Annotated in this window: 22 protein-coding genes (1 of these 22 running past the window's edge); 14 read left to right on the forward strand and 8 right to left on the reverse strand. The window is 71.0% G+C overall.

The features are described 5' to 3' along the window. The first annotated feature begins 1 nt into the window (after nucleotide 1). From ABZX79_RS29395 to ABZX79_RS29430, 8 genes are all read left to right on the forward strand, one after another. Complete coding sequence (locus ABZX79_RS29395; RefSeq protein WP_355264191.1) at nucleotides 2-12,091, forward strand: amino acid adenylation domain-containing protein; 12,090 nt, start codon at nucleotides 2-4, stop codon at nucleotides 12,089-12,091. Between the two features lie 50 nt (nucleotides 12,092-12,141). Next, complete coding sequence (locus tag ABZX79_RS29400) at nucleotides 12,142-13,095, forward strand: ornithine carbamoyltransferase (RefSeq protein ID WP_355264194.1); 954 nt, start codon at nucleotides 12,142-12,144, stop codon at nucleotides 13,093-13,095. After that, nucleotides 13,092-14,405, forward strand: a complete 1,314-nt coding sequence (locus ABZX79_RS29405; protein ID WP_355264197.1) for an MFS transporter — start codon at nucleotides 13,092-13,094, stop codon at nucleotides 14,403-14,405. The genes ABZX79_RS29400 and ABZX79_RS29405 overlap by 4 nt, the downstream gene beginning before the upstream one ends. A 90-nt stretch (nucleotides 14,406-14,495) precedes the next feature. Further along, complete coding sequence (locus tag ABZX79_RS29410) at nucleotides 14,496-15,278, forward strand: alpha/beta fold hydrolase (protein WP_355264200.1); 783 nt, start codon at nucleotides 14,496-14,498, stop codon at nucleotides 15,276-15,278. Between the two features lies 1 nt (nucleotide 15,279). Further along, nucleotides 15,280-16,491 carry a cytochrome P450 gene (locus ABZX79_RS29415; protein WP_355264203.1) on the forward strand — a complete coding sequence of 404 codons (1,212 nt, stop codon included), beginning with the start codon at nucleotides 15,280-15,282 and terminating at the stop codon, nucleotides 16,489-16,491. A gap of 115 nt (nucleotides 16,492-16,606) precedes the next feature. Then, entirely contained in the window at nucleotides 16,607-21,607 is a 5,001-nt protein-coding gene (locus ABZX79_RS29420) for an amino acid adenylation domain-containing protein (RefSeq protein WP_355264206.1), read from the forward strand. A gap of 37 nt (nucleotides 21,608-21,644) precedes the next feature. Further along, nucleotides 21,645-21,962: an acyl carrier protein gene (locus tag ABZX79_RS29425; RefSeq protein WP_355264209.1), complete on the forward strand. Its 318-nt coding sequence runs from the start codon at nucleotides 21,645-21,647 to the stop codon at nucleotides 21,960-21,962. Further along, the gene (locus ABZX79_RS29430; protein ID WP_355264212.1) at nucleotides 21,959-23,302 is read left to right on the forward strand and encodes an NAD(P)/FAD-dependent oxidoreductase; all 1,344 of its coding nucleotides are present in this window, start codon (nucleotides 21,959-21,961) and stop codon (nucleotides 23,300-23,302) included. The genes ABZX79_RS29425 and ABZX79_RS29430 overlap by 4 nt, the downstream gene beginning before the upstream one ends. A 76-nt stretch (nucleotides 23,303-23,378) precedes the next feature. On the opposite strand, the gene ABZX79_RS29435 is transcribed toward ABZX79_RS29430, so the two are convergent. From ABZX79_RS29435 to ABZX79_RS29445, 3 genes are read right to left on the reverse strand one after another with little or no spacing between them, the layout of a single operon-like run. Continuing rightward, nucleotides 23,379-28,724, reverse strand: coding sequence for a type I polyketide synthase (locus ABZX79_RS29435; protein ID WP_355264215.1), 5,346 nt, complete (start codon nucleotides 28,722-28,724; stop codon nucleotides 23,379-23,381). Nucleotides 28,725-28,748: 24 nt separating this feature from the next. Next, a complete protein-coding gene (locus ABZX79_RS29440; RefSeq protein WP_355264218.1) occupies nucleotides 28,749-29,810 on the reverse strand; it encodes a ketoacyl-ACP synthase III family protein in 1,062 nt (353 codons plus the stop codon). A 59-nt stretch (nucleotides 29,811-29,869) separates the two neighbouring features. Then, nucleotides 29,870-35,794 carry an amino acid adenylation domain-containing protein gene (locus ABZX79_RS29445; protein WP_355264221.1) on the reverse strand — a complete coding sequence of 1,975 codons (5,925 nt, stop codon included), beginning with the start codon at nucleotides 35,792-35,794 and terminating at the stop codon, nucleotides 29,870-29,872. A gap of 163 nt (nucleotides 35,795-35,957) precedes the next feature. Here ABZX79_RS29445 and ABZX79_RS29450 point away from each other — a divergent pair, with 163 nt between their 5' ends. The 3 genes from ABZX79_RS29450 to sbnB are packed head-to-tail and all read left to right on the forward strand — an operon-like array spanning nucleotide 35,958 to nucleotide 38,594. Next, a complete protein-coding gene (locus ABZX79_RS29450; protein WP_355264224.1) occupies nucleotides 35,958-36,899 on the forward strand; it encodes a TauD/TfdA family dioxygenase in 942 nt (313 codons plus the stop codon). Nucleotides 36,900-36,936: 37 nt separating this feature from the next. After that, nucleotides 36,937-37,563, forward strand: coding sequence for a flavin reductase family protein (locus ABZX79_RS29455; protein WP_355264227.1), 627 nt, complete (start codon nucleotides 36,937-36,939; stop codon nucleotides 37,561-37,563). Further along, on the forward strand, nucleotides 37,560-38,594 hold the full coding sequence (gene sbnB / locus ABZX79_RS29460; RefSeq protein WP_355264229.1) for a 2,3-diaminopropionate biosynthesis protein SbnB: 1,035 nt from the start codon (nucleotides 37,560-37,562) through the stop codon (nucleotides 38,592-38,594). The genes ABZX79_RS29455 and sbnB overlap by 4 nt, the downstream gene beginning before the upstream one ends. Here sbnB and ABZX79_RS29465 read toward each other — a convergent pair. Further along, nucleotides 38,585-39,505: an AfsR/SARP family transcriptional regulator gene (locus tag ABZX79_RS29465; protein ID WP_355264232.1), complete on the reverse strand. Its 921-nt coding sequence runs from the start codon at nucleotides 39,503-39,505 to the stop codon at nucleotides 38,585-38,587. The two genes, sbnB and ABZX79_RS29465, sit on opposite strands and share 10 nt — an antisense overlap. Nucleotides 39,506-39,991: 486 nt before the next feature. Between ABZX79_RS29465 and sbnA the strand changes: the two genes are divergently transcribed. Beyond that, nucleotides 39,992-40,951 carry a 2,3-diaminopropionate biosynthesis protein SbnA gene (gene sbnA / locus ABZX79_RS29470; protein ID WP_355264235.1) on the forward strand — a complete coding sequence of 320 codons (960 nt, stop codon included), beginning with the start codon at nucleotides 39,992-39,994 and terminating at the stop codon, nucleotides 40,949-40,951. A 595-nt stretch (nucleotides 40,952-41,546) separates the two neighbouring features. Next, entirely contained in the window at nucleotides 41,547-44,255 is a 2,709-nt protein-coding gene (locus ABZX79_RS29475) for a SpoIIE family protein phosphatase (RefSeq protein ID WP_355264238.1), read from the forward strand. 19 nt (nucleotides 44,256-44,274) lie between these two features. On the opposite strand, the gene ABZX79_RS29480 is transcribed toward ABZX79_RS29475, so the two are convergent. From ABZX79_RS29480 to ABZX79_RS29490, 3 genes are all read right to left on the reverse strand, one after another. Beyond that, nucleotides 44,275-53,763 carry an amino acid adenylation domain-containing protein gene (locus ABZX79_RS29480; RefSeq protein ID WP_355264241.1) on the reverse strand — a complete coding sequence of 3,163 codons (9,489 nt, stop codon included), beginning with the start codon at nucleotides 53,761-53,763 and terminating at the stop codon, nucleotides 44,275-44,277. Nucleotides 53,764-53,802: 39 nt separating this feature from the next. Beyond that, nucleotides 53,803-54,681: a sterol desaturase family protein gene (locus ABZX79_RS29485; protein ID WP_355264244.1), complete on the reverse strand. Its 879-nt coding sequence runs from the start codon at nucleotides 54,679-54,681 to the stop codon at nucleotides 53,803-53,805. Between the two features lie 382 nt (nucleotides 54,682-55,063). Continuing rightward, nucleotides 55,064-55,345, reverse strand: a complete 282-nt coding sequence (locus ABZX79_RS29490) for a WhiB family transcriptional regulator (protein ID WP_355264247.1) — start codon at nucleotides 55,343-55,345, stop codon at nucleotides 55,064-55,066. Between the two features lie 137 nt (nucleotides 55,346-55,482). Here ABZX79_RS29490 and ABZX79_RS29495 point away from each other — a divergent pair, with 137 nt between their 5' ends. Next, nucleotides 55,483-56,667, forward strand: a complete 1,185-nt coding sequence (locus tag ABZX79_RS29495; protein WP_355264250.1) for a zinc-dependent alcohol dehydrogenase — start codon at nucleotides 55,483-55,485, stop codon at nucleotides 56,665-56,667. Here the strand turns inward: ABZX79_RS29495 and ABZX79_RS29500 are convergent. After that, nucleotides 56,645-57,671, reverse strand: partial view of an alpha-amylase family glycosyl hydrolase gene (locus ABZX79_RS29500; RefSeq protein ID WP_355264253.1) — the 3' portion only. 614 nt of this gene lie beyond the right edge of the window; 1,027 of the gene's 1,641 nt are visible here — the last part of the coding sequence; the start codon falls outside the window, past its right edge; the stop codon is at nucleotides 56,645-56,647. The genes ABZX79_RS29495 and ABZX79_RS29500 overlap by 23 nt on opposite strands.

Here is a 57,671-nt window from a genome sequence, read left to right on the forward strand (position 1 = left end):
GGTGTTGGCCGGTCCGGACAGTGCCATCTATGTGATCTACACGTCGGGGTCGACGGGGCGTCCCAAGGGCGTCACTCTCACCCACACCAACGTCGTCCGGCTCATGGAAACGGGGCGCGAGTCCTACGGCCTCACCGAGCACGACACCTGGACTCTTTTCCACTCCTATGCCTTCGACTTCTCGGTCTGGGAGATGTGGGGTGCGCTGCTGCACGGCGGCAGGCTCGTGGTCGTGCCGCAGGACGTGGCGCGTTCCCCGGAGGACTTCCTCGATCTGCTGGTCGAGCAGCGCGTCACCGTTCTCAGCCAGACCCCGACGGCCTTCCGGGCACTGGTGGCCGCGGCGGGCGACGGAGATCCGCGCATCGACCGCCTCGCCCTGCGCTACGTCGTCTTCGGCGGCGAGGCCCTTGAGGTGTCCGAACTGCGGCCGTGGACCGACCGGCTGGGCCTGGACGCCCCGGCCCTGGTCAACATGTACGGCATCACCGAGACCACGGTGCATGTGACCCACCGGCGGGTCACGGCCGACGATCTCGCCACGCGCGGGGTCAGCCCCGTCGGCGAACCCATCGACGGCTGGCGCGTTCACATCCTCGACCGCGATGGTCACCTCGTACCCCACGGTGTGACCGGTGAGGTCCACGTGGGCGGCGCCGGTGTGGCCCGCGGCTACCTCGGCCGCCCCGCCCTCACCGCCGAGCGGTTCGTGCCCGACCCCTTCGGCCCCGCCGGCGCCCGCCTGTACCGCAGCGGCGACCTCGCCAGGCGCCGATCCGACGGCAGCCTCGAGTACCTGGGCCGCATCGACGACCAGGTCAAGATCCGTGGCTATCGCATCGAGCTCGGCGAGATCGAGGCCGTACTCTCCGGTCACTCCGGGCTGCGCGGTGCGGTTGTCGTCGTACGCGAAGACGTCCCCGGCGACAAGCAGCTGGTGGCGTACTTCCTTCCGTCCGGCCCCGCCGCGCCGCCCACAGGAGCCGAACTGGCCGCGCACTGCTCCGCCGGACTCCCCGGCTATATGGTGCCGTCGGCCTTTGTCGAGCTGGAGTCCATCCCGCTGACGGCGAACGGCAAGCTGGACCGTGCCGCGCTGCCGGCGCCGGGCGAGGACGCCTTCGCCCGGGCCGAGTTCGTCGCGCCGCGGACTCCGGTGGAGGAGCGGGTGGCCGCCGTGTGGGGGCGGGTGCTCGGAGTGGAGCGGGTCGGAGTCCTCGATGGCTTCTTCGATCTGGGCGGTGATTCGATCCGTGCGGTGGCGCTGATCGGTGCCTTGCGCGCCGAGGGCCTCGACGTGTCGGTGCGCGACGTGTTCGAGCGCCGTACGGTGGCGGGGCTCGCGGAGTCGCTGACGGGCCGGTCGGCGTTGACGGCCGGGCACGAGGTGTTCGTCGAGCCGTTCACGCTGATTTCCGTGGAGGACCGGGAGCGGCTGCCGGAGGGGCTGGACGACGCGTACCCCCTGTCGCAGATCCAGACCGGCATGCTCGTGGAGACCCTGGCCGACACGGAGCACAACCGCTACCACGCCTCCACCTCGTACTTCATCCAGGACGACGTGCCGTGGTCGGAGTCCGCTCTGCGCCGCGCCGCACAGCAGGTTGTCGCGCGGCAGGACGTGCTGCGCACCTCCGTCGACCTCGCCTCGTACTCCGTACCCATGCAGCTGGTGCACACGCGGGCCGACATCCCCCTGGCCGTGCACGATCTGCGGGGCCTTGACCAGGGCAGCAGGCGCCAGGCGCTGATGGCCTACGTCGCCACGGAGCGCGCCCGTGCCTTCGACATCGCGACGGCGCCGCTGGTGCGCATATCGGTCCATGTCGAGGACGAGGGCTGGCGGCTCTCCTTCACCTCGTCGCACGCCGTGATCGAGGGCTGGAGCCTGCATTCGTTCATGACCGAACTGCTGACCGACTACCGGCGTCTGCGCGACGGTCTGGAGCCCCAGCCGTACGACGCCCCCCAGGTGCGCTTCGCCGACTCCATCGCCGCCGAGCTGCGGGCCCTCGAATCCGAGGAGACCCGCGCCTACTGGCGCGGTGTGGTCGAGGACCACGCCCCCCTGGCCGTCCCCTCCGCGTGGGCCGCGCCGGACGCCGCCGGCGAGGACTTCACTGTCCCCGTTCCGCTGCGCCACCTCGAAGCGCGGCTGCGCGCCCTCGCCGCACGCTCGCACGCCTCACCGAAGAGCGTGCTCCTCGCCGCGTACGCGAAGGTGATGAGCCAGCTCACCGACGAGCCGCAATTCCACACGGGCCTGGTGTGCCATGTGCGCCCCGAGGTACTCGGCTCCGACCGGGTCTATGGGACATACGTCAATACGCTGCCCTTCCCCATCGACCGCAGCGCCCGCACCTGGCGGGAACTGGTGCGGCAGGTCTTCGAGCGCGAAGCCGGACTCTGGCCGCACCGGCACTTCCCGATGCCGGAGATCCAGCGCGAGGCGCGTACCGGCGGGCGGTTGATCGACACCCTGTTCAGTTACCTGGACTTCCCCGAGATCGAGGACCGGGCGGTCGACGCGCGCACCGGCCTCGGCGAGGGCGCGACCGAATTCGCACTGGCCGTCACCGCCACCATCACCATGGGGCTCAACCTCAAGACCAATACCCGCACCATGAGCCGCGCCGACGCCGAACGAGTGGCCGGGATGTTCGGTGCGGTGCTCGAAGCGATGGCGGCGGACGCCGACGGTGACGCGAGGGCGGTGTATCTGCCCGAGGGGGAGCGGGAACTGCTCCTCGAAGCGGGCTCCGTTCAGCCCTTCGCGACCGACCCGCACTCTGTCCACGAAGTGTTCGAGGCACAGGTGGCCGAGGCGCCCGACGCCGTCGCCGTGATCGCCGACGGCCAGGAGCTGACGTACGCCGAAGTGAACCGGCGGGCCAACCGGATCGCGCACCATCTGCGATCGACGGGTGTGGGCCCCGAGTCCCTGGTGGGCGTGTGCCTGGAGCGCGGGGCCGACCTCGTGCCGGCACTGCTCGGTGTCGTCAAGTCCGGCGCCGGGTACGTGCCGTTGGACCCGTCGAATCCGGCGGAGCGGCTGCGCCATGTCATCGCCGACGCCGGGATCCGTACCGTGATCACGGACAGCGGCCGGGCGCCGCTCGTCGAGGGCGCGGTCCAGGGTGGACTGCTCGTCCTCGACCGTGACCGGGAGGCGCTGGCCGCGCAGGCCGACACCAACCCGCACACGCTCGGCGGCCCGGACAACACTCTCTACGTGATCTACACGTCGGGCACCACAGGACGGCCCAAGGGCGTCTGCCTGACCCACGCCAACGCGCTGCGCCTCTTCCCGGCGATGCGACAGCGGATTCAATTCGACGCGAGTGACGTGTGGGCCCTGTTCCACTCCTACGCCTTCGACGTCTCCGTCTTCGAGATGTGGGGTGCGCTGCTGCACGGGGGCAAGCTGGTGGTCGTGCCGCAGGACGTGGCCCGTTCCCCGGAGGACTTCCTCGATTTGCTGGTCGCTCACCGGGTGACCATGCTCGCCGAGACGCCTTCCGCGTTCCGTCCGCTCGTGGACCTCGCCGCACAGGGCGACCCCCGCATCGGCCAGTTGTCGCTGCGCATGGTCATGAACGGCGGCGAACCGCTGGAGATGGCCGACCTGCGGCCCTGGACAGACCGGCTCGGCCTGGAGCGTCCGATACTCGTCAACGCTCACGGCATCACCGAGACGACCGTGATCGACACCTTCCACACCGTCGCGGCAGGTGACGGCGAGGCGGGCACCCTGATCCCCATCGGCCACCCGCTCGACGACGTCAGCGTCCATCTGCTCGACCGGCACGGCCACCTCGTGCCGGTGGGCGTGGCCGGTGAGATGCACATCGGCGGTCCCGCGGTGGCGCGCGGTTATCTCAACCGGCCCGCGCTCACGGCGGAGCGGTTCGTACCCGACCCGTACGGCCCGCCCGGTGCCCGCTTGTACCGCACCGGCGACCTCGCCCGGCGCCGCCCGGACGGCATGCTGGAGTTCCTCGGCCGCGCCGACGACCAGGTCAAGCTCCGCGGCTACCGCGTCGAACTCGGCGAGATCGAAGCGGTCCTCGCCGAACACCCGCAGATCCGGGACGCCGTCGTCGTCGTGCGCGAAGACCGCCCGGGCGAGAAGCAGCTGGTGGCGTACTGGGTCGCGGCGCAGCCCGCCGCCGGACCGCCCGGCAGCGCCGAACTGGCCGAGCACTGCGGCGCCGGGCTGCCCGAGTACATGGTGCCGTCGGCGTTCGTCGCCCTGGACGCGATGCCGTTGACCGTCAACGGCAAGCTGGATCGGCGCGCTCTGCCCGCGCCCACGCAGGAGGCCGTGGCCCAGAGCGACTACGCTCCACCGCGTACCGCCGTGGAGGAGCGGGTCGCCGCGATCTGGGCCGAGGTCCTGGGAGTGGAGCGGGTCGGCATCCACGACGGCTTCTTCGCCATCGGCGGTGACTCCATCCGTGGCGTCGGCCTGGTGGGCGCGCTGCGCGCCGCGGGCTTCGAGGTGTCCGTACGCGACCTGTTCCAGCACCGCACCGTGGCCGGCCTGTGCGAGTCGCTCGCCGACGCCTCTGGATCCGCCGGTGGGGAAGCGGCGACGCCGGCAGTGGCGCCGAGGAGCGAGCCCGCGTCCGTGGCGCCGTTCGCGCTCGTCTCCGAGGAGGACAGGCGCGGGCTGCCCGCCGGGCTCGACGACGCCTACCCGCTGCTGCGCAACCAGATCGGCATGCTTGTGGAGATGCTGGCCGGGGACGGCGAGAACAAATACCACAACGTGGCCTCCGTCCTCGTCCCCGAGGACCGGCCGTTCTCCGCCGATGCCCTGCGCGAGGCCGTGCGTACCGTGTCGGCGCGCCACGATGTGCTGCGCACCTCCGTCGACCTGACCACCTACTCCGTACCGATGCAACTGGTCTGGACGGACGCCGAGATCCCGGTCGACTGGCGTGACATCGGCGGCCTCGACGAGGAGGAACAGCGGCGGGAAGTGACCGGCTTCGTCGCCGCCGAGCAGAACGACGCGTTCGACCTCACGTCCCACGCGCCGCTGATACGCGTCTTCGCGCACATCCGCGGCGAGGACGAGTGGTTCCTCACCCTCACCCAGAGCCACGCCATCCTGGAGGGCTGGAGTCACCAGCTGCTGGTCAAGGAGCTGGTGAGCTGTTACCGGCGGATACGGGACGGTCTGCGGCCCGAGCCGTACGACGCTCCCGCCGTGCGCTTCGCCGACTCCGTCGCCGCCGAGCTGAAGGCCCTCGGCTCCCCGCAGGACCGGGCGTACTGGAAGAGCGTCGTGGACGGGCACGCCAAGCTGACCCTGCCCTCCGCCTGGTCGGACGCCACCGGCACAGCCCCTGAGGCGTACGGAGTCAAGGTGCCGCTGGAGGAGCACCGGGAAGCGCTGCGCGCCCTGGCCGCGTCGGAGGGCGTCTCGATCAAGAGCGTGCTCCTCGCGGCGCACATGAAGGTGATGGGCCAGCTGACCGACGAACCCGCCTACCACACAGGGCTCGTGAGCCATGCCCGTCCGGAGGTGCGGGGCGCCGACCGCGTCTACGGCCTCTACGTCAACACCCTGCCGTTCCCCGCCGACCGCACCGCCCGCACCTGGCGCGAGCTGGTCCGGCAGGTCGCCGACCGGGAGATGGAGGCCTGGGAGCACCGGCACTTCCCCATGCCGGAGATCCAGCGCGAGTCGGGCGTGGGCGGACGGCTGATCGACGTGATGTTCAACTACGTCGACTTCGGTCAGGGGCAGGGGCAGGGGCAGGGTAAGGGTAAGGGCCCGCGCGACGGCGCCGCCCGCTCCGAGCCGCTGCGGACCGTGGTCAGCAGCGCCGTCACCGAGTTCGGCCTGTCCGTGAACGCGCACGGCGACGACTACGTCAACCTGCGCACCAGCACGGCGGTGATGAGCCGCGGTGACGCCGAGCGTGTTGCCGGAATGTTCCGCGCGGTGCTGGAGGCAATGGCCGCGGACGCCGAAGGTGACGCCCGGCGGGTGTATCTGCCGCTGGGCGAGCGCGAGCTGCTTCTGGGCGCCGGGTCTGCCGAGTCCTTCGAGGCCGTGTCGCGGTGTGTGCACGAAGCGTTCGAGGCACAGGTGGCCGAGGCGCCCGACGCCGTCGCCGTGATCGCCGACGGCCAGGAGCTGACGTACGCCGAAGTGAACCGGCGGGCGAACCGCCTCGCTCACCACCTGCGTTCCCTGGGCGCGGGCGCCGAATCACTCGTCGGCGTGTGCCTGGAGCGCGGCATCGAGCTGATCCCCACTCTCGTGGGTGTCCTCAAGGCCGGCGCCGGCTATGTGCCGTTGGACCTCATCAACCCCGCCGACCGGCTGGAGTACATCCTGTCCGACTCCGGCGCCTCGGTCGTCGTCACCACCGGCGCCCAGGCGGCGCTGCTGTCCGGGATCCACCAGGGCGACCTCGTTGTCCTCGACCGCGACCAGGAGCTCCTGGCCGCACACCCGGACACCGACCCGGAGCCCGTCAACGTCCCCGACAACGTCATCTACGTGATGTACACGTCCGGCTCCACGGGGCGGCCCAAGGGCGTGTGCCTGTCCCACGCGAACGTGATGCGGCTGATGGACACCGTGCAGGAGCACCACGCACTGGACGAGTCAGACACCCTGACGCTGTTCCACTCCTATGCCTTCGACATCTCGGTCTTCGAGATGTGGGGTGCGCTGCTGTACGGAGGCCGCCTGGTCGTCGCACCGCACGAGGTGACGAGGTCCCCCGAGGACTTCCTGGACCTGCTCGTCGAGCACGAGGTCACGGTCGTCTGCCAGACTCCGACCGCCTTCCGGCCGCTGGTCGCGGCGGCCGAGGCCGACGACGAACGGCTGCGCCGGCTCTCGCTGCGCGCGGTGATCCTCGGCGGTGAGAAGGTCGACGTACCGGCCCTCAAGCCGTGGGTCGCCCGCCTCGGTCTCGGCCGCATCGCCCTGACCAACATGTACGGTCCGACCGAGACGGCCGTCTACTCCACCTACCACCGGCTGACCAAGCGCGACTTCAGGCCCGGCGCGCCGGCCTCTATCGGTCGCCCGCTCAGCGACACACGCGCGCACCTCGTGGACGGCCTCGGGAACCTGGTGGCCGCGGGCGTGCCGGGCGAGCTCCAGATCGCCGGCCCCGCCCTCGCACGCGGCTATCTCAACCGGCCGGCGCTGACAGCGGAACGCTTCGTCCCCAACCCCTACGGACCGCCCGGGTCACGCCTCTACCGCTCCGGGGACACGGCCCGGCGTACGAGCGACGGCAGCCTGGAGTTCCTCGGCCGCATCGACGACCAGGTCAAGCTCCACGGCTTCCGGATCGAACTGGGCGAGGTACAAGACCTGTTGGGCCGGCACCCGCGGGTCGACAACGCGGTGGTCGTGCTCCGTGAGGACGCTCCGGGCTCACCGCAGCTCGTCGCCTATACGGTCCCGGGCGGCGAAGCGGCGCCTGAGCCGGCCGAACTGCGCGAGTTCCTGTCCCGCTCCCTGCCCGCGTACATGGTGCCGTCGGCGTACGTGGCGCTGGACAGCCTGCCGCTGAACGCCAGCAGCAAGCTGGACCGGCGGGCACTTCCCGCGCCGGACCAGGACTCGCTCGCCAGCGCCGCGTACGTGGCGCCCCGCACGCCCCTGGAGCGGCGCGTCGCCGCCGTGTGGGCCGACGTCCTGGACGTCGAACAGGTGGGGGCCCACGACAGCTTCTTCGACCTCGGCGGCGACTCGATCCGGGCGGTCGCGCTGATCGGCGGGCTGCGCTCGGCCGGCCTCGACGCCGCCATGCGCGATGTGTTCGAGCAGCGGACCCTGGCCGAGCTGTGCGCCCGGCTCGGCGAACGGGAAGGGCTGACTGCCCAGGACGTGGCGGTGGCCCCGTTCGCGCTGCTCAGCGACGAGGACCGGGCGAAGCTGCCCGACGGTCTCGTCGACGCCTACCCGTTGACGCAGAACCAGACCGGCATGTTCGTGGAGATGCTCGTCGGCGACGGGCCGCGCAAGTACCACCTCGTCAACTCCGTCAGGTTCCGCGACGGCCACTCCTTCGACGCCGGGGCGCTCCAGCGGGCGGTGGACCTCCTGGTCGGCCGGCACGAGGTGCTGCGTACCTCCGTCGACGTCGAGACGTACTCCGTACCTCTGCAACTGGTCCACGCCGAGGCCGAGCTGCCCGTACGGGTGGTGGATCTCCGGGGCCTGGACCCGGCGCGGCAGGAACAGACCGTGAAGGAGTACGTGGACTCCGAGAGCAAGGACGTACTCGCCCACGACCGGGCACCGCTCCTGCGGATCTGCGTGCACCAATGCGCCGAGGACAGCTGGCAGTTCACGATCACGGAGTCCCATGTGATCCTGGACGGCTGGAGCCTCGACGTGCTGCTGAACCAGTTGCTGGATGCGTACCACCGCTTCCGGGACGGCAGGGAACCGGCGCCGTACGACGTGCCCGGTACGCGCTTCGCCGACGTCGTGGCCGCCGAGGCACGGGCGCTGGCCTCCCAGGAGAGCGGGGCGTTCTGGCGCGGGATCGTCGAGGAGCACGAGAAGTTCGTGCTCCCCGCCGGCTGGGGCGACGCCCCGGACACGCCGGCGCAGTCCTACACCCTCAGGGTCCCGTTCGACGACCTCAAGGAGGACCTGCAGGGCCTCGCGACCACCGCGAGGGTGTCGGTCAAGAGCGTCCTGCTGGCGGCCTTCCTCAAGGTGATGGGCATGCTCACCGAGGACAGGGCCTTCTTCACGGGCCTCACCAGCCATGTGCGGCCCGAAGCACGCGGCGCCGACCAGGTGTGCGGCATGCATCTCAACACCCTGCCGTTCCCGGCCGACGACACCGCCCGCACCTGGCGGGAACTCGTCCGGCAGGTCTTCGACCGGGAAGCCCAGACTTGGGCACACCGCCACTTCCCGATGCCGGCCGTGCAACGCGAGTGGGGGGAGTCGGACCGGCTCCTCGATGTGTACTTCAGCCACCAGGACTTCGACGAGGCGGACGCCGAGCTGGCCGACGCCGGCGCCGCGGCCGGATTCGCGACCAACGAGTTCCCCTTCTCCGTCGCCTCCGCGTCGACCTGGCTCAACCTCCGTACCCACACCCATGCGGTCAGCCGCGCCAACGCCGAGCGGATGGCGGCCATGTTCCGGGCCGTCCTGGAGGCGATGGCCGCCGATCCGGACGGTGACGCCCGAACCGCCCTGCTGCCGCCCGCCGAGCGTGACGTGCTCCTTGGCGAGTGGGCGTCCCACCCTGCCGGGCCGGTCGTGCGCAGTGTGGTCCAGGAGTTCCAGGAGCAGGCGGCGCGGACCCCCGCGGCGGTGGCCGTGGCCGCCGATGGCACACACCTCTCGTACGCGGAACTGGACGCCAGGGCCAACCGTTTCTCCCGTTACCTGCGCGCGGCGGGAGTCGGCGCGGAATCGGTGGTCGGCGTGCTGCTCGAACCCGGCACGGACCTGATCGTGACGCTGCTCGGGGTGTGGAAGGCGGGCGGCGCCTATCTGCCGCTCGACCCGGCCCATCCCGCGGACCGTATCGGCTACATGCTGGACGACGCCGGTGCCTCTGTGGCCGTGACGTTCTCGGAGTACGAAGGACGGTTCGCGGACGTCTTCGACGGGAGGCTGATCCTTGCCGACCGGGAGGCGAAGGCCGTCGCCCGGCGTTCCGCAGCGCCCCTGAAGCCGACCGTGGATCTCGACGCCCTGGCCTACGTGATCTACACATCCGGATCGACGGGCCGCCCCAAGGGCGTTCTCGTGCCGCAACGGGGACTCGCGAACCATCTGCGGTGGGCGGTCGATGAGCTCGCGGCCTCCGGCACGGGTGGAGCGCCGGTGTTCTCCTCCGTGGCGTTCGACCTGGTGGTCCCGAACCTGTGGGCACCGCTGCTCGCCGGACAGACGGTGCATGTGCTGCCCAGGGACCTCGACCGGCTCGGGGAAAGCCTCGTCGCGTCCGGACCGTACAGCTTCATCAAGCTCACCCCGGCCCACCTGGAGGTGCTCGTCCACCAGCTGACCGCCGAACAGGCGGACGGCCTGGCGCAGGTGCTGGTCGTGGCGGGCGAGGCGTTCACCCGGCGCACCCTGGAGGCCTGGCGCCGGCTGGCTCCCACGACAGCCGTCGTCAACGAGTACGGGCCCACCGAGGCGTCCGTGGGGACCTGCACCTTCCCGGTCGAAGAGCCGCCCGCCACGGACGTGCTGCCGATCGGACGGCCGCTGCCGAACATGACCATGTACGTGCTCGACGCCAGTCTGGAGCCCGTGCCGACCGGCGTTGCCGGTGAGCTGTACGTCGGCGGGGCGGGCGTGGCGCGCGGCTACGCCGGACGGCCCGGCCTCACGGCGGAGCGGTTCGTGCCCGACCCCCATGGTGCGCCGGGTGCCCGCCTGTACCGCACCGGGGATCTGGCCCGCGTACTGCCGGACGGGAACGTGGCCTTCATCGGCCGCATCGACCGTCAGACGAAGGTGCGCGGCTACCGCATCGAGCCCGGCGAGATCGAGGCCGCCCTGACCGGACTCCCACAGATCGCGGAGGCCCGGGTGGTGGCCCGCGAGGACAGCCCCGGCGACGTACGCCTCGTCGCGTATCTGGTGCGCTCACCCGAGGGGGAAGCCGCCCCGGAAGCCCAGGAGTTGCGTACGGCGCTCGGCCGGACTCTGCCCGACTACCTGGTGCCGTCGGCGTTCGTGACCCTGGAGCGGCTGCCCCTCAACGCCAACGGCAAGGTGGACGAACGGGCCCTGCCCGTACCCGACGCGGAACTCTCCCCGGCGGCTCACACGCCGCCGCGGACCGCGACGGAGGTGGCACTCGCCGGCATCTGGTCCACGCTCCTGGGCGTGGACAGGATCGGGACCGAGGACAGCTTCTTCGCGCTCGGCGGTCACTCGATCCTGGTGATCCAGCAGGTCGCCGAGGCCCGCAAGGCGGGGCTTCCCGTCACGCTGTTCATGGTCTACCAGTACCTCACCCTGGGCGAGCTGGCCGCCGCGGTGGACGCGGAGGCACCGTCCACGTCCGCACCCCCGGTCCCCGCTGAGCCACTGGCTCCCACGCTGCCCTCGCCGTTGCCCGCCATGGAGGAGACCGGCGTACCCGGCGCGAGCGTGGCCCGCATCGAAGGCGGTGAACTGGTCGCCGCGGAGGGCTTCGGCTCGCTCGACCGGGGCGGCCGGCCGGTGACGCCCGACACTGTGTTCCAAGTGGGTTCCATGAGCAAACACATCACGGCCATCGGCGTGCTCGGGCTCGTGGACCAGGGGGTGCTCGACCTCGACGAGGACGTCAACCGGTACCTCAAGGGATGGCAGGTGCCCAACAGCGACAACGGCGCCCTCACCACCCTGCGCCAACTGCTGGCCATGCGCTCCGGCCTGGCCCCCGCACCCGGCAAGGGCTACCGGCCCGGGTCCGTGCCCACGATGTCCGACCTGCTGCACGGCCGGTCCCCGGCGGTCAACCCGCCGGTCGCCAGGGAGGGCGCACCCGGCGAGACCTTCGCCAAGGCGAACGTCCACTTCTGGGTCATCCAGCAGGCGGTCGCCGACGCCACCGGCGAGGCGTTCCCGGACGTCATGCGGGAGGTACTCCTGAAGCCGCTCGGTATGGACGGCAGCAGCTTCGACCAGTCCTTCCCGCACAGCTCGGGGCGGCCCGTGGCGCTCGGCCACGACACGGCAGGGGCTCCCGTCGAGGGCGGCTGGCTGGTCCGGCCCGACATGGCGGCGGCCGGGCTGTGGACCACCGCGGCCGACATCGCCAAGGCGGTCCTGGAGGTACGGCGTTCCGCTCTCGGCCGGCCCATGGCCCTGCTCTCGCGGGAACGGGCCGGGGAGCTGCTGTCGCCGTACCCCGACAGCTTCTACGGCCTGGGGACTGTGGCAGACACGACGGGGCCCGACCTCCAGTTCGGGCACGGCGGTGAACCCGTGGGCTACCACGCGCTCGTCACCTGCGCCCTGCGCTCGGGCACCGGATGGGTCGTGCTGACCAACGGCTCGGCGGGGGATCGGGTCGTACGGACCTTCGTGTCCGCCGTAACACCGAACCAGGAACCTGGCCATCAGGCTCCGTGACAACCGAAGCGAGGCACGAACCCGTGACGACCGAATCGAGGACACGAGCCTTGGCCACCACAGCCAGCCAGCAGCACCGCAGCCTGCTGTCGACCGACGACCTGACGGACGCCGAACTGCGCGCCGTCATCGACCGGGGCACCGAGTACTCCGCAGGCCGGGCGGGCCGCACACCGGCCCTGGCCGGTGACATCGTCGGCGTGTACTTCCGGATGACCTCCACCCGTACCAGGACCGCGTTCTCCGCCGGCGCGCTGCGCCTCGGCGCGCAGATCATCGCGTACGGCCCCGACGACCTCCAGATCAACACCGGGGAGTCCGTCGAGGACACCGGCAGGGTCTTCGCGCGGATGGTGGACGTGATCGTCGCCAGAACCGGACGTCCCCAACGCGAACTGGCCGCCTGGGCCGGCACAGGCGGGCTCTCGGTGGTGAACGCCATGACCGCGGAGGAACACCCCACCCAGGCGCTCACCGACCTCACCACGCTCAAGGGCCGCTTCGGACAGGTCGAAGGCCTGCGTGTGGTGTACGTCGGCGAGGGCAACAACACGGCGGCCGCTCTCGCCCTGACTCTGCCGCGCTTCCCCGGTGTCGAGTTCGAACTGCGCACACCGCCCGGCTTCGGGCTCACCGAAGAGATACGGGCGCGTGCCGAGGAGCACGCCCGTACCAGCGGAGCGTCCTTCGTCGAGCGGCACGACATGGACGCCCTGCCACGCGACACCGACGTCTTCTACACCACGCGCTGGCAGACCACCGGCACGAGCAAGCCCGACCCGCACTGGCGGGACGTCTTCGCCCCGTTCCAGGTGACGTCCGGACTGTGGGAGCACAGCCCGAAAGCCGTGTTCATGCACGACCTGCCCGCCCACCGCGGCGACGAGGTCACCGCCGATGTGCTGGACGGGCCGATGAGCATCGCCCTGGACCAGGCGGAGAACAAGATGCACAGCGCCATGGCGGTGCTCGAATGGTGCCGTGGCGGGGAGTCCTCCGCATGAGCGCGGTGCCGGACTCCCCACCGCAGCCCGAGGCGCCCCCCGCGCCGCCGCTGCGCAAGAACCGCGACTTCCTCAAGCTGTGGGCCGGCGCGGGCGTCTCCATCCTCGGGGGGCGGGTGAGCGCCGTCGCGTATCCACTGCTGATGATCTGGCAGAACGGATCGACGGTCGGCGCCGGCCTGGTGGGCTTCGCGGCGCTCCTGCCCATGTTGCTGGTGCAGCTTCCCGCGGGCGTCATGGTCGACCGCTGGGACCGGCGCCGCACCATGATCGTGTGCGATCTGGTGGGACTGGTGACGATGGGGAGCGTCGGTGTGACGCTGCTCTTCGGCCACATCCTGCTGCCCCATCTGATGGTGGCGGCGTTCGTCGAGGCCAGTGCGGCGATCCTCTACCGGCTCGCTGAACGGGCCGCGGTCCGCAACGTGGTCCACGCGGATCACCTGTCGGCCGCGCTCTCGCAGAACGAGGCCAGGGGCAGGGCGGCCGGCCTCGTCGGACAGCCCCTGGGCAGCTCACTGTTCGCACTCTTCCGGGCTTTCCCCTTCCTCTTCGCGACGCTGAGTCACCTCCTCGCCCTGGTGTCGCTCCTGCTGATCAAGAAGGACCTCCAGACGGAACGCACGGCGCCGCGCCGACGGCTGCACACCGAGATCGGGGAGGGCTTCGCCTGGCTGAAGCGGCAGCGTTTCCTGCGGGCCGCCGTGATCCTGGTCGCGGGCACCAACGTCCTCTTCCAGATCCTGTCCCTCTCCCTGGTCGTCATCGTCAAGGACTCCGGCGGCTCACCGGCCGTCATCGGCATCATCGGGACGGTGTCCGGGGTGGGCGGGGTGTGCGGCGCGCTGTCCGGCACGTGGTTCGGCAAGCGGTTCCCGGTGTCCAGGATCGTGATCGGGGCCTTCGCCACCTGGACGGTGCTGATGCCGCTGGTGGCTCTGACGTCCAACCCCTTCGCCCTGGGCGCGGTGTTCGCGGGAATGACCTTCGCCGGGGCGCTGATGAACGTGGTGGCGGGCGTGTACCAGGTCCAGATCACGCCGGACGAACTCCAGGGCCGGGTCAGCAGCGTCGCGATGCTGCTCTCCTCCGGCACGAACTCCCTCGGGCCGCTGATCGGCGGCTTCCTTCTGGTGGCGTTCGGCACCACCTCCACGGTCCTCGGCGTGGGCGTCGCGATGCTTGTGACGACGGTGGCCGCACTGCTGAGCCCGGCCATTCGTAACGCTCCCGGAACCCCGGTGGTGGCGCCCGCGGACCGGGCGCCGAAGAAGGCCGCCGCGGATAGCCGGGATAGCGAAGAAATATAGAGGCGGCGCGGAAGGTGAAGCCATGGAGACCTCCCATGCCCGCCACGCCCCCGGACCGGCAGTCCCCACGGCCCTGATGAGGACCGGCCGATGACCTATCAACGCGGAAGCTGGTTCAGGGTGTATGTCCCGCGGCCCGGCGCACGCATGCGGCTCTTCTGCTTCCCGTACGGCGGGGGTGCGGCCAGCGCCTTCCACGGCTGGGCACAGGAGCTGCCGGAGTCGGTCGAGCTGGTGGCCGTCCAGTACCCGGGACGACAGGACCGGTTCGGTGATCCGGCCCCGGCGGGGATCCCGGAGCTTGCCGAGGAGATCGCCGCCGTCATCGGCCCCCGCTTCGACGTGCCCACCGGGTTCTTCGGGCACAGCATGGGCGGCGTCGTGGCGTACGAGGTCGCCCGCCGGCTCCAGCCCCGCTTCCCCTCACCACTCGCCCGGCTCTTCGTCTCGGCGTGCCGCGCCCCGGCCGCCCGCCATCGCGCGGGCCTGACGTTCGAGGAGGACGAGATGCGGCGCTACATCCAGGCGCTCGGCGGAGCCGGTGCGAAGTCCCTCGTCGACGACGACGTCTGGGAGCTCGCCTACCCGGTGGTTCGCAACGACCTCGGCTGGACGGAGAAATACCAGTACGTTCCCGGCGCCCCGCTGTCCTGCCCCATCGTCGCCATCGCCGGCGACCAGGACCCCGCCGTGACACCCGACGACGTACGGCTGTGGAAGGACTACACCATCGCGGGGACCGACACCCACGTCCTGCCGGGCGGGCACTTCTACTACGAGGACTGTCTCCCCCGACTTGCCGGACTGCTGAGCGAGGAGCTCACCGGGTCCGCCGCGCCGACACCCTCCGAGCCGACAGGAAACTGGTCGTAGCATGCCCGATCCGCAGACCCCGAGCCTGCTCAACCTCTTCAGCCCCGAATGGTCGTCGGACCCCTACACCTTCTACCGCGAACTCCGGGAGACGTCCCCGGTCTACTTCGACGAGTGGATGCGCACCTGGGTGATCCTCGGATACGACGAGATCAGCCGGCTGTCCAAGGACGAACGGCTGTCGGGCGCCCGTATCGACAGTTTCCACGAGCAGCTGCCCGCCGAGGTACGGGCGGACATCAAGCCACTCAAGAACGCGCTGTCGGACATGATGCTGTTCAACGAGCCGCCCCGGCACACCCGGCTGCGCCAGCTGATCAAGCCCGGCCTCACTCCGCGCTTCATCCGCGAAATGCGCCCGACCATTGAGAAGCTCGCCGACGAACTTCTCGACCGGGTCGTGGAGCAGGGCCGCATGGATGTGATTCACGACTTCTCCGAGCCACTGACGCGCGGGGTCGTCGCCCGCCTCGCAGGCGTACCCGACAAGGCCGCGCACCTGCTGGAGAACTGGCCCGGGCTGCTGCACGAGTTCTTCACCCAGTCACGCAACGAGATAGCGCGCATCACGCAGCTCAGGGAGGCGTTCGACGAGGGCGGGCGGGAGCGCAGGGACGGCACGGGAACTGACCTGTTCACGCAGGTCATCGCCGAACAGCTGCAACACGGTGACTTCAGCGACGACGAGATCTTCGCCAACTTCCTGCTCCTCATCGACGCGGGTCAGGCCACCACCACACACCTCATCGGCAACGCGGTTCTCGCCCTCGTCAACAACCCAGGCCAATGGGAGCTCCTGCGCGATCGCCCGGATCTCGGCGTCAAGGCGGCTCACGAACTGCTGCGCTACGACAGCTCCGTGCAGTTCACCACGCGCGTCGCGCTCACCGACATCGAGGTCCTCGGCACGCGGATCCCGAAGGACGACTCGGTCACTCTGCTCCTGGGGTCCGGCAATCGGGACCCCTCGCACTACGAGGACCCCGATCGCCTCGACGTCACCCGGCGGGCCGCTGACCACCTGTCCTTCGGACACGGAATCCACTACTGCCTCGGTGCCTCGCTCGCCGTCGCGGAGATCGACGTGGCACTGCGCAGACTCCTGGAGCGCACCCGCGACATGCGGCTCGTCGAAACGCAACCCGTCTGGCTCGACAGCATCAACTTCCGGTTCCTCAAACGGCTTCCGGTGACGTTCGAGCCCGTGCACTGACCGTCCCGCTCCCGTGTGAGCGAGCAAGTCCTGGCAGAGGGGAAGAATCTAGATGCAGGGCGCCGAACAGCCGTCCGGCCCGCCGCTGACGCACCAACTCGTCAGCAGACAGGCCATGTTGACCCCGGAGGCTGTGGCTGTCGTCGAAGGCGGCCACCACCTCACCTATCGCGATCTGGAGGAGCGCGCCAACCAGCTGGCGCACCTGCTGCGCGAGACGGGGGCGGGACCCGACGCCCCTGTCGGCGTCTGCCTGCGGCGTGGCGCACGCCTGGTCATCGCGCTGCTGGCCGTCTGGAAGGCGGGCGCCGGCTACGTCCCGCTCGACCCCGGACACCCCGCGCCGCGTACCGCCGGCATTCTGGCGGACACCGGCGCCGTGGTGGCGCTGACCGAGGACGGGCCGGCGGACCGTATCGGCGTGGACGGCGTCCGACGGGTGGTGCTCGACGCCGGGCTCAACGCTCTGCGAGGGCTCCCCGCCCGTGCCCCCGACGTCGATGTCACTGCCGGGCACTGCGCGTACGTTCTCTACACCTCGGGTTCCACGGGCCGCCCCAAGGGTGTCGTGATCAGCCACGCCGGCATCGGGAACCGCATCGCATGGGTGGTCGACGCCCACGGACTCGGTGCGAGTGACCGCGTCCTGCAGAAGACGCCGGTCACGTTCGACGCCGCCTGCTGGGAGATCTTCGCCCCCCTGGTGAGCGGCGGCACCGTAGTCCTCGCGCCGGTCGGCGCGGAGCGCGATACCGCGGCCATGCTGCGGGCGCTGACCGAGCACCGGGTCACGGTCCTCCAGGTCGTCCCCTCCGTGCTGCGGCTGCTGGTGGAGGAGCCGGGGTGGGACGACTGCACCACTCTGCGGCTGCTGTTCTGCGCCGGGGAGGCGCTTCAGGCGGAACTGGTACAGCAATTCCGCGACCGCGTCCGCAAGTGCGCGCAGGACGTGGTCGTCTGCAACACGTACGGCCCCACCGAGTGCTCCATCGACGTGACGGCGTACGACGTCAACCCGTTGCAGCGCACCGGACCCGTACCCATCGGCGCGCCCATCGACGGCATGCGCGTACTGCTCCTCGGTCCCGACGGCAGGCAGGTCCCGCCGGGGGAGCGGGGGGAGCTGTGCGCGGCCGGCGTGGGCGTCGCCGACGGTTACCTCGGCAGGCCCCGGCTGACAGCGGAACGCTTCGTACCCGACCCCGAAGGGCCACCGGGATCGCGCCTGTACCGGACCGGTGACATCGCGCGTCTGCGGGCCGACGGGAACCTCGAGTACCTGGGCCGCATCGACCACCAGGTCAAGATCAACGGAGTACGGATCGAGCCCGGCGAGGTGGAGGCGGCCCTGGTGGCGCACCCGGCCGTCCGCGAGGCGGTCGTCACCCCGTTCACCACGCCTGCGGGGACCCTGCGCCTGGCCGCGCACGTACGGCTCGGCGCCTCCGGGCCGGACGAACGGTCGCACCAGGACCGGCATCAAAACCTGCGCGACTTCCTGCGCGGACGCCTCCCCGAGACGCACCTGCCCGCCGCCTTCGTCGAGCTGGACCGCTTCCCCACCACGTCGAGCGGCAAGCTGGACCGGCTCGCCCTGCCCGTACCGGAACTCACGGGCAGTCAGGACGACGCGCCGGGCACCGACGCCGAGCGCGTCGTGGCCGAAGTGTGGCGCGAGCTCCTCAAGACAGACGGCTTCGGCGTGCACGACGACTTCTTCCAGCTCGGCGGCTCGTCGCTGCAGCTCATCCGGCTCGCGAACCGGCTGCGCGGCGAGTCGGGCCAGGACATCGAACTGCCCGAGCTGCTCAACGCGACCACAGTGGCGACGCAGGCCCGGCTGCTCGGCGCGGGCCGGCCTGCGACGCCGCCGGTGCGCGCGGTGCCCAGGACCGGCGCCCTGCCGCTCTCCGCCGGGCAGCGCAGACTCTGGGTACTGGACCGGATCGACCCCCGAAGCCGGGAGTGGGTGACCGGCCTCTTCTTGCGGGTCCCCGCAGGTGTCGGCGAGCCGGCCGTGCGGCGGGCCCTCGACGTACTCGCCGCACGGCACGAGAGCCTGCGCACCCGGTTCGTGCCCTTGTCGGGCGAACCGGTGCAGATCATCGACCCGCCGGGCCCGTTCGCCCTGCGCACGGTGCACGTCCCCCGTGAGGGGGCGGGCGCCGTCGTGGAGCGGGAGGCCGAGCACGGATTCGACCTCGAGCGCGGCCCGGTGGCCCGCGCCGTCCTCGTCCTTCACCCCGGCCCCGGCTCCGACGGCGGAACCAGCGCCGCGGAGGGGACGCTGGCGCTCCTCATGCACCACATCGTCGGCGACGGATGGTCCGCGACGATCCTGCGCAACGAGTTCCACGAGATTCTCACCGCGCTGCTCGCCGAGCGCCCGGCCCGGCTCGCCCCGCTGCCCGTCCAGTACGCCGACTACGCGGCCTGGCAGCGCGAGCGCCTGACCGACGACGTCGTGGCGCGTGAACTCGCCCACTGGAAAGCCACACTGGACGGCGCAGAGCCGTTCGCCCTGCGGCCGGACCGGCCCAGGCCACCGGCCAGGGACGCGCGCGGCGCCGTGGTCCCCTTCACCGTGCCCGGGCCCATTGCCCGTTCGCTCACCGAGCTGGGACAGCGCCGCGGCGCCTCGCCGTTCATAACCCTGCTCACCGCGTTCTCGACGCTGCTCGCGCGTCACACGGGCCAGTGGGACGGCACGATCGGCACTCCGGTGGCCGGCCGCGAGCGCCCCGAGTTCGAAGGCGTCGTCGGCTTCTTCCTCAACAGTCTCGTGCTGCGCCCCGCGCTCGACGGCGCGCTCACCTTCGCGCAGGCACTCGACCGTGTACGGGACGTGTGCAAGGACGCCTTCGCGCACCAGGACGTGCCCTTCGACCGGCTGGTCGCCGAACTGGCGCCGGACCGGGACCTGTCGCGCACGCCCCTGTACCAAGTGGCCTTCGACTATCACGACGAGGAGCTCACCGGGTCGCCGGCCGACGCCGCCGACATGGATCTCGTACTCGACGTGTCGACCATCGCCAAGACGGACCTGACGCTCTACATGCGCCGGCAGCCGGACGGCACGGTGGTCGGCGCCCTGGAGTACGCGACCGCGCTGTTCGACCGTTCCACCGCCGAGCGCCTGGCCGGTCACTTCCAGGAGCTGCTGAGGGCCGCCGCGACGGAGCCGGCCACCCGCCTGGACGCGCTGGACTTCCTGCCCGAGGACGCACGACGTGCCCTGGCCGAGTGGAACCACACGCCCGCCGCTCCTGTCACCGCCACCGTGCCGGAGCTGTTCGAGGAACGCGCCGCAGCCCTGCCCGAAGCCACCGCGCTGCTGGCCGCCGGCGCCTCCCTCTCCTACGCGCAACTGGACGCGCGGGCCAACCGTCTCGCCCACCATCTGCGCGGGCTCGGAGCCGGCCCCGAGTCCGTGATCGGGGTCCTGCTCGACCGCGGCGCCGAACTGCCCACGGCCCTGCTGGCCGTCTGGAAGGCCGGGGGCGCCTATCTGCCACTGGACCCGGACATCCCCGCGGACCGCGTCGGGCAGGTGCTCGACGACGCGGGCGCCCGGATCCTGATCACCCAGTCCGCGCACAGCGAGCGGATCGGCGCTTCCCGGGCCGGACATCATGTCCTGGTGGACGGGCACGCAGGGGCGATCGCCCGGGAGCCGGACCGCCGGCCGGAGCGGGACCCCGATCCGGATCTGCTGGCGTACCTGATCTACACCTCCGGCTCCACCGGCCGGCCCAAGGGCGTACAGATCACCCACCGAGGCCTGGCCAACCATGTCCGCTGGGCGGTGGACGAGCTTGCCGCCCGAGGCACCGGGGGCGCCGCCCTGTTCTCCTCCGTGGCCTTCGACCTCGTCGTGCCCAACCTCTGGGCGCCGCTGGCCGCGGGACAGCCGCTGCGTCTGCTGCCGCAAGACCTGGACCTGGCCGAGCTCGGCGCCAGGCTCCAGGCCGCCGCGCCGCTGAGCTTCCTCAAGCTGACCCCGGGACACCTTGACATCCTGGCGCAGCAGATCGCACCGGAGCGGCTGGCCGGTCTGGCCGGGGCCGTCGTGGTCGCGGGCGAGGCGCTCCCCGTACGGTCGGCCGACCGCTGGGCGCGCGCCCTCGGGGACGGCCGGCTCATCAACGAGTACGGGCCCACCGAGGCATCCGTCGGCACCTGCGCGCACCCGGTCACGGCCCCGGTGGACGGCGACTCCGTACCCATCGGGCGCCCGCTGCCCGGCATGACGGCGCATGTGCTCGACGCGCGGATGCGGTCGCTGCCCGTGGGTGTAGTGGGGGAGTTGTACGTCGGCGGGGCGGGGGTGGCTCGCGGTTACGCCGGGCAGCCGGGGCTGACCGCGGACCGGTTCGTACCGGATCCGTACGGCCCGCCGGGCGCGCGGCTCTACCGCACCGGTGACCTGGTGCGGCTGCTGCCCGGCGGCTCCGTCGACTTCATCGGCCGGCGGGACGGACAGATCAAGATCCGCGGGTACCGGGTGGAGCTGGGCGAGATCACCGGCGTCCTCGGCGAGCACCCCGCCGTACGGGAGGCCGTCGTCGTCGCCGAGGAAGGCCCCTCCGGCGACACGGCCGCGATCGCCTACTGGGTGCCCGCGCAGCCGGGGCCGGTCCCCGTCGACGTACCCGATCGGCTCGCGGCGCACTGTGCGGCGCGGCTGCCCGCGTACATGGTCCCGCGGTCGTTCACCCCGCTCGACGCCGTCCCGCTGACGGCCAACGGAAAACTGGACCGGGCGGCGCTGCCGAAGGCCCGCCAGGCGGCGCAGGACGATCTGACCGCCCCGAGCGGCATTGTCGAGGAGCGGATCGCGCAGCTCTTCACCGAGCTTCTGGGCGCCCCGGTGGGAGCGCACAGCAACTTCTTCCACAGCGGCGGCAACTCGATCCTCGCGATACGGCTGATCGCGGGGATCCAGACGGCGTTCGACATCGACTTCCCCACCCGCGCCGTGTTCGAGTCCGGCACCGTCGCCGGGCTCGCCGCGGCCGTGGAAGCGGCAGTCCGGGACGAGATCGACCGGCTGTCGGAGGAAGAACTCACAGAGAACGCGCTGGATTTGGACGAACAGCGCGCATCGGAACGGTAACGCGGGGTGTCCCGCACAGCGCAGAAGGTGGATGGCGATGACCAGAGCGAAAGCCGTGAAAACCGCGAAGAGCAAGCAGAGCGAAGACGCCTACGCGTCCGCGCTCGTCGTATTCATCGGGGAGGAGTTCCTCCAGGGAGAAGAGGTGAAGCTCGACGACGTCACCCCCCTCATGGAGACCGGAATCCTCGATTCCCTGCGCGTCGCGCTTCTGCTGAGCTTCATCCGGGACGAACTGGGCCTCCATGTGTCACCGGCGAAGATCGACGCCCGGCACTTCCGGGACATCAGGACCGTCGCGGGCATGCTCGCCGAGCTGGCCGCGGACACCGCGGGTGAGGAGCGCGTCGCATGAAGACCGACTTCGACGTCGCTGTGATCGGCGGGGGCCCGGCGGGCTCGACCACCGCCTCCTACCTCGCCAGAGCCGGCCTGTCCGTCGCCGTTTTCGAGAGCGAGACCTTCCCGCGGCCGCACGTCGGCGAGTCCCTCGTGCCCGCGACCACGCCCGTCCTCAACGAGATCGGGGCACTGGAGAAGATCGACGAGGCAGGCTTCCCCAAGAAGTACGGCGCGTCCTGGACCTCGGCCGAGTCCCGCGACATCCCGCGCATGGGGTACAGCGGCCTCAGCCACGGCTGGACCGCCGACATCCAGTTCGTCGAGCGCAACCAGCCGGGCGTCGACCGCGACTACACCTTCCACGTGGACCGCGGGAAGTTCGACGCCATCTTGCTGCGGCACGCGGACGAGCAGGGCGCCACCGTCTTCAACGGGGTCCGGGTCTCCAAGGTGGACTTCACCGACCCCGACGCGGTCCGGCTCACCTGCCGGCTGGCGTCGAAGCAAGTGGACTTCACCGCGCGCATGGTGGTCGACGCATCCGGCCGCCAGACCCTGCTGGGCCGTCAGCTCGGGGTGAAGGTGGCCGACCCGGTCTTCGACCAGTACGCGATCCACACCTGGTTCGAGGGGCTCGACCGGCACGCGCTGGCCGGCGACGCCACGCAGGTCGACCACATCTTCGTACACTTCCTGCCCATCAAGGACACCTGGCTGTGGCAGATCCCCATCACCGACACGGTCACCAGCGTGGGAGTGGTGACACAGAAGTGGCGGTTCGCCGAGGCCAACGCCGACCGCGAGAAATTCTTCTGGGACTTCGTCTCCAGCCGCCCGGAACTGCACGACGCGCTGAAGAACGCCCGCCGTATACGCCCCTTCAAGCCCGAGGGCGACTACAGCTACGCGATGCGGCAGATCTGCGGCGACCGTTTCGTCCTCATCGGTGACGCGGCCAGGTTCGTCGACCCGATCTTCTCCAGCGGCGTCAGCGTCGCCCTCAACAGCGCGCGCATCGCCGCCCAGGACATCATCGCGGCGCACGAGGCCGGTGACTTCGCCAAGAAGCGCTTCGAGACGTACGAGACCAAGCTCCGCCGCGCGGTGAAGTACTGGTACGAGTTCATCTCCATCTACTACCGCCTGAACGTCCTGTTCACCGCCTTCGTCCAGGATCCCCGCTACCGTATCGACGTACTGAAGATGCTCCAGGGCGACGTGTACGACGGCGAGGAGCCCAAGGTCCTCCAGGCGATGCGTGAGGTGGTGGCTGAGGTGGAGAACAACCCCGACCACCTGTGGCACCCCTACCTCGGGACTCTCAGGGCCCCGGCCGCGGCGCCCGGCTTCTGACGGACGCACGCGGTCACCGCACACACAGGTCCGCCCCGGCGCTCCGAGCGCCGGGGCGGACCTGTGTGCGGCGGCGTCAGGACGCGGGCGTCAGCTCCTTCGTTCCCTCTTCCTCCTCCTCGGCCGGTGACAGCAGCTCGACCAGGTGACCCACGATGGCGGTCACTGTGGGCTGATGCCACAGCAGCGTGGCCGGCAGTTTCCGGCCGAACCGCTTCTCCAGACGGCGTCGGACGACGATGGTCATGACCGAGTCGAGTCCTTGTTCCACCAGCGACCTGCGGACGTCGAGGGAAGCCGTCGGCAGTCTCATCTCCCCGGCGATCTGCCCCGCCACCTCTTCGACGAGCCGCTCCCGCAGCTGCTCGGGCGGCAGATCCGCGAACGCCCCGGTGTCCTGCTGCGGGGCGGCGGCCGATGTGTCCTCCACCGCCACCTCACGCAGCACGGGCAGCCGCTCCGTCCCTGGCTCCACCGGCACCGTGCGCAGCACCGGATAGGAGCCGGCGCCGCGGCGCGCGGCGAACTCCCAGGCGCCGAAGGCCTCGGAGACCGAGATGTCGGTGACGCCGCGCTCGCGCAGCTCCAGATCGACCACCTCGTTGACTGCCATGCCCTGCCCGCGCCACGACGTCCAGGCAAAGCTGATCGTGTCCCCGCCGCCGTGCGAAGCGCCGCCGTACGACACGTCCGGGTCGTTGCGGTGCTGCGCGAGGGCGTCCAGGAAGGCGTTGGCCGAGCCGTAGCTGGCCTGGCCAGGAAGCCCGAGCAACTGGCCGCACGACGAGAAGAGGACGAAGAAGTCCACGCTGCCGGGCGGGAACTGGCCGTGCAGCACCCACGCCCCGTCCGCCTTGGGCCTCATGACCCGCCGCAGGGACGGCTCGTCCACCTCCCGGGCCATCCGGTTGTCCAGTACGCCGGCGGCGTGCACGATTCCGCAGATCGGCGGGAGGCCCAGTGCGTCGGGGGTGAGCCGGTTCGCGACCGCGTCGGCGTCGGCGACATCGAGGGCCACCGTGCGGACGGTGACACCACGGGCCTCCAGGGCACGGACCCCCTGGATGCGGCGGAGCGTGCCGTCGTCGGTGACGGTGTCCCAGTCGGCGCGCGGCGGCAGCGCGGCCCGCCCGGCGAGGACGAGGCGCCGGGCACCCCGCTCCGCGAGCCAGTGGGCGACTTCGAGCCCGAGCACACCGAGGCCGCCGGTGATCAGGTACGTACCGTCGGGGCGGCACGCGACCGGGGCGTGCGCGGCCTCCCGCTGTGTGCGTACGAGCCGCGCCGCGACGGCGGCGCCGTCCCGTACCGCGATCACGTCCTCGGCGGGGGCGGCCCGCAGGATGTCGAGGAGCACATCGGCCTCCGCCGCGTCGCCGGCAGCCACGTCGACCGTTCCGCCCCACAGTTCGCCGTGCTCCCCCGCGATCACCCGGGCAAGGCCCCACAGCGAGGAGTGCGCCAGCTGTGCCTCTTCGCGGCTCTCCCGGACGCCGCTGGTCACACACCACAGCCGCGGGAACCGCGCGGTGCCCAGGCCGGCCAGCAGCTGGGCCGTGCGCAGCAGCAGCCACGCGTGCGTGGCGGCCGCCTCGGGAGGCGAGCAGTCCGCCGTACCGGGGACCACGAGCACGTCGGCCGACCCGTCGAGGCCGTTCAGGCCCGCCAGTTCGCCAGGGTCCTCCACGGCCCGCAGCCGCCCGCCGCGCGCGGCGAGACGCCCGGCGAGGGTGGTCGCGAACGCGCCGGCGCCGTCACCGACAAGCACCACGTCGCGGTACGCCGGACCAGAGCCCGACGCCGGGAGGGTGAGGGGGTGCCAGGCCACCTCGTGCACCAGTTCATGCGGTTGTGCGGCCGTCGCGGTGTCCTGCCCGATGGAGCTGTAGCGCACGCCGGTGAGCGTGGCCACCACCCGGCCGGCCTCGTCCGCGACGAACACGTCGACCGTGTCCTGCCGCGGATCATGGACGACGTGGATGTCCACGTCCCCGGGGACAGCGCCGACCGTCCGCACGCGTCCCACCTGGGCGACCATCCGCAGGGCGGCCGGCCCGGGGTAGGCGGAGGGTGCGATCGACAGGGCAGCGTCGAAGACCGGGGCCCAGGTGGCGGGGGAGTGCTCCGGCTGCTCGGCCCGCACGCGGGCGCGCAGCGAGCCCTCGGCGCGCACGAGGTCGTCGACGGCCCAGTCGAACCCCATGGTGGGTACGCCGACCGATGCCAGGTGGCGCAGAATGTCGCCCGGGTCGGCGGGAGCCGCGTCGGCCGCGGGCCTCGGCAACCGCTCAGGCAGACCCGCCGCGGCGCCGTCGGGCCCGGCCGAGGCGGTGGTGTGGGTGAGCCAGACGCTGTCGCCGTCCGCCGCCCTGGAGGCGATCCGCAGCCCTGATCCGTCGCGTACGACCTGGAGTTCACGCTGCTCGGCCACGGTCAGGGGCAGTCGCAGCGCCACGTCGTCCAAAGCCCGTACGGTCTCCTCGCCGCCGTCGAGGGCGCCGAGGAATGTGTTGAGGAGGACGGCCGCGGGCACGATCTCGGTCCCGTTGATGGTGTGCGAGCCCGGGTAGGGGCGGTTGGTGTCGTCCAGCTCGGTGCGCCACAGGCGCAGCGACCCGCCGGCCACCGGGACGGGAGCGCCGCGCAAGTCGTGGGCGTCCACGTCGTGCTGGTGGCCCTGGCCCGACCCGTGGAGCGTGGTCTCGCGCCAGTGCCGGGTACGCTGCCAGGCCACCTGCGGCAGCGTGACGAGCTCGCCCGCGGGCTGGAGCCTCGCCCAGTCGACGGGGATGCCGTGGCAGTGCGCGTCGGCGAGCGCGACGAGCAGGGAGAGCTGCTCGGACTGATTGCGGCGCAGCGTCGATCCGACGAAGGCGTCCTCGATGTCGAGCTCGGAGAGGGTCTCGCCGATCGAGTGAGCCACCACAGGGTGCGCGGAGACCTCCAGGAATGCCCGGTGGCCATCTTCCGCCGCCGCCCGGACCGCCGCCGCGAGCCGCACCGGGCTGCGCAGATTGGTCGCCCAGTACGCGCCGTCCGCGGCCGGTGTCGTCCGCGCGTCGGGCAGCGCCGTGGAGTACATGGGGATGGCGGGCTCGCGCGGCGTCAAGTCGGCCGCCGCCGCGGCCAGTTCTGTCAGGAGCGGGTCCATGTGGGGGCTGTGGAACGCCACGTCGGAGGCGACCTTGCGTACCTGCACGCCCGCGGCCTGCCACTCCTCGAACAGGGCCGCTATCGCGTCACGGTCCCCCGAGACCACGGTGGAGCCGGGGGAAGCCGAGATCGCGGCGACCGCGTCGGTGCGCTCCGCGAGTCGCTCCTGCGTCTCGTCCATGGACAGGCTTGCCATGAACATCGCGCCCTGCCCCGCCACCCGCCGCAGCAGCAGCGAGCGGCGGCAGATCAGCCGCGCTCCGTCCCGCACGGTGAGCGCACCGGCGGTGACGGCCGCCGCGATCTCGCCGACGGAGTGCCCGACGACGGCGCTCGGCACGGCGCCGTGGGAGCGCCAGACGGCGGCCAGACCGATCTGCATGGCGAAGATCATGGTCTGGACACGGTCGACGGACTCGAAGTCTGCGTCGGTCAGAACCTGCCGGGGCGAGAAACCGATCTCCTCCAGAAAGACCGACTCCAGCTCGTCGACCGCGGCCGCGAACACCGGCTCGGACTCCAGCAACTCCCTCCCCATACCGGCCCATTGAGAACCGTGTCCAGAGAAGACCCACACTGTTCCCCGGTCGGCCGCTGTCGTGGCCGACGTGCCGGTCAGGGCCTCGCGCGACTCCTCCCCTTCGGCGACGATGCGCAGCTTGGCAGCGAGGTCCTCCCGGCTTCCCGCGACGATCCCGGCCCGTACGTCCAAGTGCGAGCGGCGCAGCGCGAGGGTGTGACCCACTGAGACGAGAGGGGTGTCGCTGCCCGCCCCCGTCAGGAACTCGGCAAGGTCGCCCGCGTAGGCGCGCAGGGCCGCCGGTGACTTCGCGGACAGCGGGAACAGCCGGTCGGGGGCCTCCCGCAGGACCGGCTGGGCGGCGTCCCGTGCGGCTTCGGTGTCACCGCCCTCGGTGGCGGGCTCGGTGGCCTGCTCAAGGAGAATGTGCGCGATGGTGCCGCCGTACCCGAAGCCCGAGACACCGGCCCGGCGCGGGCGTCCCCGCCGGGGCCAGGGCGTGGGCTCTGTGACGACCCTCAGCCCGTTGCCTTCCCAGCCGATCGCGGGGTTGCCCTCGGTGAAGTTGAGGCTGGGCGGGATCTCGCCGTGGTGCAGGGCGAGGGTGGCCTTGAGCAGGCCGGCGACTCCGGCGCCGGCCTCCAGATGACCGATGTTGGGCTTCACGGAGCCGATCAGACAGGGGTCGCCGACCGGCCGGCCGCGCCCGTACACGGCGCTGAGCGCCCCCGCTTCGAGCGGATCGCCCAGGCGTGTACCGGTGCCGTGTGCCTCGATGTAGTCGACCGAGCCCGGCTCGATGCCCGCACGGCGGCACGTCTCCTCCAGGAGCGCCTGCTGCGCACTGCCGCTGGGCGCCATGATCCCGTTGGTCCGCCCGTCCTGCTGGACCGAACTGCCGCGGATGACGGCGAGGACGCGGTCCCCGTCGCGCTGGGCGTCGGAGAGGCGCTTGAGGACCAGTACGGCCCCGCCCTCCCCGCGCCCGTAGCCGTTCGCCGAGGCATCGAAGGGCTTGCTGCGCCCGTCGGGCGATGTGGCGCCCGCGGCCTCCAGGGTCACCGAGAGACCGGGCGCGAGAATCAGATTGATGCCGCCGACGAGGGCCACCTCGCTCTCTCCCGCGCGCAGGCTCTGGCAGGCGAGATGGGTGGCCACGAGCGAGGCCGAGCACGCGGTGTCCACGGCCAGGCTGGGTCCGCGCAGATCCATCGCGTACGAGATGCGGTTGGCGGCCGCGCACATCGCGCTGCCGATGCCGGTCCACGCCTCGATGTTCGGCAGGTCCTCGAGGAGCCGGCGGCCGTAGTCGTCCGAGCCGACGCCGACGAAGACCCCCGTGTCGCTGCCGGCCAGGCCGGTGGGCGGGATCCCGGCGTGCTCAAGCGCCTCCCACACCACTTCGAGCAGGATCCGCTGCTGCGGATCCATCAGTTCGGCCTCCCGGGGGGTGAGGCCGAAGAACGCGGCGTCGAACCCCTCCACCTCGCCCAGAAAACCGGCGGGCAGGTCGGCGCGCCGTACCGCCGACGCGTGATCGGGGCCGAGTTCGCGGTACGCGCCCCAGCGGTCCTGGGGCATCCGTCCGATGCCGTCCCGGCCGGAGAGCAGCAGATCCCAGTACGCGGCGGGGGAGTCGGCCGCACCGGCGAAGCGGCAGCCCGCGCCGATCACGGCGATGGGTTCGAGGGGGGCCGGGGTGCGGCTCCCGTTTCGGTCGAAGGTGCTTGAGTCAGATCGCGTAGGCACGACTGGGTCGTCTCCTTGCTTTGGTTAGCCGCACCACGGTGCGGGCTGCAGGATGCGCACGACCGCGGCGGAGAGGGTGACCCCGGGGCCGACGCCGAGCATGAGGAGGTGGTCACCGGGGCCGAGCTCCCCCGTGGTCAACAGGTGATCCAGGGCCACGGTCTGGTCGCTCGCACCGAGATGGCCGACCGTCCGGCCGAACTCCCAGACCGACTTCTCCAGAGGCAGTCCGAGCGCACCCATGCAGCGCTGCTCGACGATCTCCCGCGAGTAGTTCATATAGGCGACGCGGGTGACGTCGCCCATCGTGATGCCCGCCTCCGAGAGAGTCCGCTCGACCACTTCCAGCGTCTTGACGTGCACCTGGACCAGGGCGGCGGTGCCCCCGCCGGTAGCGGCGGAGCGCCGCTTGTACTCGGCGTTGCGCGCGGTGAAGTCGAGCGCCCGCCCGACGGTCGGACCCGGCGGGAACAGCGGCTCGGCGCCGCGGTGCATCTCCTCGGCCTCCGCCACGGTCAGCGAACCCACCGACAGAAGCTCGGCGAACGCCGGTTCACCGGTGAGTACGACGGCACTGGCGGCGTCCCCGGTGACGTAACCGGGCCCCATCCGCCAGCGGTCCATCATCGGCGTGCCGAAGTTGTCGGAGGAGACCAGCAGAGCGGTGGACGGCCGCTCGCCGTCGCGGGACGTGGGCCGGCCCGCCAGATACCCGGCGGCCAGCTCCAGCGCGCCGAACATGCCGTTGCAGCCTTGCCGCACCTCCATCGAGAGCACATCGCCGCCGACCAGGTGGCGCTGGAGGTAGTACTGGGGCTGCCAGCCGTCGGGCCCCTGGTGCCACGAGTCGGCGTAGAGCAGCAGATCGGTGTCGTCGGGGCGGTGTCCGCAGCGTTTGTACGCGTCCTGGGCCGCCCACAGAGCCATCTCGGGGGCCGGTGTCCGCCCGGCCACCGCGGCGCCTGCCAGTTCGTGCAGCTCCACGTCCTCGGCCGGATAGAGACCTTGTGCGACGGCCTCTTCGATGCCGACCGTGCGGGGCAGGAAGACTCCGAGCCCCTTGATGTATGTCCCGGGCGTCCGCAAGGCGCCTCGCCTCCTCGTTGGTCGGGCCCGCGGCGCACTCGCGCGCGGGATGAGCTCGCTCAGATCCGCCCGGCGACCGTTTCGAGGACGCGGACCAGCTGTGCGAGCAGCCGTTCGGCGTCCTGCCGGGAGAACAGGCCGGGCCGGTGGCCGAGCCGCAGCTTCAGCGCGGGGCCCGGCACGGCGGCCAGGCGTAAGGGGTAGTGGGTGCCGTCCTCGACGTCGAACCCGGCGAGCCGCAGACCGCCGGGCAGCGCCACGTCCGCCGGGTCGAAGGAGGTGCTGACGAAGGAGATGGCGGTGTCGAAGAGCTCGCCGCCCCGGCGCGGGAGCGCCGCCGCCGTCCCGTCGCGCGCCGCTTGCCGCTGGATGTCGCCCAGGCCCAAGTGGTGATGGGGCATCAGGTCCGCCTGCTCCCGTTGCAGCCGGGCCAGCAGGTCCGTCAGTGGCTCGCCCACGCGCAACCGCAGCCGTACCGGCACGGTGTTCGTGAGCAGGCCCACCATGCCCTCGACGCCGGGCAGCTCCGGCGGGCGCCCGGACACGGACGACCCGAAGACCACGTCCTCGCTCCCTGTCATCGTGGACAGCATCAGACCCCAGGCGCCCTGCACCGCGGTGCTCACGGTGAACCCGTGGGCGTGGGCGCGCGCTGTCAGCTCCCCGGTCAGTGCCTCGTCCAGTACGTGCGTGACATGGTCCTGCTGCGCGGGGGCCGCGTCCGGGGCGCCGACCGCGACATGGGTGGGGCCGGCCAGCCCTTCGAGCGCGGCCGCCCACGCGTCTCGGGCCTCCGTGAGGTCCTGGGCGGCCAGCCAGGCCAGATAGTCGCGGTACGGGGCGGCGGGCGGCAGGTCCGGGCGTACGCCGCCGGGCGCGTACAGCGTGAACAGCTCGCGTACCAAAGTCGCCGTGGACCAGCCGTCCCACAGAATGTGATGGGCCGTCAGTAACAGGCGGTGGCTCTCATCGCCCCGTCTCAGGAGCGTGAACCTCATGAGGGGCGGCGCCGCCATGTCGAACCGGCTGGACCGCTCGGCCCGCGCCAGGAGCCGTGCCTGTCCCTCGCGCTCCTCCTCCGGGAGGGCCGACAGGTCATGCTCCGCCCACGGCAGCGTTACGTCGTCGCACACGACCTGCACCGGCTCGGCCGTGCTGTCGTGCCGGAACGCCGAACGCAGCGCGGGATGCCGGTCGAGCAGCGCCTCCCCGGCCGCCCGCAGCGCCGCCCGGTCGAGGGGGCCCTCCAGGTCGAAGCAGAGCTGGGCGGCGTACGCGTCGACGGTCTGCGCGGACAACAGGCTGTGAAAGAGGAAGCCCTCCTGCAGCGGGGAGAGCGGCAGGACGTCCGACAGTCGCGGGTGCCCCTCGGTGAGCGTGTCGATCTCGTCCTGCGAGAGCCGCACGAGTGGCAGGTCGGAGGGCGTGGGACCGCCGGTGCCGCCCTGGCTGCCGTACGCGACGAGACCGCTGAGCGCCGCACGCCAGAGCTCGACCAGCTCCTTGACCGACGACTCGGAGATCCGCCCGCCGTCCCAGCAGACCGTGACGTCCAGCTCGGCCCCGGACGGCCGTTCACGGCTGACCGCCACGAACTCCACATCGAGCGACAGGCCCAGGGCGGGCGAGGCGGGCGCGAAGGAGAAGCAGCCTTCCTCTCCGGTGGGCAGCCAGTCCCCCCGGCCGCTCCCGTCACCGACCGGCAGCGACCCACGGTGGTGGAAGGCGAAGCCCGGCGTATCGGCGTCCGTTGGCCTGCGCCTCCCCGCGGGGCGGTCCTGCGGGGAGGGCCCCAGGGACACCCCGGCCGCCCGCAACTGCTCCTTGACGCGCTTGACCGCCGGGCCGAGGGCCGGACCGCCCGCGCACACGTCGTCCCAGCCGACCGGCCCCGGATCCAGCGCGACCGTACCGCCCTCGGTGAGCGGCCCGACCGTCCTTTCGAGGCCGGCCTCCGCCGCGTCGCCGGTACGGTCGGGCCCCGTCACGTCGGCGACCACTGCCGCCTGCGCCGTGCCGGTGCGGCGCAGGCGCCACTCGGCATACGCCAGAGCCAGACCGGTCACGAGCAGGTCGGTGGGACCGGCCCGGAAGAGGGCCGGAAGAGTAGTCAGTACGGACCCGAACTCCTCCGGCGCCAAAAGCAGTTGGCGCTTGAGTGGCCAGCCCGGCGAGCCCTGTGTGCCGACTGCCTCACCTTGCCGTTCGAGAGGCGCCCGCTCCGGCGGGCCGCCGCCCGCGTCGGCCTTGGGCTGCCGCAGGGCCGCGGAGCGCAGCGACGTACCGGCAGGTTCCGAGCGGACCGGCCGCCCGGAGCTCAACCGCGCCCAGGCCGCGGCCAGGTCGTCGAGCAGGATCCGCCACGAGGCGGCGTCCACGACGAGCGGGTGCACGAGGAGCAGCAGACGCCCCGCGTGCCCGGCCCCGGCGTCGAACCACACCGTCTGCACCACTCGGCCCTCGGCGGGTGAGAGCCGGGCCCCGGCGGCGGCCCTCTCCGCCTCCACCCGGCCCTCCACGGCCTCCGCGTCCAGGTCGCCGACCGCCACCCGGGTCAGGACGGAGTCCACCGGTACCGCCGACACGGGCAGCGTCCGCGCCTCCCACTCGCCGGCGGCGGAGACGGAAAGGCGCAGCCGCAGCGCGGCGTGCCGTCCGACGAGCGCACCCACCACTTCGGCCATCGTCTCCCGCCCGGCCCCGGGCGGCACTTGGAGCAGCAGCGACTCATGACGGCCGGTGAGCGGAACCTGCTGCTCCAGCAGCCGCGCCATGCCTGGAGTGAGAGGGAAAGGACCAATGTCGGCGTCGAGAGGCTCGGCCTGCGGGCCGTCCGTAACGGCCACGCCGACAACGGGCGCCAGGCCGGCGACCGTCGGATGCGCGAACACATCGGCGAGGGCGACCTTCAGACCGGCCCGGTGCGCTCGGGAGACGAGCTGGAGCACCGCGATGCTGTCGCCGCCCAGGTCGAAGAAGGAGTCGTCGACGGAGATCCCCTCCACCCCGTCGACCCCGTCCGCACCGTCCACCCCGAGTACTTCGGCGAACAGGGCGCACAAGGTCTCCTCGCGCGCCGTGCGGGGCAGGCGCCCCGCGGCGGACGAGAAGTCCGGCACGGGCAGCGCGCGCCGGTCCACCTTGCCGTTCGGTGTGACCGGCAGCGCGTCGAGCAGGACGACGGCGGCGGGCACCATGTGGGCGGGCAGCGAACGCGCCGCGAGCGCCCGCAGTTCAGCGGGTTCGGGCGGCTCGGTGCCGGGCGCCGCGACGACATAGGCGGCGAGTTGCCGCCGCCCCGGGCGGTCCTCACGCACGGCGGCCACGGCCGCCTCGACCCGATCGTGCCGAGCCAGCGCCGCTTCGATCTCGCCGAGCTCGATCCGGAACCCGCGCACCTTGACCTGGTCGTCGGCGCGCCCCTGGTACTCGAGGCCACCCCCGTCCACCCGCCACCGTACGAGATCGCCCGTCCGGTACATCCGCGAGCCGGGCGGACCGAACGGGCAGGGCACGAAGCGTTCGGCGGTCAGTTCCGGGCGCCGCAGGTAGCCCCGGGCCAGGCCGGTGCCCGCGAGGTACAACTCGCCCGTGACGCCAGGCAGCAGCGGAGCGAGTGAGCCGTCGAGCACGTACGTCCGCGTGTTGGCGATCGGGAGGCCGATCGGCGGGGGGCCCGGGCCGTCCAGGGCCGCACTCACGACGGAGGTGACTGATGCCTCCGTCACCCCGTACTCGTTGAACATCCGCCGGCCGGCCGACCACCGCTCGAGGACCTCGGCGGACAGCGCCTCCCCGCCCGTGATCAGTACCTGCGGCTCGGTCAGGCCCTCCGGTGACAGCTGCGCCAGGAACGCCGGTGGAATCGCGGCGTGCGTGATGCGCCGTGAGCGGAGCAGCGAGGCCAGGGCCTCTGCGGACAGCGTGTTCCCGTCCGGGGCGAGCACCAGGCGGCCGCCGGCGCAGAGCACGGGCCAGATGTCCCCCATCGCGACGTCGAAGCCGGGAGAGACCAATTGAAGGACCCGGCTGTGCGCGTCGATCCCGTAACGGGCGATGCGGTCGGCGACGAGATTGCGCAGTCCGTCGTGGACCACGACCACGCCCTTGGGAGTGCCGGTGGATCCGGAGGTGTAGATCACGTAGGCGGCATGGTCGGGGGCGAGGTTGTCATGTGCGGGGGCAGCCGGGGCGCCGACCGTCGCGGCGGGCCCGGCACCCGTCAGTATTCCGTCCTCGTTCACCAGCACGCGCGGCGCCCCGCCGGGCAGCAGGGGCTGCGTCGCGGTGTCGGTGATGACGCACGCGGGGGCCGTGTCGTCGAGCATGTGGGCGATGCGCTGCGGCGGATGCGTCGCGTCGACGGGTACGAAGGCCGCGCCCGCTGTGAGAACGGCGAGCATCGCGGCCACGAGCGCCGGAGAGCGTGGCAGGGAGAGCGCCACGAGATCACCGGGACCGATGCCCCGTGCGGCGAGATGACGGCTGATCAGGCCGGCCCGCGCGTCGAGCTGGGCGTATGTCCAGGTGGTCCCCTCATGCTCCAGGGCGACGCGCTCCGCGGACCGCGCGGCCTGTGCGCCGACCGCCTCGGGTACGGTCGGCGCGGGTACCGGGACGGTGGTGTCGTTGCGGCGTACGAGCAGTTCGTGGCGCTCGTCGGGAGAGAGGACGTCGACCGTGCCGACGGGCACCCCGGGCCGGGCCGTGACGGCCCTGACAAACGCGGTGAGCCGCTCCTGATGGCCCCGCAGGGAGCCCTCGTCGTGGAGCTCCGGATTTCCTTCGAAGACGAGGGACACGCCCTCGCCGTCGGTGTGTGACCGGACACTGAGGAACAGATCGAGGCACGGCCCGGACGCCAGGTTGTGCGAGGTGGCCTCGATGCCGCCGAAGCGTAGCGGCCCGCCGAACGGCATGAAGTTCACGATGGGCCCGAGGAAGGCACCGACGCCGTCCTCCACCGAGCGGGCACGGTGCAGGTCCTCGATGCGGAACCGCTCGTGCCGCAGAGCGGCGGCGACCTCCGTCGTCATGTCCCCCGCGAGCCGCGACAGCGTGGCGGCAGGCGGGACGTCGATGCGTACCGCGACTGTGTTGGTCACCATCGCCGGAGTACGTCGCGACGCGGCCGTGCGGCGACCCGTCACGGGAACGCCGAGGATCACGTCCCGGCGGCCGGTGACCCGGTGGACGTAGGCGGCGACGGCGGTCATGAGCAGTAGGTGCCAGGTGGTTCCGGCCTGCTCCGCGGCCTTCTTCAGCTGGTCGAAGTCGGAGCGGGACAGCGGCTGCGACCGGCGCAGCCGCAGCATCCCGGGCGGCAGCGGCGCTCCGGCGCCTCCCGGCACCCGCATGGGCTCGGGAGTGTCCTCGAACCGCTTGAGCCAGTAGCTCCGGTCCTCGGCGAACGCGGGCGACGAGCGGTAGGACGTGTCCTCGTCGAGCACGGTCGACAGCGGTGCGAATGCGGCGGGCACCTCGGAACGGTTCTCGGACAGCGCCGAGTAGATCTCGGCCAGCCGCTGCCCGAGGAGGTGAACGCCGTATCCATCAATGACGACGTGGTGGATGCGGTAGTAGAAAATGAACCGGGTGTCCGCCAGTTTCAGGAGCGCGAAGGAAGATATCGGGCCGCTGTCCAGGTCGACGGGACGGGACACTTCCTGCCGCATCCAACGCTGAGAATCCGCTTCCGGATCCGGCGCGGAGGTGAGGTCGACCAGCACCGGCTCGACGGCGTGCGCCGGGTCGAGGACCTGCCAGAGTCCGTCGTCCTGCACTATCGAACGGATGCGTACGACGTCCGCCTCCGCCCGCAGCAATGCCCAGGCTGATCTGAGGAGTTCCACGTCGAGCGGGCCATCGATGGTGATGTACTCCGCGCAGTTGTACTGCTGGCCGGTGGAATCCAGCTGATGCGCGAACCAGACACCCTGTTGACCGGCGGACAAAGGCAGGCGTATTGCGTCTCCGTCGACCATTCCCAACTCCGTAGCTGCATAGCTCATTTGAGTACCGGCAAAAGGTCACCCTGGGGAGAGCGGCTATATGCCGTCTATACAGGCGCAGGCGAAGGAGAGATACCGAAGAAATATAGATACGGCAGTCACCATCGGGGCACGTCCCACTGAGAGGAGCCGCCCGATGGACGGTCAGAGCACCTGGGCACCGAAGGAAATCACGCCGGCCGAAGCCGGGGCAGCGGCGACGCCGCAGGGTCTGGTCGGCCACCTGCGCGGCCTCACCGGTCTGGGGTCCCTGCTGACCCGCCACAAGGCGCTGGTCTTCCGCGGCTTCAACGTCACGCGCGCCGAACTCGACGAGGTCATGAACCTCCTTCTGCCCAACCGGCTCGCCTACGTCCACGGAAACTCGCCGCGGACCAAGGTCGGGGAGAACGTCTACACCTCCACCGAGTACCCGCCCGAGTACACGATCTCCATGCACAACGAGATGTCGTACGCCCACCAGTGGCCCGCCCGGCTGCTGTTCTTCTGCGACCGAGAGCCGGTGACGGGCGGCGCGACCCCTCTGGTGGACGGCGTGCGCTGGCTGGAGGCACTGGACGCCGAGGTGCGCGACGGTTTCGCCGGGGGAGTGCGCTACTCCCAGAATCTGCATGGCGGCCGGGGTCTGGGCAAGAGTTGGCAGGAGACCTTCGAGACCGAGTCGCGCGCCGACGTGGAGACGTTCCTCAAGAGCGCGGAGGCAGACTGGGAGTGGCGCGAGGACGGCGGTCTGCGCGTCACGCAGACGCGCCCGGCGACCGTCCGCCACCCGGTGACCGGTACAGAGGTGTGGTTCAACCAGGCCGACCAGTGGCATGCCGCAGGGCTTGGGGACGAGACGGCCGCGGCGCTCTACCAGATCATGCCGCAGGAGGACCTGCCGCAGTCGGTCACCTTCGCCGACGGCTCACCCATACCGGCCGACTACGTCACCCAGATCCGCGACCGCGGCCTGGAGTCGGCGGTCGACGTGGACTGGCACACCGGAGACGTGCTCATCATCGACAACCTCCTGGTAGGCCACGGCCGGCGCCCCTTCACCGGGCCGCGCCGGGTGTTGGTCGCGATGTCCGACTAGCCCCGAACCAGTCAGTCCCGAACGGAGAGCTGCCGAGATGACGCGCCCCTCCCTGCCGACACAGGTTCACCCCTCCCCGCCGATCGCGGGCGACGCCTCGCAGTTCCGGCGGAGGGGCGAGGACTTGGCACAGAACGTGCGGCGCGCCGCACGGCGCTTCGCCACCGGAGTGACGATCGCCGCCGTCCGCCACGGCGAAGGTACGCACGCGCTGACCGCCAACTCCTTCGTCACCCTCTCCCTGGAGCCGGCCCTGATCGGCATCGCGGTCCACCGCGAAGGACGCATGCGGCACTACATCGAGCAGGCCGGCTGTTTCGGGGTCAGCATTCTGAGTGGGGGGCAGCAACACTACGCCCAGCACTACGCACGGCGGGACCGGACGGGGCAGTCGCAGCAGCCCGCGATGACCGTCCTGGACACCGATCCCGCCGTGCCCCTCGTTCCCGGGTGCGTCGCCTACTTCGTCTGCGGGCTCCAGCACATCTACGCCGTCGGGGACCATGACCTGATGGTGGGCGCGGTGGTCGAGTGTGGCACCTCACTGAAGGACCACGCGCCGCTCGTGTTCCTCGACGGCGAGTTCCGGGCGTCACCGTCACTCGCGGCAGCGGCAGCAGGCAGAGCACAAGAACACGACCGACCGGAAGGCAGTACGCAGTGAGCGATCCCTTGTCCCCGTCCTTCAGCGTGATCCCGGGCGCCCAGGTGCAGGCGACGACCAGTGGACGGGAGGAGGACGTCATCCGGGTTGTCGAGGCTGCGTACCGGCTGCACGGCGAGGGCGCCACGGTGAACCCCGACTCCTACTTCCTCACCTTCCCCGACCGGCCGTCCAGTCGCATCATCGCGCTGCCGGCCTCGGTGCGGGGTGACGTGGACGTACACGGCATCAAATGGATATCGAGCTTCCCGGAGAACGTGGAAGCGGGCATCCCGCGCGCCTCCGCGGTGCTGATCCTCAATGACACCCGCACCGGCTATCCCTTCGCCTGCCTGGAAAGCTCCATCATCAGCGCGGCGCGCACAGCCGCCTCGGCGGCGCTCGCCGCCACGGAGCTCAGCAGGGCCAGGGGTGGCGACCGCCCGACGCGGGTCGGTTTCTTCGGGACGGGGCTCATTGCCCGCTACATCCACCGCTATCTGGTCGCCAGCGGCATGGCCTTCACCGCTTTGGGAGTCCATGACGTGTCGCCAGTGCACGCCGAAGCGTTCAAGGGCTATCTGCGGCGCACCGAGGGGGGCGAGATCACGGTGCACGACAAGGCGGAAGACCTGGTCCGGTCCAGCGACCTGATCGTCTTCGCCACCGTCGCCGGCGAGCCGCACGTGAGCGACCCGTCCTGGTTCCACCACAACCCGCTTGTCCTGCACATCTCGCTGCGGGACGTGTCGACCGACGTGGTCCTGGCATCCCACAACGTGACCGACGACGTAGAGCATTGCATGAAGGCGAACACGTCACTGCACCTGACCGAACAGCGCGTCGGCAACCGGGATTTCGTGGCAGGCACGCTCTTCGACGTACTGACCGGCGCTCTCACCTGCCCGGCCGATCGGCCGGTCGTCTTTTCCCCCTTCGGCCTGGGCGTACTCGACCTCGCGGTGGCGCGCTTCGTTCACGGCGAGGTCGCCAGGGGCGGTGCGCTGCACACTGTCCCCGACTTCTTCAGCGACCTGAAGCGTTACGGGTGACGGTACAGTCTTCGTTCGTCGATCACGAGCCGCGTCCCCGGCCCGAGCCGTATCTCTGATTGTGGGGCACGGCGGGTCAGGTGGCTGGGCAGAATCGTGCGCCGGTCCGGCGCCGACGACGGGGCGCCGGGCGCCCGGTGACCCGCGGGCGCGCCGAACGGCTCCTGCCAGATGCTGTTGAGGTCACCGGTCAGGATCGCCTGGTATGCCTGGCGGAGCGCGAGCCCCGGGTCGACTCCGAGTTCTTCCTCCAGATGCCGCTGGCCGACGTAGTACACCTCGAACGCGTCGGCCTGGCGGTCGGACATGTACAGCGCCACCATCAGCTGGGCGCGCAGCCGTTCGCGGAGGGGGCGTGCCCGCACCAACGCGACGAGTTCGGGCGTGAGCTGCTCATGCCGGCCCAGTGCCAGATCGGCGGCGATCCGGTACTCCAAGGTCTCCATGCGCGCTTCTTCCATGCTGGGCCCCGCGGTCTCCGCCAGCTGATCCGTGACACCCGTCAGCGTCGGACCGTGCCAGAGGTCGAGCGCCGCCCGCAGCACCTCCGCGGCATATGGATAGTCACCTTCCCGCAGTGCTGCGCGCCCGGCGTGGGACAGCATCTCGAACTCGTGGTAATCGAAGCGTCCGGCGGTGGTCCGCATCAGGTACCCCGTGCCCTTGCGGACGATTTCCGCCCGCCCGTCGAGGTGTTGACGCAGCCGCGAGGCGTACGTATATATCTGCGCCTGGTACGTCTCGGGCGGAGTTTTGCTCCACAGCATCTCGCCCAGCTGGTAGTCGGGGAGAACTCGTCCGCCGGCGAGCAGCAGGGCTGCGAGCATGGTGCGCTGTTTTGTTCCGTTGAGTGGTAACTCGGAGTTGCCCACCCATAGTCCGACCGGGCCGAGAATACGAAACTCCAGCATTCTTGAACTTCTCCTCAGGTGAAGCGCAATGGGCATGGGTAATCGACTGTGCGGGGCGGTGGAATGGGGAAGTGGGGACTCGGAGTTTCGAGGGAGGAGGTTACGAAGTTCGCACGATAAGCGGGACACTAACGTCACTCCCCGGTAATTTCACTGCACTATCGGCTCTCAGTTCGATCGGCACCCCTGCGGCGACACTAACCTTGGCCCAAGGGGGAGTCAAGGATGATCGGGTAATGGGTGCGTGACGGAGGTGGGGGTGACCGTCGGCCATTGCGGATTGGTGTCCGCTGGCTTGAGATTCCTACTGCAAAGCGGATCGGTGGATTCAATTTTATGCCGTGACCTGCGGCTGTAAGTTATTAGCGGCTCCTGCAAACCCTAAATAACAGGTGCTAGAAACTTGTATCACCCTGCTTTCGGCCTTTCTGGCCGATACCGGCTGTCGTATAGGTCAAATATGGAGGTCATGGTGAGCGTGTCCCTGTGACAGCTATCATCACGAATCCCCTGGATTTCAATGTCGAAGACCTCTACGTCGACCTCCGGCAGAGCATCGGGTGTCAGCTATATCTCAAATGCGAGGGCTTCAATTTCGCTGGGTCGATCAAGGCCAAAGCCGCTGCGGAGATGGTGGACGCCAAGGAACGCGAAGGTGAGCTCCGAGAGGGCGGAACGCTCGTAGAGTCGTCGTCGGGGAACATGGGCGTCGCGCTGAGTATCGTCGCCGCCAGCAGGGGTTACCGTTTCGTCTGCGTCACGGACACACGCTGCACGCTCACGGCCCGGCGAACGATGGAGGCCCTGGGCAGCGAAGTACACGTGGTCAATGAACCCGACGCGGAAGGCGGTTTCCTCGGGGCTCGCCTGGCCCATGTCAGGCGGCTGTGCGCAGCGAACGCCGGCTACCTGTGGTTGAACCAGTACGCGAACTCAGGCAATTGGCGTGGTCACTACCGCACAACGGGCCCCGAAGTGGCCAAGGCCTTCCCGGAGCTGGACGTGCTGTTCGTCGGGGCCGGGACAACCGGCACCCTCATGGGCTGCGCCCGCTACTTCCGGGAGAACCACCCCGAGGTCTCGATCGTCGCGATCGACACCATCGGCTCTGTAACCTTCGACCGCCCCGCCGGCCGCCGCTTGATTCCCGGCCTCGGCACCAGCGTGCGGCCCCCGATCCTTGACGCGTCCTACGCGGACGACGTGGTGTACGTCGCAGAGGCAGAGACAGTCCGCATGTGCCACCGCCTCGTACGCCACGGCTTTCTCTTCGGAGGGTCCACGGGAACCGTCGTCAGCGGGGCCATGGACTGGCTGGCGGCGCACGGAGGTCAGGACGAGTTGACCGCCGTTGCCATCTCCCCCGACTTCGGCGGCAATTACCTGGACACCATCTACGACGAGGAGTGGGTGACCCGCGCCTACGGCGCCAACGCCCTCAAGTGAGAACCCTGGCCACGCCTGCCTCAGCCCGGAGTCCCCCGCGTGAAGGAGCCGGACCCCCAGAGAGCTGAAGGTCCTCACCAGCCGTCGCCTCAACGGCCTCGTGCCGGCCGGTGTGCAGTCCGGCACCGGAGGGCGGCGGTTCGTTGTGGACCCACCACCCGAGGACGGGTCGCTCCCAGTGCTTCGTGAACCCGATCGACGAGCGACCCGTAACAGACGGCCGGCATCGCCGCTCGGGCGGAACGGGGACGGCAACGGGTTCGCGGTCATGGTGACCGACCTCGTTGTCGTGTACGGCGTGTCCGACACGACCGTGTTCCCGCTTCGACCCCCTGCGCGGACGCAACCTCGTCCGGATCACCGACAAGCCCGCGCACTGACCACCGGGGTCCTGCCCGCAGCCGGCGCGAGCCCAAGGGAGGCGAGATTCCGGGGACGCCCCTGGGAACCCCCACGGTTCGCGTGTGGAGCGCCGCCGAGAACAAGTGGACCACCCTGCCGCAGCTCGACCATGCCGGCCACCCGCTGTTCGCCGGATGTTCCGCCGACGCGCACCGCCGTCGCCGGAGGGCGGCAACGAGGCCAGAATGGCCCTATGGGCGGATTCGACCGATTCAGGGCGCGGCTCCGTGGATCCGGCCGCTCCCGGCCGCCGGGCCCGCCCCTCCGGTCCCTGCTCAGCGTCCGTACGGTGGCCGGTCAGGTGTTTCTGCTGCTGCTCGTCTTCGTGGTGCTCCTGGTCACCGCGGCAGTGGTCTCGCACGTACTGCAGGGGCGGCGCGAGAGCATGCAGGAGGCGTCCCTGCGCACGCGTGCCGTCGCCGAGGCGTTCGCCCACTCCCCGGCGATCGTGCCGGCGCTGGACAGCGAGAACCCCACCGCCACGCTGCAGCCGTGGGCCGAGGAGGCCAGGCGGGGCGGCGGCGTCGACCTCATCGTCGTGTACTCGCCCGACGGAACCCGGTACACCCACCGGTACCCCGACCTCATCGGGGAGCACGTGGTGGGCAGCGGAGAGCCGCCGAGTGAGCCCGTCACGCGGACCACGGAGACGACCTCGGGCGTCTCCGTGATCTCCCTGTCTCCGGTCCGCCGGCCGGACGGCTCGGTCGCCGGCACCGTGGCGGCGAGCATCACGGTCGAGCGGGTGCAGGGCGTGGTCGGCCGGCAGCTGCCGGTGCTTCTCGGCTCCGCCGCCGTGGCGATGGCCCTGGCCACCGGCGGTGCGGTGCTGGTCAGCCGGCGTCTGCGGCGGCAGACCCGCGGACTGGACCCGGCCGAACTGGCGCGACTGTACGAGCACCACGACGCCGTGCTGCACGCTGTCCGGGAAGGCGTCCTCATCATCGGGAGCGACGGGCGGCTGCTGCTGGCCAATGACGAGGCCCGCCGACTGCTCGACCTGCCCCAGGACGCCGAAGGGCGCCGGGTGACCGACGTGGGCCTGGATCCGGCCACCGCCCGACTGCTGACCTCGCGCCGCGCCGCCACCGACGAGGTGTGCGTGGCGGGCGACCGCCTGCTGGCCGTCAATCTGCGCCACACCGGCGAACGCGGCGGGCCGCCCGGGATCGTCGCCACCCTGCGCGACACCACCGACCTGAGAGCGCTCGCCGGCAAGGCGGAAGGGGTACGGGAGCGCCTGCTCCTGCTGTACGAGGCGGGGGCGCGCATCGGCACCACCCTCGACGTGACCAGGACCGCCGAAGAGCTGACGGAAGTGGCGATCCCCCGGTTCGCCGACTTCGCCACGGTCGACCTGGTGGAGAGCATCCTGCGGGGCGAGGAACCGATCACGCCGCGCGGAGCGGTCACGAACATGCGCCGCACGGCCGTCGCAGGCCTGAGCACTGACCACCCGTTCCATCCCGTCGGCTACGTGCTCGGCTTCATTCCCGACGGCCCCTCGGCGCCGGGCATGCGCAGTGGCCGCACGGTTCTGGAACCCGATCTGACCACCTCGCCGGACTTCCGCCGACGCGATCCCGAACGGACGCAGCGGATCATCGCGTACGGCGTCCACTCGCTGCTCTCGGTTCCGCTGCACGCGCGCGGCGTGGTCCTCGGGATGGCGAATTTCTGGCGTACGCGCAATCCCGAGCCCTTCCACGAGGACGACGTGTCCTTCGCCGAGGAACTGGTGGCCCGGGCCGCCGTCTGCGTGGACAACGCCCGCCGCTACACGCGCGAGCACGAGATGGCGGTCACCCTGCAACGCAGCCTGCTGCCGAGCGCTGTGCCCGAGCAGAACGCCGTCGATGTGGCCTTCCGCTACCTGCCCGCCCAGGCCGGGGTGGGCGGCGACTGGTTCGACGTCATTCCGCTGCCCGGCTCCCGGGTCGCGCTGGTCGTCGGTGACGTCGTCGGGCACGGTCTGCACGCGGCCGCCACGATGGGGCGGCTGCGCACGGCGGTCCAGAACTTCTCCACCCTGGACCTGCCGGCCGACGAACTCCTCGCACGTGTCGATGAACTCGTCGGCCGGATGGATCAGGAGGAGAGAGCCGGCGGAGGGGGAACGGAGATCACGGGGGCCACATGTCTGTACGCGATCTACGATCCGGTCACCGGGTGCTGTTCAGTCGCCAGGGCCGGACACCCGGGACCCGCGGTGGTTATGCCCGACGGCACCGTGGAGTTCCCCGAGACACCGGCCGGCCTCCCTCTCGGCCTGGGCGGCCTGCCCTTCGAGGCGGCCGAAGTGCGGCTGCCCGAGGGGAGCCGGCTGGTGCTCTTCACGGACGGCCTCGTCGAGGCGCGGAGCCGGGACCTCGATACCGGTCTCGAACTGCTGCGCCGCAGCCTGAGCCGCCGTGGCCGGACCCCGGAGGAGACCTGCGCCGACGTACTGCGGACCATGCTGCCCACCCCTCCGGGCGACGACGTGGCTCTCCTGGTGGCCGGGACGCGCATTCTCGACCCGGACCGGGTCGCTCACTGGGACGTGGCGCCCGATCCCTCCGCCGTCGCCGAGGTGCGCAAGGGGGTCACGCGGCAGCTCGGCGAATGGGGGCTGGAGGAGGAGGCCTTCGCCACGGAACTGATCCTCAGTGAACTGGTCACCAACGCCATCCGGTACGGCGCCGCCCCGATCCGGGTCCGTCTGCTGTACGACCGCACGCTCATCTGCGAAGTCTCCGACACCAGCAGCACCGCGCCGCACCTGCGCTACGCGGCGACGACCGACGAGGGCGGCCGGGGCCTGTTCCTCGTCGCCCGGTTCGCCGAACGCTGGGGTACCCGCTACACCGACAAGGGCAAGGTCATCTGGTCGGAGCAGACCCCGGGCGCGGGCGTCCTGTGAGTGCGGGACGGGCCGGGTCTCACGCGACACGGCTCTCACCACCCGTGAGGCCCGTGAGGTCCGAGAAGCCGTCGAGGACGGCCAGCGCGAGTTCGGCGTTCTGCGCGAGGTACTTCTCGTCGAGCATTTCGGCGTGCGTGCCGAACCCGCGCAGCAGTTCCGTGCGGGTGGTCGAGCTGCCGTGCCAGGTGCCGCGCTGCCCCGCCGCGTAGAAGGCCGACTTCCGCTCGTCGGAGATCACGCTGACGGTCGCCGCCACCGTGCCCAGGTTGGGCGTACGGCCGCAGAAGTCCAGGTACTCCCTGGCCTGTTCGAGAGTTTCGGCGGTGACGGTCTCCGAGCCCGTGTGGCGGTGCAGATGGGCCCGCAGCTCCTGCTCGAACGCCTCGATGTGCTCGTCGGCGAGGGAGTGGGGAGTCAGGAGGCGGTACGAGTCCATGATCACCACATGGGGGACTTCGCGCCCGCGCCGTTCGAGTTCCTTGGCGACCTCGAAGGCGAGGTTGCCGCCGAGGGAGTAGCCGAGGAGGGGGCAGGGCCCGTCGGGCCGCAGCGTCTCAATGAGGTCGGTGTAGCGGGTCACCTTGTCGCCGTCGAGGTGGTTGAAGGCGACCAGTTCGTACGGGGGGAGGTGTGCGGCGAAGCGGCGGTAGACCAGTCCGTGCCCACCGGCCGGCGGGAAGCAGAAGAGGACGGGGGCATCGCCGCCGCGGCCCGAATTGAAGGTCAGGTACGGGCGGTTGCCGGAGATCTTGCCCGTGATGATGTCCTCGACCGTCCTGGCCATGCCGTGCAGGGTGGTGACCTTGAAGAGCAGACCGACCGGGATGGTGATGCCGAACTCCGACTGGAGGCGGTGGATCAGCTCGATGAGCCTGATGGAACTGCCGCCGGAGGCGAAGAAGTCGTCGCGCAGGCCCATGCGTTCCCTGCCGAGCAGCGCCTGCCAGTGGGCCGCCATGCTCTGTTCGTACAGCGTGACCGGTGGTTCATGGGTCTCGGCCGCCGTTTCCACCCGGGGCTCCGGCAGCGCGGCGAGGTCCACCTTACCGTTCGGGGTCAGCGGCAGGGCGTCGAGCGCCGTGAAGTACGCCGGGATGAGATAAGTGGGGAGCCGGGCGGCGAGATGGCGGTGCAGCGACCGCGGATCAAGGTCGGTCGCGGCGGCCGGAACGCAGTACGCGCACAGCACGGCGTCGCCCCGGACGTCCGTGCGGACCGTGACGCAGGCCTGGGCGATGCCGGGTGAGGACATCAGCAGGGACTCGATCTCGCCGGGCTCGATGCGATGGCCGCGCACCTTGATCTGGGCGTCGGCGCGGCCGACGAGGTGCGTCCGGCCCTGCGGGTCACGGCGGGCCAGGTCACCGGTGCGGTAGAGCCGTTCGGGGATGGCACCGGGGCCCCGGCCCAGGGGCAGGGTCACGAAGCGGTCCGCGGTCTGCCCGGGGTCGCCCGCGTAGTCGATGGCGAGGCCCGCGCCGCCGACCCACAACTCGCCCGTGACACCGGGCGGTACGGGCTCGCGGTGGTCGTCGAGGATGTGCAGGGAGCAATTGGGCAGGGGGCGGCCGATCGGGACCGTCTGATGGGGGTCGAGTCCGTCGGTGGGCCCTTCGAAGCAGGCACTGTCGACGGCGGCCTCGGTCAGGCCGTACGAGTTGATGACGCGGGTACGGGGGCCGCACAGGCGGCGCAGCCGCTCGTACTCCGCGACCTTCCACACGTCGGAGCCGACGATCAGCAGTCGCATGAAGTCCAGCCGGTGGCCGCCTTCTTCGCAGTGGGTCATCAGGGAACGTGCGACGGCGGGGACGAACTCGGCGCAGTCGACGGCCTCGGCGGTCATCGTCTCGTGCAGCCGGGCGGTGTTGAGCAGCAGATCGCGGCCGATCAGGACCAGGCGGCCGCCCGAGCACAGGGCGCGGACGAGGTCGCCGGTGAACACGTCGAACGACACGCCGGCCATCTGGAGGTGGACGCCGGGTGAGGTGGCGAGACCGTACTGCGTGCGCCAGGCGGCGTGTACGGCGGCGAGGGCGCGGTGGCTGACGCGTACGGCCTTCGGGCGGCCCGTCGACCCCGAGGTGTGGATGACGTAGGCGGGAGCGTCCATGTCACAGGCGGCGTCGTCGAAGTCCGGCGCCGGGTCCTCATCGGCGAGCAGATCGGTGAGGAAGCCGGCGTCGTGCAACGCGCCTCCCAGCCGTTCGCGTCCCGCCGCGTCGGTGAGGACGAGGCCCGCTCCCGCGTTGTCCGTCATGAAGGCGAGCCGGTCCACGGGGTGGTCCGGGTCGAGCGGCAGATAGGCGGCTCCGGCCTTGAGGACGCTGAGGAGCGCGACGATCAGTTCGGGCGACTTGGCGAGGCAGACGGCGACGACATCACCGGCCTGTACGCCCCGCTCGCGCAGCCGGCCCGCCACGGCGCGGGCGTGGTGCTCCAGTTCGCCGTACGTCAGGTGGCGGGTCGCGCCGGTCTCGTAGGGCACGGAGAGCGCGAGGGCCTCGGGGGCGCGGCCGGCGGCCTCCGCGATCAGCCGGTGCACCGGTACGTCGTGGGGGAGCGGGCGGCCCACGGCGGCGGAGTCGTGAAGGACGTGGTCGCGTTCCTCGGCGCCCAGCAGTTCCAGCCGGGTCACCGGCTCGTCGGCGGGGGCGTGGGTGAGGGCCTCCAGGGCGTTGACGTAGTGCGTGACCATCCGGCGTACGGTCTCGGGCAGGAAGAGGTCGGTGTTGTACTTCAGGACGCAGTGGAAGCGCCGCTCGGCCTCGTCCTCGTACGCCGACAGGGTGAGGTCGAACTGCCCCTCCTCCTCGGGGAGTTCGATGTACTCCAGGGCGTATCCGTACTGCTGCGTGGCCACCTTGTGGGCGAGCAGGATGAACATCGCCTGGAAGACCGCCGACCGGCTCGGGTCGTGCTGGAGACCCAGCTTCTCCACGAGCAGGACGAAGGGGTACTCCTGGTTGTCGAGACCGCCGAGCACCGTCTGGCGGACCTGGGACAGGAGGGCGGAGACCGACGGGGCGCCGGACAGATCGGCGTACAGCGGCAGCGGATTGACGAAGTAGCCGTAGACGGAGGCGAACTGCTCGTCGGTGCGGCCGGTCACGGGGCTGCCGATGATGATGTCGTCCTGCCCCGAGTAGCGGTGCAGCAGGATGTAGTAGGCGCTGAGCAGCACCATGAACACCGTCACGTCGTGCTCGCGGGCCAGGGCGTGGACGCGGGCGCTGAGTCCGGCGTCGAGTACGAAGAACTCGGACGCGCCGTTGTGGGTCTGCACCGCGGGCCGGGGCTTGTCGGTGGGCAGGTCGAGGGCCGGGATCTCGGCGGGCAGGCTGCCCCGCCAGTACTCCAGCATGCGCCGCGCGTCGGGGGAGGCCAGGAACTGGTTCTGCCGGTTGAGGAAGTCCAGGTACCGGGCCGGTACGGGCGGCAGCTGTACGCTCCGGCCCGCGCGCATGCCTTCGTACAGGGCGAGGAGTTCCTCGATGAACGTGAAGGTGGAGATCGCGTCGGAGATGATGTGGTGGACGGCCTTCATGATGACCCAGCGGTCCGGGCCGCGCTTGAAGAGCCGGAAGCGGATCAGCGGGTCGTGTTCGAGGTCGTAGGGCTTGCGGTACTCACGGACGATCAGGGCGTGGATGTCGGTCCAGTCGAGGTCCTGTACGTCGAACAGGGCCACGTCCGGCTCGCCGGCGTCCGAGACGCGCTGCACCGGCTGCCCGTCCTCCAGCGCGAAGTTGGCGCGCAGCATGGGGTGCCGGGCGACGAGGGCGCTGACGGCGGCGAACATCAGCTCCGGTTCCAGTTCGACCCCCACCTCGACGGCGCCGCCGATGTTGTACGCGAAGCCGTCGGGGTTGAGTTGCTTGAGGAACCACAGGGCCTGCTGGTTCTGGGTGAGGGGACAGCGGGACGCGTCCTCGTGGCATTCGACTTCCACCGACGTGCCCGACCCGTCCGCGGTCTCCTCGGCCAGGGCGGCGGTGGCGTCGTACAGCTGGGTGATGAGCTCGTGCGTCGGAGCGCCGCTGAGCAGTGCCACGACCGGCAGGGCGACGCCGGTCTCGGCGTGGACACGGGCGCGCAGTTCCATGGCGAGGAGGGAGTCGAGGCCGAGCGAGCCGAGGCGGCTCGCCGGGTCGATCTGCTCGGCGCGCACCCGTAGTACGGCCGAGGCCAGCGCGGTGAAGCGCTCGGCGACGAGCCTGGTGCGCTGCTCCTCGTCCGTGGTGCGGAAGACGTCCAGGAAGTCACTGTGTTCGTCCGCGGACGAGTCGCCGGCGGCAGCGGCCTCGGCCGCGAGTCGCGTGACGAGCGGGGGAGGGGACGCGTACCAGGCGAGGAAGACCTTCCAGTCGACGATCGTGGCGATCAGCAGTTGTGGCCTGTCCTGGCCGATGACCCGTTCCAGGACGGCCATGCCCGCGCTGGGCGTGAGCGAGCTCATGCCGCGGCTGGTGCGGTAGTGCTCGACCAGGCCGAGCTCCTCGATCATGCCGGTCGCCCACGGCCCCCAGTCGAGGCTGAGCGCCGGCAGGCCCCGGGCGCGGCGGTGGTGGGCCAGTGCGTCGAGGAAGGCGTTGCCCGCCGCGTAGTTGGTCTGGCCCGTCGTGGTGAGCAGGGAGGCGACGGAGGCGAAGAGGACGAAGTGTTCGAGCGGCTCGTCACGCAGATGGTGGTGCAGGAGCCAGGCACCGGCGGCCTTGGGGGCGACGACCGAATCGAAAGCGGTCCGGTCCATGTCGCGGACGAGCGTGTCCTGTACGTGCCCGGCGAGGTGGAACACGCCACGCACGGGCGGCGCGTCCTGTTCGCGGTACGTGTCGAGCCAGGCGGCCAGGGCCTGTTCGTCGGTGATGTCCAGGGCAGCGTGCACGGGGTGGGCGCCGAGGGCTTCCAGCTCTTTGACGAAGCGCACGTTGCTGCCCGCCCCGGAGGTGGGATCGAGGTCGCGCCATTGGGCGCGTTCGGGCAGCGGGGTGCGGCCGACGAGGATGAGATGGCGGGCGCCACGCTGGACGAGGAAACGGCACAGGAGCTTGCCGAGGGCGCCGAAGGCGCCGGTGACGAGGTAGGCGCCGTCCGGGCGCAGGCGCGACGGGAGGGGGCGGGTGAGCCCTTCGGGGTGGGTGAGCCTGCTGATGAGACGACGGCCGTCGCGCAGGGCGACCTCGTCGTCCGCGGTCCCCCCTGGCGCGGCGGGGGCCGCCAGGATCTCGTCCAGCAGGGCTTGTGCCTCCGCCCGGCGGGTCGTGCCCGGGGCTTGCGCGGTATCCGGGGCGAGGCCGCGTTCCGGGGCGAGGTCGATCAGTTTGCCGGGGTGGGCGGTCAGTTCCTGGTGGCGCAGGACGCGGCCGATGCCCCAGGCGGGGGCGCCCAGCGGCTCGACCGGGTCGCCGGCGGCGGCCGCCTGCGTACCTCGGGTGACGATGTGCAGCGCGGCGGGAGAGGCGGTCTGCCGAGGGTCGTCCTGGAGCGCCTGGGCGAGGGCGACGAGGGAGTACCCGCCGGTGGTGCTGTGCCGGCCGAGATACCGGCGCGCGGTGTCGTCGAGCGGCGGCAGGTCGAGATTCCACAGGTGGACGACCGTGTCGGCGCCCTCTTCCAGGTCGGCGAGCAGCCGGCGCAGGTCGTCGGCGCGGCCGGGCACCACGGTCGAGGTGCGGGTGTCGTGGCTGATGGCGTAGGAGTCGCCGGGGCGCACCAGGTGGCAGCGGCCGCCCAGCGCCGTCACGAGCTCCGCGAGCGCGTCCGCGACGCCGCCCCGCGCGTCGGCGAACACCAGCCACGTGCCCGGGGCCGGGGCAGTGACGGCCGGATCGGTGTCGAGAGGCGCCTCGGACCAGGTGAGTTCGGTGAGCCAGTTGTCGATCGTGGCGAGTCCCACGGTGGCCGAAGTCTTCTCGACGTCGGCGGCCCGGAAGCCGCCGATGTGTCCGAGCGGCCGCCCGTCGTCGCTGTAGAGGGTGATGTCACCGATGAGTTCGTCGCCCTGTTGCCGGGTGACAGTGGCGTGGGCCCACAGCGGCCGGTCGCCCACCTCGGTGGTGCGTACGTCGGTGATGGACAGCGGCAGCAGGATGCCGGTGCCCCGGACCCCCGGCTTGTCGCTCGCGGCGGCGAGCAGGGTCTGGAAGCAGGAGTCGAGCAGGACGGGGTGCACATGGTGACGCGCCGCGTCATCACCGATGGGCTCGGGCGGGCGGATCAGGGCCAGTGCCTCGCCCTGGCCGGTCCACACCTCGTCGATGCCCTGGAAGGCGGGGCCGTAGTGGTAGCCGAGTGCGCCTAACGCCGCGTAGCAGGCGGCGGCGTCGAGGTGCTGTTCGCTGCGCGCCCTGATCGCGTCGATGTCCAGCGGGGCGGCGGTGCGCGCACCGTCACTGTGTCCCGTACGGACGACGCCGCACGCGTGAACGGCTGACTCGTCAGGGCCGCCGCCGTCGCCACTCCCGGTCCCGATGGTGAAGGCGGCGTCCTGCGAGGAGAACGACAGCTGTACGCAGCGAGGCGCGTCGTCGGGAAGGAACAGTGCCTTGCGCAGTTCGATGTCGCCGAGCGCGACCTCCGTACCGCCGGTCATGGCCCGTACCGCCTGGGCGGCCATCTCGACGTAGCCCGCGGCCGGGAACAGGGTCCGGCCCTGGATGCGGTGGTCGCCGAGGTAGGGCGCGGTCTCGACGTCGAGCTCTGCTTCCCAGGCGGGTTCGGCGGTGGCCAGGCGGCGGCCGAGGAGGGGGTGGTCGACCTGGCCGAGCCTGACCTGCGCCACGGGGGCGGGCTCGGTCCAGTACCGGTCGCGCTTCCACGGGTAGCGCGGCAGCGGTACGGTCCGGCCCGCGCCCCGCGGGTGCACTGCGCCCCAGTCGATGGCGCAGCCCTCGTTGTGGAGCGCGGCGAGCGAAGTGGTGAAGCGCGCCGCCTCGTCCTCCTCACGGCGGATCGAGGGCAGCGTCAGCACGCCGTCCGCGGCCTGACCGGCCGGCCCGCCGTCGACGCACTCCCTGATCGAGTGACCCAGCACAGGATGCGGGCCGATCTCCAGGAAGACACGGTGGCCGTCGTCGGTCATACGCTCGACGGCCGCGCGGAAGCGGACGCTGTCCCGCACATTGCTCCACCAGTAGTCGGGGCCGAGTTCGGGGCCGTGGGCCAGGCCCTCTCGTGCGGTCAGGTACAGCGGTACGCGGGCTGGGCGCGGCTCGATGCCGGAGAGGCTGCTGAGCAGCTCGTCCTTGATCAGTTCCATCCGGGCGCTGTGGTAGGGCACCCGTACGGTGAGGAACCTGGCGAAGATCTGCTCCGCGTGCAGGCTCTCCGCGAGCGCGGCGAGCGCCGTCTCGTCCCCGGCGAGGGTGAGCGCGCCCGGACTGTTCACGGCCGCGACGGACACCTGGCCGCCGTACGGGCGCAGGCGGCGCACCGCCTCCTCCTCGGGCAGGCCCACGGCGAGCATCGTCCCGGTGCCCACCAGCCGCTGCTGGAGACGGCTGCGGTGTACGACGATCCGCACCGCGTCGCGCAGGCTGTAGACGCCGGCTTCGTGGAACGCGGCGATCTCTCCCGTGCTGTGACCGACGATCGCGTCGGGATGTACGCCGTGCGCGCGCCACAGGGCGGCGAGCCCGGTCTGGACGGCGAAGTTGGCGGGCTGCGCCAGCCACGTCTCGTCCATCCGGGAGTCGGCCGCCTCCGCGCTCATCTCCTCGATCAGGGACCAGCCGGTCAGCGCGGCGATCTCACGGTCGCAGCACTCGACGGCCTCCCGGTAGACGGGCTGCGAGGCGAACAGCTCACGGCCCATCCCCCACCACTGGGGGCCCATCCCGGTGAACACCCACGCGGGCCGCCGCTGCTGGCCCTCGCGACGCCGGCCGAGGGTCACGCGGGGGTGGGCCTCGCCCCGTACGTACGCCGAGAGCGCCTCGTCGAGTTCGTCGCGGGAGCTGTAGACCACCGACAGCCGGGCGTCGTGGTGCTGGCGGCGGTGCGCGAGGGTGTGGCCGAGGTCGGCGGTGGAGGTGGTGTGGCCGCTGAAGGGGCTGTGGGGCCGCGCCAGTTCCTGGCGGATCCCTTCGGCGAGTACGGGCAGGCCGGAGGCATCGTGCGCGCTCAGCGGAAGGATGCTGTAGCCGGGGCGGGGCGCCGTCTCCCCGTCTTCGGTGTGCGAAGGCGGTGGCGGCGTCTCCAGCAGGACATGTGCGTTGGTGCCGCCGAAGCCGAACGAGTTGACGCCGGCGCGGGCCGGTCCCTCGTGTGCGGGCCAGCGGGTGACCTGGGTCGGAATGTCGAAAGGCAGGGCGGCGAGGTCGATGGCCGGGTTGACCTGTTCCAGATTGATGTGCGGGGGGATCACACGGTGCTTGACGCTGAGGGCGGTCTTGATGAGCCCGGCGATTCCGGCGGCCGACTCGGTGTGCCCGATGTTGGTCTTGACGGAGCCGACATAGCAGGCGGCGCCCGGCTCGCGGCCGATGGCGAGGGCCCGGCCGAGGGCGTTGGCCTCGACGGGGTCGCCGACCGGGGTGGACGTGCCGTGCGCCTCGACGTACTGGAGGTCGCCCGGTGTGATGCCGGCCTCGGCGCACACCCGCTGGATCAGGGCGACTTGGGCGTCGGCGTTGGGCACGGTGATGCCGTTGCTGCGCCCGTCCTGGTTGACACCGCTCGCGGTGATCACGGCATGGACGGGATCGCCGTCGCGGACGGCGTCCTCAAGGCGTTTCAGGGCGACCACACCGACACCTTCGGCGTGGACATAGCCGTTCGCGCCGGCGTCGAAGGCGCGGGATCTGCCCTCGGGAGAGAGGAAGCCGCCCTTGGTCTCGGCGATGGTGTACTGGGGGGCCAGGTGCAGCAGAGTGCCGCCGGCCAGGGCGACGGTGCTCTCGCCCCGGCGCAGGCTCTCGCAGGCGAGGTGCACGGAGACCAGGGACGAGCTGCACGCGGTGTCGACGGAAACACTGGGCCCGCGGAAGTCGAAGCAGTAGGAGATGCGGTTCGACACCATCGTCATCATCGTGCCGGTCGCCGTGTGCGCGCCCAGGGTGTCGAACCGCAGGTCGGCGAACTGAAGGATCTTGTAGTCCAGGGTGAACGCGCCGATGAACACGCCGACATCGTGTCCGGCCAGCTCGGCCGGCTTCTGTCCGCCGTCCTCCAGCGCCTCCCACGCCACCTCCAGCAGCTTTCGCTGCTGGGGGTCCATGTGGGTCGCCTCGCGCGGGCTGATGCCGAAGAACGCGGGGTCGAACTCGTCGAACCCGTCGATGTATCCGCCCCTGCCTCCCACCAGGCGGCCTGGTTTGGCCTTGTCCCGGCTGCCCAGGGTGGTCACGTCGTATCTGTCGTGCGGCGTCGGGGTGATGCAGTCCTTGCCGTCGATCAGGTTCTGCCAGAAGGTCCGGTGGTCGCACGCACCGCCGGGGAAACGGCAGCCGATGCCGATGATCGCGATCTTCTCGGGAGGAGTGGTACGGAGCGAGTCGGTCATTTCAGCTCCTTGAGTTGGGTAGCCGTAAAGAAGGCAAGGTCATCCGGGGGTTTCGCCGGCCCTGACGGACCGGCGGCGCAAGGGGTGCACGAGGGTGGCGACGATGGCGCCGGTGCCGGGGAACGAATCCGGGTCCGCGAGTCCGACGGCGGCCGGTTCGCGCCCGGGCTGCCAGGTGAAGCTGCCGAACGCCCGGTCCCAGATGGACAGGTCGGCGCCGTAGTGCCCGGCCTCGGCCAGATCGGTGCTGTGGTGCAGCCGGTGCTGCTCGGGGCTTGCGAAGACGTGGTTCAGCGGGCCGAGCCGGACGGCGACATTGGCGTGGATGAAATAGCCCTGAGCTACCACGAACAGGCCCACTCCGAAGACGGCCGTGTCCGAGAACCCGACCAGCGCCAGGGTCAGTTGGACAATGGCCTGGCTCAGCAGGATGTCGCCGATGTGATTGACGCCGTTGTTGCCGACGTTGACCTTCTCGGGCACATGGTGCACGCCGTGCAGCCGCCACAGCCACGGATTGGTGTGTCCGAGCCGGTGGACGCCGTAGCCGGCGAGCGACCCCAGTAGCAGGGCGAGCGGGATCTCCGCCCAGAGCGGGAGTACGGAGTCGGGCCGGGCCAGGAGGCCCGCGGCGAACACCACCAGGGCCGACCCCACACTTCCGCCCACTGCCGTGAGCGCGTAGTACACGGCGTACCATCGCCACTCCCGCCGGTCGGGACGCCAGGCGGGCTCGTACGGGATCAGGCCCTCCAGCACCACGAGAGCGCCGAGCGTCGCGAGCTGGAAGAGGAACGTGACCCGGCCGGGTTCCCAGCCGTAACGCACGGTCGCGGCGAAGACGGCCACCACCGAGAGCAGGAGAAGGGGGTGGGCGACGCGGGCCAGGACAGCGCCGCTTGTCGACGAACTGGACATGGGCATCCCTCTCATCGACGGGTCGTCACGGGAGCGCTCCCCTTGGGACGGGGCGTAGCCCAGCGGGGAGCGTGCTAACAGAATGCAGTGGAATGATTACGCAGAGCAATGGCGTCTGATCGGCGCGCGGAGTCGTACGGGGCGGAGCCGTGATCCGCCCGCCCCCCGGGCGTGACCCCGGCGGCGCTCGCGATTTTGCATATCTTGCGAATGGCGGTTCAAAGGACCGCGGGGGAAGGCCTGACACGCCTGTGACGACACCCCTCCGGCTGCTGCCGCCGTCCAGGACCTCCCCGGATCCTCGCGACGATTGCTGGGCCGAGCGGTCGAGGCCTTTCCCCGCGGGGACAGCTGCGGCGCAGGCCGTGGAGCCCCTGCCGGTTCAGTCCTGAGCGCCCGTCTTCCGGCCGGACCGCGCCTTGGCCCGGTGCAGCGGAGAGCGTTCCTCTTCACTCAGGCCGCCCCATACTCCGGTGCGCTGTCCGGAACGCAACGCGTAGGCGAGGCACTGCCGGGTCACGGGGCAGCGCCCGCATATCTCCTTGGCCGCGGCCTGTTCGTCCAGCGCGGGTCCTTTGACCCCCACGGGGAAGAAGAGTTCCGGGTCGGTGTCGGCGCAGGCGGCCCTGCGTAACCACCCTTGGTCCAGTGGCAGCCCATCCATGAGTCGCCGGGTGCCCTTCGCGTCGATGGCCAAACGGGGGTGTGGCCGCCACGGCGCTCTGGACTTCTTCCGAGGAATGACCCCTTCCGTCAGGGGGACCCGGAGCGTCATGGAGACCCAGTGACGAGGAGAGAGTGATGCGCGCACTGACCTGGCACGGAAGGCGGGACGTACGGGTGGACACCGTGCCCGACCCGCAGCTGAAAGAGCCGACCGACGTGATCGTACGCGTCACCTCGACCGGCATCTGCGGTTCCGACCTGCACCTGTACGAGGTCCTGGGGCCCTATCTGGATCCCGGGGACATCCTCGGACACGAGGCCATGGGCATCGTCGAGGAAGTCGGCGCCGACGTCTCCGCGCTCGCGCCGGGCGACCGCGTGGTGATCCCCTTCAACGTCTCCTGCCAGCACTGCTTCATGTGCGAACAGGGACTGCACTCGCAGTGCGAGACCACCCAGGTCCGGGAGCGCGGCACGGGCGCGGCACTGTTCGGCTACACCAAGCTGTACGGCCAAGTCCCCGGCGGCCAGGCGGAGTTCGTGCGCGTACCGTTCGGTGACAGCCTGCCGGTCAAGGTGCCCGATGGGCCACCCGACGACCGGTACGTCTTTCTCTCCGACGTCCTGCCCACCGCCTGGCAGGCTGTCGAGTACGCCGCGATTGCGCCCGGCGGCACGGTGACCGTACTCGGCCTCGGACCCATCGGTGACATGGCCGCCCGTATCGCCCTGCACCGGGGCGCGAGCCTGGTGGTCGGCGTCGATCTGGTGCCGGAGCGGCTGAGCCGCGCGGGCACGCGCGGCGTCAGGGCGCTCGACCTGCGCAGTTACGGGAAGGACCTCCCCGACGCCATCCGCGACCTGACCGACGGCCGGGGCACCGACGCCGTGATCGACGCCGTCGGCATGGAGGCCCACGGCGCGCCCGTCGCCAAGGCGGCGCAGTGGATGACCGGTCTGCTGCCCGACGCCGCAGCGCAGCGGCTGATGGAACACGCGGGAGTCGACCGGCTGCACGCCCTGTACACCGCGATCGACGTGGTGCGACGGGGCGGCACGATCTCCCTGTCGGGCGTGTACGGCGGCATGGCGGACCCGATGCCGATGCTGACCCTCTTCGACAAGCAGATCCAACTGCGGATGGGCCAGGCCAACGTCAAGCGCTGGGTGGACGACATCCTGCCGCTGCTCGGTGACGAGGACCCGCTGGGGGTGGAGGGATTCGCCACCCATTCCATGCCGCTCGCGGACGCGCCGAAGGCGTACGAGATGTTCCAGGCCAAGGAGGACGGCATGATCAAGACACTGCTGAGGCCCTAGTGCTCCAGGGCTCCAGGTCGAAGACGCCGTACGCGAACCCTTCCGCCGTGATCGTGCGGCCGTCGACGCGTACGCCGGAGACCTCCACGGACCGGGGCCGGGGCCGCGGACTGCCGGAGACGGCTTCCGGCAGGGTGATGGCGGCCGTCTCGCGCTGGGGATTGATGACGACGAGGTAGCGTCCGCCCCGCGTGTAGACGAAGGGATGGCCGTCGTGCAGCACGGCCACCGCGCCCGCGCTCCCGAATTCAGCGGTGGTGGTGCGCAGGGCGACGAGGCGGCGGACCAGGTGCAGCAGGGAGCCCTCGTCGCGGCGCTGGGCGGCCACCGTGGGCCGGTCCGGGTCGGGGTCCAGGGGCAGGTAGAAGCGCTCCGGCGGGGCGGTGGAGAAACCGGCCCCCGGGGTGGCGTCCCACTGCATCGGCGTACGGGAGCCCGCGCGGTTGTAGCGCGGACCCAGGACGCTGCCTTCGGTGTCGGGCAGGCCGGGCACGAAGCGCATGCCGATCTCGTCGCCGTAATAGATCGCGGGCAGCGTCGGCCAGGTGAGCTGGAAGGCGAACGCGGCGGGGAGCTGCTCGGGGGTGCGAGGGCCGCAGTTGAGGCGGGCGAAGTCGTGGTTCGCGGTGGGCAGGGCGGCGAACCCGCGGCCGTCGATGGCGGAGGTGGCGTCCTGCCACGCTTCGACGAACGGGCGGGGCGAGCCCTTGCCGCCGGGGTCGAAGAAGCAGTCGACGGGGTCCCAGTCGTCGTTGTCGGTGCCGTGCCGGTTGTTCCACAGGGAGCGCAGCGGGCGGCCTTCGGTGGGACCGCCGAACTGGAGGAAGAAGTCGGCGTGGAAGCCCGCCGGTACGGACACGACCGGGTCGCCCCACTCCGACAGCAGGACCGCGTCGGGGTGAGCGGCGTCGAGCCAGTGGCGCAGCTCGGTCCAGATCTTCGAGGTCTCGCTCTTGTCGGCGTCGTCCTTGACGAGCGAGGCCGCCATGTCGACGCGGAAGCCG

It is taken from the genome of Streptomyces sp. NPDC002994 (assembly GCF_040611155.1).
GTDB lineage: Bacteria > Actinomycetota > Actinomycetes > Streptomycetales > Streptomycetaceae > Streptomyces.

What these genes read in the sequence shown, in the direction of transcription:
- ABZX79_RS29405 (WP_355264197.1), top strand. Translation starts at nt 13,092, where the DNA reads ATGAGCGCGGTGCCGGACTCCCCACCGCAGCCCGAGGCGCCCCCCGCG.
- ABZX79_RS29450 (WP_355264224.1), top strand. Translation starts at nt 35,958, where the DNA reads ATGGACGGTCAGAGCACCTGGGCACCGAAGGAAATCACGCCGGCCGAA.
- ABZX79_RS29445 (WP_355264221.1), bottom strand. Translation starts at nt 35,794, where the DNA reads ATGGTCGACGGAGACGCAATACGCCTGCCTTTGTCCGCCGGTCAACAG.
- ABZX79_RS29415 (WP_355264203.1), top strand. Translation starts at nt 15,280, where the DNA reads ATGCCCGATCCGCAGACCCCGAGCCTGCTCAACCTCTTCAGCCCCGAA.
- ABZX79_RS29465 (WP_355264232.1), bottom strand. Translation starts at nt 39,505, where the DNA reads ATGCTGGAGTTTCGTATTCTCGGCCCGGTCGGACTATGGGTGGGCAAC.
- ABZX79_RS29420 (WP_355264206.1), top strand. Translation starts at nt 16,607, where the DNA reads ATGTTGACCCCGGAGGCTGTGGCTGTCGTCGAAGGCGGCCACCACCTC.
- ABZX79_RS29490 (WP_355264247.1), bottom strand. Translation starts at nt 55,345, where the DNA reads ATGGATGGGCTGCCACTGGACCAAGGGTGGTTACGCAGGGCCGCCTGC.
- ABZX79_RS29410 (WP_355264200.1), top strand. Translation starts at nt 14,496, where the DNA reads ATGACCTATCAACGCGGAAGCTGGTTCAGGGTGTATGTCCCGCGGCCC.
- ABZX79_RS29425 (WP_355264209.1), top strand. Translation starts at nt 21,645, where the DNA reads ATGACCAGAGCGAAAGCCGTGAAAACCGCGAAGAGCAAGCAGAGCGAA.
- ABZX79_RS29475 (WP_355264238.1), top strand. Translation starts at nt 41,547, where the DNA reads ATGGGCGGATTCGACCGATTCAGGGCGCGGCTCCGTGGATCCGGCCGC.
- ABZX79_RS29430 (WP_355264212.1), top strand. Translation starts at nt 21,959, where the DNA reads ATGAAGACCGACTTCGACGTCGCTGTGATCGGCGGGGGCCCGGCGGGC.
- ABZX79_RS29480 (WP_355264241.1), bottom strand. Translation starts at nt 53,763, where the DNA reads ATGACCGACTCGCTCCGTACCACTCCTCCCGAGAAGATCGCGATCATC.
- ABZX79_RS29485 (WP_355264244.1), bottom strand. Translation starts at nt 54,681, where the DNA reads ATGTCCAGTTCGTCGACAAGCGGCGCTGTCCTGGCCCGCGTCGCCCAC.
- ABZX79_RS29495 (WP_355264250.1), top strand. Translation starts at nt 55,483, where the DNA reads ATGCGCGCACTGACCTGGCACGGAAGGCGGGACGTACGGGTGGACACC.
- ABZX79_RS29455 (WP_355264227.1), top strand. Translation starts at nt 36,937, where the DNA reads ATGACGCGCCCCTCCCTGCCGACACAGGTTCACCCCTCCCCGCCGATC.